Genomic DNA, 57,107 nt, shown 5'->3' on the forward strand with positions numbered 1-57,107 from the left:
AATGCCGATTTAAATGGGCAAGATCCGTGAAGCCGCACTGGGTAACGGCCTGATATACATCCCGGCTGTCCTCGATCAGATGCTTGGCGCGTTCCACTTTGCAGTTCAGGTAATACTGATACGGAGACAACCCGGTATTCGCTTTAAACGTACGGATGAACTGATACTTCGACATCCCGAACTCCCCGCTTATTTCGTCCAGACGGAGAACGTGATCCAGATAATCCTGCATCATGTCTTTGGCCTTCCGCGTAAACACGCTGTCCTTCCGGCTATCCGGGTTCAGAATATCCTCGTTAAAATGCCCCGCCAGACCCAGAAGCAGCTCGCTGCTTCTTGCCTCCGGCTGACCGGTGAAGATCGACCTCGTCACATCCAGGATGCTCTTCCGCAGCCCGGCGTGATAGACAATCGGGGATTGGAACCGAACGATATCCTTTTTCTGAATCAATTCCAGGAATAGCTCCGGGTGAATGTAAATCATCACATAATCGATGCCCGTTCGTTCCTGGGACCAGCCATCATGCTTCTGCTCCGGATGGAACAGCATAACCCCGCTTTGGTAAGAGGCCTGCTGACTGCCGTCCAGCGAGTACTTCTGAATGCCGCGCAGCGTGACGCCGAGGGCATACTCCTCGTGATAATGCTTTTTATATTTGAAATCCGTCAGGCTCGCGGACAGCGCCGTAATGCCCACCGCTTTTTTATAAATAAACTGCTCCATCTTCCATCACCCCTTTATGAGCTCCGGTATGCCGGATACGACGATTGCCGAGTACAGCAGAAACAAAGCCAGGATCGTGTTGGTCGTTCTCCGATATTTTTGCATAATTCCTTGAAAAAGGCTACCGCACACGGCCCAGGTCATATACGCGGACAGCCCGATTAATGATACCGCGACAACAAACGCCGAAATGACAGGGCCAGCCGTATAATACGGCATGACGTAGCTGGGAATGACCGTTAGCGTAAACAAGACCACCTTCGGATTGAGAAACTGCATCAGAAAGCCGGACGTGAAGGATGCCGTTTGATTAGCGCCGGACTTGGATACGTCCATGGTATAAACCTGATACGTGAGATACAGCATGAACAGGCAGCCTACGATCCGCAAGATCGGCAGAATGATGGGCATGCCGGTAGACAGCAGCTGGCCCAATACGACGGAAGCAGCGATTAATAAGAAAAACGCGATGGAGGCTCCGGCAATGTAGCGCAAGGTCTTCTTCATGCCGGAGTTTTGAACCGAAGACAGAATGACGATGTTGGACGGTCCCGGCGAGAAAGCCACGATAAAACAGTAAATAAAAAACGAAGACAGATTCATGATGATAGCTCCTAACAAAGGAATTTCCTTTGTCATTATAGAGCTGGAGGCGAAGCGGGGCATAGTACATTATTGCAGCGGAACTAGAGCCGCACGGATACGGCTCTTCCGCAGATTCCAGTTCCTTCTATCGCCCTTAGTGACCGGACTGGTGTTCTTCGGTTGCTCCTGCGCATGCGCGCTGCCGGATAGATTCAGCAGAACGACCCCTGCGATGATCAGCAGGATCGAGAATACTGTCTTTCTTTCATATCCGATATATCAAATGATCCCGGCATGTTTTCGATCGATTCGTCTCGTCATCAAATATTTGAAATGACGTTGTTATAAGAATTACCGATTGGTATTTTGATTCTCAGTTGGGTAAACAAAAGAGCTCCGATGAAAAATCCCAACGAGTTCCATAGATAGAGCGAAACAGCGCCGAGTACAATAATCAAAGCACCGGAAAACGCATTGCGGGCCACTTCGCCACTTCGATACCTTGATAGCAAATGGAGAACAAGGAGTTTCCTTGCGTAAGCAGCTTCTTATCAAGGATTTTGGGAAGCGCCGACATTTGAGCCGGATCTATGTATTAAGCCTTGTTATTCGGACTTTTTGCTGAAACCAGTTTAATGCCTACCGCATATTCCTCGCTGTTAGTCATCTTGGAGGCTGAGGAGAACGCAACCCATTTTTCGAGCAAGACCTGAATTCCGCCATCGTCTCTTCCCTCTGTTCAGGCGAAAGCTGCATACGCAAGTTGATTTTTGTGCTAGAAGCTGCCTCATAATCATCAGCCAGTGCAGGATCGATCAGCTGGGTCCCACAGGTAGTTGAACCATTTGGCCTTGGACTTATAATATTTTTCTACAATACCGCCCACCGTCCGGATTTCCACCAGATCGATCAGTCCTCCATCATAAAGCTTTTGAATATGGTAATGAATGCTGCCCGGGGATTCTCCCAGTTCATAAGCCACCTGCTTGGAGGTTTTCGCCGTTTCAACCAGTGCTCCAATAATTTTAATTCTCTTCGCGCTACCCAGTAGTTTGGCCTGCTCCACGGAAATCTCGACGGATTGTGATTGTTCGTTTTTCATTCATATATCTCCCCGATCTAATTTATAGTTCATTCTATATAATTTATTTGTTCTAATTTTATAGATCAATTAAAGCCATAATAATCCACACTTTTCCATTTGTAAACATGCAAAATAAAAAAGCACAACCTCAAAATCCATAAGGCTGTACCTTTATGTTCGAACACAGCTTTATTAAAAGTATCTGGGGCCATGATCATTCTTTGTTAATATTACACGCATCATCCAACCCGAAAGCCTTTTGAAAGGTCGCTGCGCGAATCATGCGGCTTATGCAGCAGTTCATCGGCGCGGACGCATTCATACCCTTGGTTATGGACCGTGTCAATCACTTCCTCAAGGCTTGCGATCATTCTGCTTGGGGCATCAGGCTCCGCCCCCCAAGTATCTCCGCTGTCATGCAGCAAAATAATCGAGCCAGGTTCAAGCTGATCCAAGATCCGTTCTTTGAGCGGTTTGTTTTTGCTCCCCTTGCCCCAATCCCATCCCATGATCGACCACAGCACGATCCGGTATTTTCGCAAAGCAAATAAATCGCCTAAATTCAAAATCCCCCATGGAGGACGGTAAAATGCCGGGCGCTCGCCCGTGATTCGTTCGATGATATCGGCAGACCGGTGGACATGCTTGTTCCGGATATGGCGCGGACTCATTAGCCAATTGGGAAGATGGGAATAGTTGTGGATCCCGATTTGATGCCCTTCCATGTGGATGCGTTTCATAAGCTCCGGGTATCGCTCCGCTTTGCTGCCCAGTACAAAAAAGGTCGCCTTGATCCTTTTTTTCTTGAGAAGATCCAGCAGTTTAGGAGTATGCTGCGGGTCTGGGCCATCATCAAAGGTAAAAGCGATTTGCCGGCCACGCCGGCCGCGCAGGGTTACCCCAAATCCCCAGATCCGTGTGATAACATATGGAATGATCATATAGATAAAGACAAACATCAGCAGCAGATTCAGCATCACCATACTCATGCCGTTTCCTTAGAATAACGCAAAAGCAATGATTTTCTGGTCAGCATCAGCATTTTGGGCACAAGCTTGGGAGCATTTTTCTTCGTGCGTTCCCGCCCCACCGGATGCAGCACCCTGAGTAAAAGCCGCAAATAATAAGTAGAGAACACGCGAAACCCCTTGGATTCCAGCGGATGCAGCTCAAAACCGAGCCCGTGAATAATACCGCGGTGCAGCAGCGTTATTCCAGTCAAAGCTTTGACCTGCGCAAGCTCCGGTTCCGTCTCCATCGCCTCGCTAATTTGCTTGATCGATCTCCGCAGCATTCTTGCGGTCAAAAGCGCGGCCCGGTCAGCCCCCAGCTCTCTGGAAAGCTCCAATACCTGCCGGTTGTCCAAATGGAGTTCACCGACCCAATCCCCCGAATAAATCCACTCTCCGTCCTGGCACTTCAGGTTTTTTCCATGATGCCGGCGGATGACCAGCTTGCAAATCCCGTATCTTTTTATTCCGGCGCTGCGCAGTTTCGTGATTTGATCAAAAACCGCTTCCCAAGCCATCCATACCGACTGAGCGCTTGCCTTCGTAAGGGTAGCTAACATGTTCATTATGGTCACATCTTTCCTTTCCATTTTTGAATCGGTCTTCTGCAGTTATACCTCGCCTTTATTCCCTGCAGGAAAGGCATTTGTTTAGTTAGATGGCGGCAAACCAAAAACCCATGCCATTATTTTAAAAAATGATTCTATCTTTTCCCTTTCTTGTTTCTTAATGTTTTCTTAAGTCTTAATACTGGGGATATGTACTGAAGTTTGGCGGAAAATACGCGCACCAACAAAGGCATCATGCCCAGCCGGATCGCTTTTTTATCCGAGATGGATATGCACTACAAAATGCCGGAGCTAAGCCGGGCCGAATTCCCCGGAGATGAACACCAAATTCATGTAGGTATCTCCTTAAAAAAGCACCCTTCTTTCAGGCGAAGCTGCCGTTAAGAAGAGTGCTTTTTTAGTTAAGCCACGTCCACCTTATCTACGTTGCGGAACGAGAGATAAGCAATCAGGAGACCGATAACTCCCAAGATCAACGGTATCGTTATATTTCTGCTAAGCGAAAGGCCCTGGCTGTTGTTGCTGACTAAGACCACGATAATGATCGAGGACACGATCGTTGTCGGTACGGATTTTTTTCGCATCCCGAAGAATAAAGGAATGAGGCCGAGACACGCTGCTGACAGTGTTTGGATCAACAATTGGATCCCCGTATGCAGTAGTACGCCGGCCTCCAATTTTCCCGGAATAAACTGAAAATGGCTGTTCAGAGCCAGAATGGATATACAGGTAATAAAAGTCGAGATGAGCATCGCTCCAAACGTAAGAGCCAGAGCCAGCAGCATTTTCGCCATGATCAGTTTTTTACGCTCGACCGGGTACGTAAACAATAAGCTGATCGTTTTATTTTTGTATTCCTCAATAATAAGTCTGCTTAGCAAGACTGAAGCAAACACGATAAATACCGCACGGCAAAGTAGCCCCGCTATCGATAACGCATCGGCGAAACTCGTGAATGCAGGACCTCCACCCCCCTCCGTGTAGGCTATATCGGCGAAACTCCCGAATGCAGGATCTCCGCCCCCCTCCGTGTAGGCTATAAGAAGCATGAAACCGGCGCATAGGATCGTTGCAATAACCGCCCCTCTATAAAACCAGTTTAACTTCTGCTTTTTCATCTCCATACGGATCAGCTTAAGCATACTGCTCACCTCCGCTAATCTGATGCATAAAATACTCCTCGAGCGAAGTATGCTTATGGTTTATCGATTCAATCGCCACATCATTCAGTACCAGCGCTTTGGTCAATTCCTGCTGCGTAAATTTGGACTCGTAAATGCGTATGGCTGAATCACCGACGATTTTGAAATTGCTGACTTTCAGCTGATTTTCCAGTACAAATACAGCTTGTTTGCATTGTGGGGTCACAATTTCGATATAATCTGTGTTTTCGCTGCGCATCTCATCCATAGACACTTCGCGGATAAATTTGCCGCCCTGAAGAATGCCGATCGTATCTGCAACTTGTTCGATCTCACCCAGCAAATGGCTGGAGACCAGCAGCGTCATCCGGTACTCCTTGCTCAACATGCTCAGCAAACTTCTAAAATCCTTAATCCCGACCGGATCAAGTCCATTGATTGGTTCATCCAGAATGAGCAGCTCGGGTTTGGTTATAATGGCGCGGGCCATGCCCAGGCGCTGCTTCATACCAAGCGAAAATTCGGATACCGATTTGCCTTGGATGGAAGTTAGATTAACCATCTCAAGCGCTTCTTTAATTGCATGTTTGTTATAATAACCCATATATTCCGCATGCATCTCCAGATTTTCAATCGCCGTCATTTTATCGTAAAAAATCGGATACTCGATGATGCTGCCAATGCGTTTAAACATTTCAACCGATGAAGGCGTAAGCTTCTCTCCGAATATTTCAATTTCACCGCTGGTTGGTTTGACCAGATTCAGCATCATTTTCATTAGCGTTGTTTTACCGGCTCCGTTTGGACCGAGCAGTCCGTAAATCTGCCCCTGCTTGATATTCATACTGACGTCAGAGACAACATCTTTGCCTTTATAGGTTTTGCTGACATGGCGGGTACTGATGACATAACTCATTTATATTTACCCCTCTCACTTATCTCTTGATCATAGTATAACCGCCAACATTTTCATATTTCTTGCGCAATTCTTACGAATCTCTTAAGTGTAGAAAGCGACTCGATTATAAACAATCATATCACATGGAATAAACAAAGACCGGTTCACTCACAACCAGTCAGATCAATATGATCCAAATTGGTGCTGCTATTGAAAATAAACTCTACTTTAGTCTTCCTTTCTTCTGTATTAGATGTGTTACCTATTCCCTAGCAACTCTTACCTTATTTGCTCTACGGCTTCAGATTTTTATCCAAAAACTTGATCATTGTATTGAAGAAATCGAACAAGTTCTCTTCGTTGGTAAAGCCGTGTCCTTCATCACCCGCGGATCATTCGCCCCTTGAGCCACGAATCATGGCGTTACGATCTTATCGACGTGGAACACTGGCGAAATTTGCTTCAGCATTTCTTTGTCCTTTTCGGCATCACCGACACGTTCGTTTAAGAGATTTCTCATGGTCTCCCAATACGGTGGGATCGTTCCCAAGAACGAGAATCAAACAAAAAACCCTCTGACGCCAGCCATTGTAGCGTGACATCAGAGGGTTATTTCACTATTTATTTACAGCTACGATTTACGTTTGGTTCGCAGCGTTAGCGAGCTTCTTCTTGCGTCCTATTACTAATGAAACAGTTGGGGATGTGTTGGAATAAACAATTGCTACATTTACTTCCGATGCTAGCTTTCCTTCTGAAAGCTTTTAGGCGAATGCAGCAAATGCCTCCAAAGTTGCTTTTTTCCCAAAAATCTTTCAGCTTCGTAAGAATCGATTCCGTCTCCTCCGCTACTTTCGCTTTTTGTCTAGCACTAATATGATGTTAAGAAGCCGCGCTACGATAGCTTCTTTAACGAGATCGTGAAAACGGTCCGTTCATACGGCTTGCTTGCGACGCGAATTTCCCCGCCCATCAGCTCGATCAGTCTTTTCGTAATCGTCAGACCCAAACCGCTGCCCTGGAATCTTTTATTCCTTGAATCCTCCAGCGTATACATCCGCTCGAAAATAAGCTTCTGATCCCGTTCATGAATACCTTTGCCTTTATCCCAAATGTCGATAAGCACCCGGCCCTGTTCATCCCGCAGCTTCATGCCGATCACCTTGCCCTGTGAACCATAACGGATCGCATTGCTCAGCACATTGTTTAATGCGCGTTTTAGTCCTTCTTCATTGCCCCATGCATAAAGCGGCGTTTCCGGAATATCGATGTCAGCCTGCAACCCTTCGGATTCGATCAGATCATAAAACATCAGCATGCTGTTTCTGGAAATTTCATTGATATGTATGCGGGTCAGGGGCATCTCCTTATCCCCCGATTCCAGCTTGGCCAGGTCAAAAAAACGGTTGATCAACTCTACGATCTCTACAGTCTTCGTATGCACCTTATCCAGTAGCCGCTCCCTTTCCTCCATTGGCAAGTCGGCCTTCTGGTTCAACGTTTCGATATAACCGAGCACCACGGTAAGCGGCGTCTTCAAATCATGCGATATGTTTGCCAACATTCGGCGCATTGCGATTTCTGTACGCATAAATCCTGTCTCGGACTGCCTGGTTTGCAAAAGCAAGTGATTGATAGCAATCAACAGTCTACGATATCCTGGATCCTCCGTAAAAAGCAGCAGTTGCTCCTGCGAGGACGAATCCTTAATCGTATTCAGTTTATCGATGATGTAGCCAAGCTGCTTAGCTCTTTTTTTCCGACCCATCCACTGCATCACATTCAGCAACGCCAACATGATCACAACAATCAGCAGAACGGCAACCACTAAAATTCCCCCAAACGGTAGCCGATGCCCCACAGCGTTTTGATGTACTGCGGATCGGAGGGCTGATCTTCAATTTTGTCGCGCAAACGGCTCATATGCACATTAATGACATTTTCATCGCCGAAATAGTCGTCATTCCAGACGGATGTGAAAATGTGCTGCTTGGTGAATACCTTTTTCGGATTCGTCATAAACAACTTTAAGATTTGCAGTTCTTTGGCCGTCAGCTTGATCTCCTGGCCGTTTTTGGTCACGGTCAAATGATCCAGATCCATCTCTAGTTCATGGACCCGGATGATTTTATTTTGCTCAGTTGGGGGTGCTATTGCATAAGCCGTCACGCGGCGGATAGCGGCCTTCACTCTAGCCGTCAGCTCAATCATCGAAAAAGGTTTCGTAATATAGTCATCCGCGCCAAAACCAAGGCCGAGCGCCTTGTCCACTTCCCCATCCTTTGCGGATACGATCAGTACCGGCACATGGCTTTTCTCCCTGACTTTTTTTAGAAAATCCATACCGCTGATCTTGGGCAGCATCATATCCAGCAGTACGAGGTCATAATCTCGTTCGGCAAACCACTCGAGCGCCTCCTCTCCGTCTTTGGCAAGCACCACCTGAAAACCTTCCATCGTCAAATAGCTCTCTACCATTTCGCCAATCGAGCTGTCATCCTCTACAAGAAGTATGTTCGAAGCCACGTCATTCACGCCTTTCTTTTTACGTCCATAACTCTAATATACTGGAAACAACGGCTCCGAGGTATATTCAGATTCATCTTCAAATAACCGCTCAAACTAAAATAACCCCACAAACTGATCTATTGCAGCCATGCGTACCGCCGAGTGTCGCATGAAGCACGTGTACAAAAATACAAATCGAAGGCTGCATGACCCGCATCTTTTAAATGTGAGGGATGCACAATGGACGCTATTTTAGAACGTTGTTGCGGTCTGGACGTTCATCAACTCATGCCAGCTCTTGGGCGGGGGGATGTCCAGGCAACCATGAGAGTGCTGGCAAAAAGAAAAGTTCTCGCATTCCTAAGGGCAAACGCATGCTCAAAGCGGTTTTATGCCAATGCGCATGGTCGGCCTCCATGACAAAAAGCTCTAGAATGCGGGCATTTTTTGACCGGATCGTCAAACGATAAGGGAAGACGGATTGTAATATGAAGTGCGACCTAAAACAAAATGGCCCATGCTGGTTTCGTGTAACATATTCCATTCGACTGATTCCTTCCATCCGGCTAAAGCCTAATTAGTTTCTAATGACTTTGTGTTAATACTTTCGTTCCATAAAAAGAAATAGACCGCCCTTGGTCAGGATCACGGTCTATTTCTGATCGAATTCCTATAGTAAGGCCGCTCTTATGGCGGTACGTTGTACTCGGGGATCGTGTTCGCGCACGGTCCTTCTTCCATTCTACGCACGAGTACGGCCCTCCCGCAGATTCCGGTTCCTTCTATCGTCCTTAGTGACCGGACTGGTGCGTCTTCGGTTGTTCCTGCGCATGCGCGCTGCCGGATAAATTCAGCAGAACGACACCCGCGATGATCAGCAGGATCGAGAATATTTTCAGGCCATTAATCTGCTCCGCAAAGAACATATATCCGATGACGGTAATGATCATGATGCCAAGTCCCGACCAGATCGCGTAAGCCACGGATATTTCAATCTGCTTCAGGCTCAGCGTCAGGAAGCTCAAGCTGCAAATATAGAACACCACCAGCAGCACGCTGGGCAGCGGTTTGCTGAACCCCTCTGACAGCTTCATGTTCAGCGTCCCCGCCACTTCAAACAGAATTGCCAAACTTAAATATAACCAATGCATATTCTCAAGACTCCTTCCGTTTCTCAGCGGCAATGCCGAACAATAAAATATCCATGACGGACTGCAGCAGCTCCCCCAGCGGCAATTGATGCTTCACCGTCGCCCTCGAATCGTAAATCTGATGAAGCGACCCGAGGTACAGATCGATGAACAGCGGCATGTGAATTCGCTTGATGCTTCCCTCGGCCATGCCCTGCTCCATCAGCTCGGTAACAATGCCCCATTCCTCTCGGAAAAAGGTGTCCAGCTTCTCCCATTGCGGATAATGCGACCGCTTCAAATCCGGCAGCATCCCCAGATCCATCTTCTCCATCTCCTGGGGCAGACAGATTAGAATCTGGTGAATCTTCTCCAGAACGGTAAGCCCCTCATCCGCCGCAATGTCACGTTCGCGCTGCTGAATGTGCCGGATCATCCCGTCAATGATATATTCGACAATCTCTTCCTTGGATGAAAAATGCTCATAGATCGTCCGTTTGCTAATCGCAAGGCCGCGGGCCAGATCACTGACCGTAAACGTAAAGCCCTGCCGCTGAATCAAGCGGATCGTTTCATTCAATATTCGCTCGCGCACGTGAATAAACTCCCCTTCTGGTACTGTAAATACTTTTCTGGTACCACTAGTATTATACCGCCTCAATCAGCATGAAATCCAGGCCCTTTGAAGTTATTCTGATCTCATAAAAAAAGAACCTGCTTACACACCATAAGCAGGCCCTCATCGAGGAAACAACCGTTTAATCAAACCGCACGTCGCCAATGCCGAACCAAGGAAAATATCCGGCTGCCACATAAGCACAGCAGGCAGCGGCTGCGAGTAATCCTATGATTAGAAGATCGTAGCGGGAATAACGTGACGGGTAATAATACGTTCGAGCCTTCGCCCGATCCCCGTCAAATTGCTTCGCCTCCATCGCCGCGGCCACCCGGTGTGCCCGGCGGATGCTCTGCGCCAGCAGCGGCACCACATACAGTCCTGCGCGGTTCACCATGCCGCGAACGCCGCGAATCGGGCGGACACCTCGTACCTTCAAGGCTTGGCGGCGGATTACATATTCCTCCCAGACCATGGGCAGCAGCCGGATCGAAGCCATGAAGCTGTAAGCATACTTGGGCGCAAGCCTCAGCTTCTGCATCAGACTGTAGAATAAATCCACCGAGGACGTTGTCGTAACAAGCAGCAGCCCCTCCGAGGCAAAGGCAATTCCCTTAAACCCCAGATGCAGCCCCCGATAAAAGCTTTCTTCCGATACCCGGAACAATCCCCACTCCCACCAGATCGTCTCCCCTTTGCCGAACAGCATCATGGAAGAGGAAGACGAAATAAAGGCAAGCAGAAACGGTATGAAAAACAGCAGCATCTTCCACGGCTTCACCCCGCTGAGCACCACGAGGCAGATCATAAAGATCAACGCCTGATACATGACAAAATCAAGATCATGGGTTAACACCGTCATAAAAAACAGCGCACAGATCAGTCCCAGCTTCACCACCGGATTCGCGCGGTGCAGCCAAGTGATCCGCACGGGATTCCATATATTCATGCGTTCACCCCCGTAAGGCGATGATCGGCCCCGGTTAGGTTTTCGCGAGTCTCATCAGCGCCATTCGCTCCGCCGGTCTCCCGTCCGGATTCCGTCCCGGTACACCATCGGGGGGAAGGCATGCTTGACGTCAACTGCCCCTCCCGGATTTCCCATATATGCGTGGCGACCCGCTGCGCGATCTCCATTTCATGCGTCACCATGAGAATGGCGGTTCCCGCGCGGCGCAGTTGCTCACACATCTCCAGAATCGCAAACGTATTCCGCGCATCCTGTCCGAAGGTCGGCTCATCCAGGAGCAGCACAGACGGCTGTCTTGCCATGGCCGTAGCCACGCTTAAGCGACGCTTTTGACCTGTCGACAGCTGGTACGGATGCCTAGCTTCCATGCCCTTCAGTCCAAAGCGTTCCAGACAGCGGTCGGCCTGCGCCTTCGCTTCCTCCGGCGGCACATGATCCACCAGCAGGGAGTAAACCACCTCATCGCCGATGCGTTCCGTCAGGAATTGAAGCTCTGGATTCTGAAACACGAATCCGATTTGGCGCAGCTGCTGCTCTCTCTTCTTCCGCACCTTCCTGCGCCTGCCCTGAATGACCTCTTCCCCGCAGAGCACATAGGTTCCTTCGGCGCGAAGCAGCCCCATTAAACTGAGCAGCAGCGAGCTCTTTCCTGCTCCGTTCGGCCCAACCACCGCAATGAATTGTCCCGGAACCACCTCGGCTGAAGGGAGGGTGATGACAGGTTTATCCCATCTCATCCCCCTGAAATCCGCCAGTTGAATGACAGTTTCCCCATGCTGAGCGTATGGCAGAGCAGCCTCATACAGGAGATCACCTGCCTCATTGCCCAGCGCGTCGACCGGGGCGAATAACTCTCTGCCTGCCCGGGACTCCGCGTAATCTTCCCATACGCCGGGATACCAGATTCCATAGGCTTGGAGTTCCCGCTCATATTCAGCGAATATCGCTGCTGGGGGACCTTCGCCCAGAATCACCCCATCCGGGCTGAACAGCACGACACGATCCACGTATTGGGCCATTTCTTCAATCCGGTGCTCCACGATGATCAGCGTACGCCCTTCCGAAACGGCCTTCACCGCGGACCAGATTTGCTCCCTGCCTTCCGGGTCGAGCAGCGCAGACGGCTCGTCAAGGAACAGGACCTCCGGCTCCAGCAGCAGAGCCGATGCCAGCGCCAGTCGTTGCTTCATGCCTTGGGACAAATGCCCGATCGGCATATGGAGCTCCTCAAGATCAAGCCCCACCTCGCCCAGGGCCGCTTGCATCCGCTCCTTCATCTCGTCGCGTGGGACACTTAGATTCTCCAGCACGAAAGCCAGCTCTTCATCCACGTACGGCATACAGAACTGGGTATCCGGATCCTGAAACACATAACCCCAAGAACGCGGAACCAGCTGGGCCTCGCATTTCATCGGCACCTCCGTTGCGCGGGGAATCATCCCGCTAAGCACCTGCAGCAGCGTGGATTTGCCACAGCCGCTCGGACCGAGCAGCAGCACCTTCTCCCCCCGGACAGCCGAGAAGGAGAGGTCTTTGAACATCAGCCGCTCCTCGCCCGGATACTTCAGACGCAATCCCTCCACATACACGGCCGGTTCCGGAAGCATCTCAGCGGACTGAGCCGGAACCTGGCTAACCGTGGCATTAGACATGGCGCGGATCATCCAGTGCTTCGTAATCCTTCTTCGACGCAGGACGCAGCAGGGATGTCACGCCCGTACGGTCAAGCGCTTTGGCCAGCAGGAGCATCAGGAGGCCTGCAATGACGGCGCCGCTGAGTACCCGCATGCCGTATTTGGCAAGGAACATCCACGTCTGCAGGTCATCGGTATAACTGTAATAGAAGTCCATGATCATCGAGCCGATGGCCGCGCCGGCTCCGGCAATCGCCAGCGTCCACGCGGAGGTGCTCCGATAACGGAATGCCGCGAATACCAATTCTGCCCCCAGTCCTTGAATGAGGCCATACAGCAGCAGGGTCAATCCCCAGCCGCTGCCAAACAGCACTTCCACGTGGGCCGCCGCCACTTCCGCGATGATGGCCACTCCCGGCTTGCGGATCAGCAAGTAAGCAAGCGTGGCTGCAGCGAACCACATGCCGTATAACAACTCATCCGCTTCAAAGAACAGCGGTTTTAACAGATTGTAAACCGAACCCCAGAAATGATAAATGACGCCAAGCACCAGCGATACCAGCACCGTCACCAAAATATCGCTTAACCGCAGCCCTTTTCGGGGCTGAACCCCCAACTTCTCTTGCACAGACGTTCCCATAACAACACATTCCCCTCTCCACCTCTATTTTTGTGTAAACACAACAAAAAACCGTCTGGAAAAACGCGCAGACGGAAAAATAGGCCCTATGTAGGCAGGGTCGGATATTCTCTACGCTGGCATTACCCAGTTCAGATTAACGGTCAACAGCGGATAACAGCTGCAATCTCAGCCTGATTCACTCAAGCCCCCGTATTCCTATTCGGTTTCATGTTAACTTTAAAATACACATTCGCTCCGGAATAAGCAAGAGCCTTTTTTCAAAAATGGCTATTTATTGATTTCCATCTCATTCTATGTCAATATCAGAGTGGTTGGCTTTTCCACCAACGTTTATTGCTGACACCTATGCACAAAGGAGAATGACATGGCTAAACAATTGCTGCGTCTGATGACTGAGCTATCCTCCCGCAAGTGGCTGTCCCGAATCATGGGGCATTGTTCCCACAGCCGGCTGAGCCGTCATCTAATACCTGCATTTATACGAATTTATCAAATTCCGGCGCATGAAGCGGAGAAAGAAATCCATGAATACCGCTCATTGAACGAGTTCTTTTCCCGCCGGTTAAAAATAGGCCTGCGCGCCATAGATGATACCGCCGACGCTATGGTAAGCCCGGTCGATGCCACGATTTCGGCAATGGGCGCCGTCAACGCCGGCACCATTCTGAGCGTCAAGGGACAGGATTATACCCTGAGTGAGCTGCTCGCCAAATCGCCAAGAATGGAAAACTACATCAACGGTTATGCTTTCGTATTGTATTTAAGCCCGACCGATTATCATCGCATTCATTCCCCGGTAACCGGTGTTCAGGCGGAGAGCGAGCATCTGAAGGGCCGCGTTTACCCTGTGAACGATTTTGCGATGACCCATATTCGGAACGTGCTCAGCCGCAATGAACGCCTCATTACCTATATTGCGCATGAGTTCGGCGAAGTTGCCGTCGTGAAGGTCGGAGCCATGAACGTAAGCAGCATCCGTTATGCTGACGAGAACGTGAAGAAATACGGGATTGGCGATGAGCTCGCGTACTTTGAATTCGGCTCTACCGTCGTGCTTTTGACGGAGAACGGCACGTTTACTCCGCGCGGTGACCTGGAACCCGGCTCCAAGGTGAAGATGGGGGAACTCCTCGGTTTGCTTCATCCGTCCCCAGCCAGAAAAGGGTAATCCCATTCACCTTACCAAACATCGCATTTTACAAGTTAAGGCCATGAATCATTCGCGGCATGAATGATTAACGCCGTCCCAGCATCCGATACATGATCCGCTGAAACAGCCGATCCGGCAGCACGCCCTTGATCCATGCGGTTAGCCGCGTGCCTCGGGGCAGCAAATAGCGGAACCTGGGCTTAGCCATGGACGCAATTTTTGCCACAAGCCTGGCTACCTCCAGCGGATCCCCGCTTCCCCTGGCTGTCCGCTCGGAATACTCCAGCACGCCCTTCAGCAGATCGCTGTAGGGTGATCCTTCCTTTACCGCAAGCTCCCCAAAGCTTTTGTTCCAAATCGGCGTGCCATAGGCACCGGGCTGGATCAGCACGACATCGATGCCAAAGGGCATCAACTCCATGGACAGGCTTTCGCCAAGCCCTTCCAAAGCAAATTTGGAGGACGCATAAGGTCCATAACCCGGAAAGCCGACCACGCCGCTAATGCTGCTCATGAGAATGATTTTGGAATGTCCGGTACGGCGGAGCAGCGGCAGCATATGCTGCGTTACCGATACGGTCCCGAAAAAATTCGTCTCCATCTGCTTTCGCCAGCCGCTGAGCGGCACTTCCTCCACCATGCCGCCTACCGCCTCGCCGGCATTGTTCACCAGTACGTCCAAGCGTCCATACCTCTGCTCTATCTCCAAAGCAGCGGCCTTGACTTGTTCCTCGATGCATATATCCAGCTGAAATACGTGAATGCGCCCGGCAACATCTGCTTGTTCGGCTCGGGCCAACAGTTCTGCCGCCGCCTCAGGCCTGCGCAGACCCGCAGCCACGTCATAACCTGCTTTTGCCAGCTCCAGGCTGATGAGCAGTCCGAACCCGCTCGACGCGCCCGTGATCAGCGCAACCTTTCCTGCTCCCGCCGCTACCACCGGATCACCGCTTGCTCTGCCAATGCCACTCTCTCCTTCACTCCCGTCACCCTTCTGTTATCCGAAATGCCTGCCTGGTCCATGTTCCTAAGACCCCTGCGTTCAGCGCCTTATACATATTCCTAATATAACAAAATTTCGCAACGTAATCAGAGTCCCTATCCGTATATGCATCCACTAAATAGCCCCACAAAGTGGAGCCTATGCTTCGATGCTTATTCCAAATACTTTGCGGGGACCCCAAAACATATCGAAAAAAGGGAGCCGTTTAGCTCCCTTTGCGTTCATCCAGAGAAAAGCGTATATGATAACGGGATTCAACGTTCCCCGTATGTAGGCCAAGTCTCATTAAAACCACACATCCTGATGATTCTGAGTCGTTGTCTTCATGCGGCGCAAGCGATTTCTGAAAATAGCGCAGCCACCACGACTGAAGAAACGTCCACGCACCCGTCTTCTTGGGCTCATTCCTCTCTCCCCCCTTCATAAAATGAAACTGTATTTCGTTTTTACCCTAAATCGCTTGCTATGAAACCCATCTGCCCTTCGGCCACTCAGGTAAGTTATGGAAGGGCGGGGGATCACCGAATCTCGGATGGGCTCTTGCCCGTATACTGCTTAAATTGCCGGCTGAAAAAGAAAATATCGCGGTAACCCAGCGCGTCGGCAACCTCCGTTACGTTCATCCCTTGATGCAGCAGCAGATGCTGCGCCCGCTCAATCCGCATCTGAATGATATAGGATTGCACCGGCGTGCCGATCAGTTCCTTGAACTTGATCGAGAAGTAACGGGGGGACAACCCCGCTCTAGCCGCCAAATCCTCGACCCGATGGGGAATCCCCGGGTGCTGGCGGACATAATTCGCGATTTCATGGATCGCCTCTGACAGCTGATTGCTTGCTTTTTTGACGACCGGCTCAGCGAGATCCGAGCGAAGCAGATGAATCATCAGCTGTTTCAGAATAAGCTGCCCCTCCTCCAATGATCCATAGGGCTTGTCCAGATACAAACGCACGTAACGCGCGAGCAAATATTCGAAATCCATCGTTTCCGTCAGCTTCCGATAAGATGCCGGAATCTCTTGGACCGGGTCGGTCACGTCAAAATGGATATATGTCAATACGAGCGGCTTCTGCGGGTTGTGCGTCGCGCTCGTATGATCTCCGGGTCGGAACAGAAAGCAGCTTCCTTTTCCCACGGCAAAGGGCTCGTCATTGAGCTCGACCGTGCCTTCACCGCTCCATACATAGAACAAATCATAATTCTGCATGGGTCTTTCGCGTTTTTGCCATTTCCAGCCCGGCTCACATACGATTTTGGCAAGCGCAGGCATGATTATAAAAGAAGACGGCGATGCATTCAGCATCACGTCATAACCCCCTCATCTCATTCAAAAATTGACCTCTTTTCCATCATACCCGTTTTTTATGTTTTTTGCATGTCCAGCCACGCCTGCGCAATCCGGGTAACCCCTTCTTCGATGCTGGCTATGTCCAGATGCGAGAAGCCGAAGCATGCCGCAGGTAACCTGGGGGTACGATGATATACCGATGCATCCCGAAACATGACGCCGCGTTTGCGTGCAGCTTCTTGAAACAGGACATACTCTTCCTCAGAGCGCAGCCAGTTCGCATAAACGTGCAGGCCGGCATCGCCGGGATGAAGACGAAACAGTTCGGAGGCATGGGTATCCATCGCCTGGCGAAGCGCCTCATACCGCGCGCCATACAGCCGGGTCATTCTTCTAAGATGCCGACCGTAACCCCCTCGCACAATAAAGCGTGCCAGCGCACGCTGCTCCAATACAGCTGGTGAAATCGGCTCGTAAAGCGCCTTGGCCTGCACAACCGCCTCAACCAGGCTTGGGGGAAGCACTGCATACCCGATGCGGAGCCCGGTAAACATCGTTTTGGAGAACGAACCGACAAAGATGACACGTCCCTCGTTATCCAGCATCCGCAAGGGCTCAATCGGCTTGCCGCCCCAGCGGAACTCGCTGTCGTAATCATCCTCGATAATAAAGGCCTGACGGCTTCGCGCCCAATTCAGCAGCGCCCTTCTTCGCTCCAACGGCAGCACCGCTCCCGTCGGGTATTGACGGCTGGGGCTTACGACAAGCAGGCCGGCGTCCCAGTCATGCGGTATCAATCCGGCATCGTCGACCGGGGATGGCAGCGGAATCCCGCCGCTCAGGCTGATGCCCCGATAGATGCCTTGATAGCCCGGATCCTCCATGACCACCTGATCGCCAGGATCGACCAGCAGCTGAAACATCAGGACAAGCCCCTGCATGGATCCGCTGAAAATCACGATATGCTCGGGGTCGGCCTGGATTCCCCGCGTAAAACGCAGATGTCCGGCTATCGCCTGCCGCAGTTCGAGATCCCCCTCCGGCGGCGCTCCGTTCTGAAGCTCGATGCCCCCGCTTCCGCCGGCGTAGGATAACGCGCTCCTCCACTCCGAATAAGGAAAATCCTCCATGGGCATCCGTGCATTCGCGAATGAGATTGTACCTCGGGGAGGTTCTCTCAGCATCATCTGTGCCGAGGTATACTCCCCGCTTTGGCTCACCAGTCGTTGCCCCCATGCCGAGAGCACCGGCGCTCCCTCGACCGGCGGCGGCTGGTCGACCATAGCGATCCCTTCCGCTACGTAAGTTCCGCTGCCCTGCCTGGAAACAACATAACCTTCGGCCATCAGCATGTCATAGCTCTGCGCGGCCGAGCCTCTGGACACGCCATACAGCTTTGCCAGCTCGCGTGTGGCGGGAAGGCGGGTTCCTTCCGGCAGCTTGCCGCTATGAATGGCAGCACGAAGTGCGTGGTATAGAGCCAAATATTTATATCGATATTGTTCCACATACGTCTCGAACGGCAATCCCAGCTCCATAATGACGACTCCTCTATCATTTTTTGAAATTGGACTATATAAATTACTCTAAATTGGCGCTTTTTCCTTGTCAATGATCATCGTAAACTGTTATTCAAAATGATAGGGGGAGCGTTTAATCATGAGAAGAGACGAATTTGCGATGGAGGATCAACAAGAAATCGAGGATTTCCTCAGCGGCATGAGCTTTGGTTTCCTTGGAACAGCCGATGAAGAGGGAATCCCTCGTGTAACGCCATTGAACTTTGCCTATGTTAACGGAGCGTTCTATTTTCACGGCAGCCGGATGGGTGAAAAAATGGAGCATCTGCGCCGGACGCCCGCCGTGTGCTTTACCATAGCTGACGAGTATGCACTGATCCCTTCCTATTTCTCCGATCCGGAGATGGCCTGCCCGGCCACGGCCTACTTCAAAAGCGTAACGGCGATCGGCGAGGTGGTGATCGTGGATGATCTGGAGGAAAAGGCGCTTGCGATGGAGGCACTGATGACAAAGCTGCAGCCTGAAGGCGGATACCGCACCATTGACGCGAGTGACCGGGCTTATATCCCCAGACTGAAAGGGGTAGCGGTCATCAAGCTCGCTCCGCAGCGAATGAGCGCCAAGTTCAAGTTCGGCCAGAACCTGAAGCCGGATCGGCTCCAGGCCGTCGTCGAAAGGCTTGAATGCCGCGGCAAAGAGCGGGATGAAGAAACCGCCGGGCTGATATGCAAGTATCATCCTTGACCGCGTTAAAGCATTACAATTATCCGTGACGGTTCCCGGGGTAGGTGGTATAATGTTAGGCAATGAAAACGTAAAGGCAACTTGTCACCTGCTCTTACCTTAACCAAAAGTATTCGGAAGGAAGGAATCAGTTCATGAACCCATTGGTTGGTCAATTGAATGGAAAAATGCAAGCCGGCAATCCGCATGTGTACGACATGCTCTCCACACTCGGCAAAGAAATCTACTTCCCGAAAGAAGGCATCCTGAGCCAGTCTGCGGAAGCGACGAGCCATGCGAAAAAATATAACGCTACGATCGGTATTGCAACCGAAGGCGGAGTCCCGATGCATCTGGGCGTCATCCAAGACAAACTTTCGGCTTACCAGCCGAAGGATCTGTATCCGTATGCCCCTCCGGCAGGCAAGCCGGAGCTGCGCTCCGTATGGCGAAACAAGATGATTCAGGAGAACCCTTCGCTCGAAGGCAAGAGTTTCAGCAATCCCATCGTCACGAATGCGCTGACGCATGGTCTTAGCATCGTAGCCGATTTATTCGTGGATGAAGGAGACGCCGTTATTTATCCCGATAAAAATTGGGAGAATTATGAGCTGACATTCGGCATTCGCCGCCATGGCATTCATGTAACCTATCCTCTCTTTACGGACGATATGAAATTTAACGCCGAAGGACTTCGTCAGGCTCTGCTAGGCCAGAAGGATAAAGGCAAAGCGGTCGTTCTGCTGAACTTCCCGAACAACCCGACAGGCTATACGCCTGGCGCTCAGGAAGGAGCCGCCATCGTGTCCGCAATCCAGGAGGCGGCCGAAGCCGGCATTAATATTGTCGTCGTTACGGATGATGCGTATTTCGGATTGTTCTTCGAAAATTCGTTGAAGGAATCGCTATTCGGACGTCTGGCAGGCCTTCACCCTCGCGTGCTTCCTGTAAAGGTTGACGGTGCGACCAAGGAAGAATTCGTATGGGGATTCCGTGTCGGCTTTATCACGTTTGCGGCAGATAATAAAGACGTGCTGGACGCATTGGAGCAGAAAACGCTCGGCATGATCCGGGCCACGATATCCAGCGCCTCCCACCCTTCGCAAACCTTTGTTCTGGAGGCGCTGAAGGCGCCGGAATTCCACGAGCAGAAGGAAGAGAAATTCGTCATTATGAAAGGCCGAGCCAACAAAGTGAAGTCCATTCTCGACAGCGGCAAATACGGTGATGCCTGGGAATATTATCCCTTCAACTCCGGCTACTTCATGTGCCTGAAGCTGAACACCGTAAACGCCGAGGAGCTCCGTTCCCATCTCATCCATGAGTATGGCGTAGGAACCATCGCCCTTGGCGAGCATGATCTCCGGATCGCCTTCTCTTGTATTGACGAGGAGTATTTGGAGGATCTGTTCGACCTGGTCTATAAAGGGATTCAAGACCTGCAGAAAGCTTAATGATCCACTGCATCTGACAGATATAACCGTTCAAGCATATAAAGACCGGGGAGAACGATCCCCGGTCTTTATTTTTTCTTCTGCCCTATATAAACGCTCGCCCATACACATAGACGATTAGCTACATACAATACCGTGTACTACAAATCAACGAACCGAAAGGGGAATGAACATGGGTGCAGTTGAAGAAGTAAGACACGGCGGATACGGCGGATACGGCGGTGGATACGGAGTTGGAGCAATCCTGGTTCTCTTTATCCTGCTCGTTATCATCACTCGTTCTTTCTGGGTGTAATGACAACTAGATAACAGCCGAACAGAAATCGCAGGTCGCCACACCACGCACTGCGATTTCTGCAAACGGAATAACCCATACTATAATGATAATAGAAGGCCGGGACGTTAACGTCCCGGCCTCTTCCCATTTATTCGTCGTCATCGTCTTCACGCCGGCTCTTCCGGGCAGCAGCGCTTCGAAACAGAAACACAAGCACGATACCTGCAGCCAGCGTACCCAATATACGTCCGGGGGCACTAAGGATGCTCGGAATCAGTGGGAGCCACAGCAGCACAGCCCAGAACAGCTGCACCTGGAAGATCAGCTTCCCTTCATTGTCGCGGCGCGTTCCTTCGGGAAGCGGATAGACATGCAGCCAGAACGATTCCGGGTGAAGCTTTCGCAGTGCAGACAACTGAAGTCCGATGATCATCAGGCTGACCAGATACACAATCGCCGATACCAGACTATCCCGGGTTGCCCATACAAGAAAAGCACCCAGCAGTCCGACCCGAATCAGTATGCCTAGAATATCACTGCGTGTCAGGCTCTTAATGAGAAGAAAGCGATAGGCGCTTTCCTTCTTCCACGCCAATCCCTTTCCCCATCCGGAGAGCCATTTTCGCGCATGGACACGCTGCCCACGCTGAGGCACATTCACGAACCAGCTCAGCACCATCATCACCCGGCTCGCCTGTCTCTCCTCGACGGCGATTAATCGTTCCCAAGCGACCAGGTGCTTGACGGGTACGGACAAGGCGGCAACATACGTGATGCCAAGCAGCGCCATGAATAGGAGGGCACGGCCCGTTGGATGCCATAACCAGGCGGCTAAGCTCAGCGCCGGAACGATCCAGCGGAGTACCCGGTAGGCTGCTGCCGCGTTCCTTGACACCATAAGCTGCTCCTTCCAGCTGCCGAAGCTGGACAACAGTTTAAACAGCGTCAGCACAACAAACGTAGCCAGCAGCGGTTTTGGCGAAACATCGCTGCGTATGTATAGAGGCCATAGGATTAACATCACCAGTCCTAAGCCGATGATTTTATATATGACGCCGCTGAACCATGCTGTACTGAAGTATTCCTTCATCCGGGATTCCTGCGGAATGAGAAACACCGTATCGGCCGGACGCAGATATGTGCGGATGCTGCTGTTGATCATGAGGGGCACAAGGAAAATCATCATGATCCAGCGAATCGGCAGATCCGGCGGGATTTGCTGCAGTAGTGCGGTGTACCAGGCAGCGAATGCAATCAGCAGAAACAGAAATACGACGGCTACCCCGCTCTGTATGACATAACCCAGATAGGGGAAAATTTCACCCCAGAACTGCCCGCGTCGTTTGACATACAGCTCACGCAGATTCATTCGCCTTTACCGTCCTGAATCAGCACATTAAACAGCTCCTCCAGCGACATGCCAGGTCTCCCGGCTTGATCCTGAATTTCCTTCAGCGTCCCCTGAGCAATGATGCTGCCGCGGTGCAGCACGATGAACCGGTCGCAATAATTCTCAATCGTGGAGAGAATGTGGGAGCTTAGCAATACCGAGGCGCCGGATGCCTTCAGCTCCAGCATGAAGTCAAGCAGCGAGCGTATCCCAAGCGGATCAAGCCCAAGAAAGGGCTCGTCAATGATGTACAGGGACGGTCTGGCTACGAATGCGCACATGATCATCACTTTTTGGCGCATCCCCTTGGACAAATGCGTGGACAGGCTGTCCATCTTCTCTTCCATACGGAACATCTTCGACAGCTGCTCCGAACGTGCCTCATAATCTTCACGGGATACGCCATAGGAGCGCGCCGTAAATTCCAGATGCTCGCGTACTGTCATCTCCTCATACAGCAGCGGGGATTCGGGAACAAACGCCAAGGCGCCGTGATAGGCTTCCGAATGCTCTGTCCGGCTCTTTCCTTGAACCTGAATGCTCCCTTTTTGCGGATTCATCAGCCCGAGAATATGCTTCATCGTGGTACTCTTGCCCGCACCGTTCAGGCCGATCAAACCCACCATCTCACCCGGTTCAACCTGAAAGGTTACGTCATGCAGAACCGGTCGGTTCATGCTATACCCGCCGCTTAATCCTTGAACAGACAATACCGGCTGTTCACTCATTATCGATCACCTCTTATTCTGAAAAGTCCGGTCCCTATGATGTCGACCACATCCGTTGAATCGGACCCGAAAACAACATATCGGTTGCAAACCCTCGTTTATGGAGCTTACAGCCATTAGCTCCGAGGAGGCTTGTTCTTCAACCATTTCGGAGCGCCCTTGTTCTTGCGGTCCCGCTCCCTTTCACTCTGACGCTCACCTGATGCCTTTCCGCTTCCCGCCTTTCCATTGGCGCTGGTGGAAGCAGGCTTTCGGGCTGGTTTCTCTTTTCGGGCAGGACCTCCGGCTGACCCACGTGGGCCATGTCCTCGATTCTCTGGTGTAGAACGCGGGGATCTAACCTTCCCGCCATAAAGAGCACGTTCTTCAATCGATATGCCCAGCTCGCGATTGAACTTGCGCATGATGAACGTCTGACGGTCCGTTACAAGCGTTATCGCCATGCCGCTCCGTCCCATGCGTCCAGTACGTCCCGCGCGGTGCGTATAATGCTCGGCATCAATAGGCGGATCGTAATTGATCACCATGCCGAGCCCTTCGATATCAAGTCCGCGGGCAGCGACATCGCTAGCCACTAAGAGCTTGGTACGCCCTTCTCTAAACGCATTCAGAACCCGGCTTCTAGTCATCTTGTCAGCATCACCATAGATGGCAGCCGCATTTAAGCCGAGATAGTTTAACTTCGCTTCAACCTCTGCCAAATCCTCGGTGGCATTGACGAAGACAATTGCACGGTCGGGATTGTAATGCCGGACCACGCGGCGCAGCATGTCCAATTTGTCACGCTCTTCCGTCACAAAATAATAATGCTCCAGCGCGGACGGCGTCCGCTGCTCCGGATCGATTCCGATTTCGACCGGCTGATCCATCTCCTTCTTGACGAGCTCCGCCGTCTCCGGACTCACCGTGGCGGATAAGAATACCAATTGACGGTCACGTAATGCACTGCGCAGAATGCGATCCACATCGCCGGCACCGCCCAAATTAAACACCTGATCCACCTCGTCCACTACGATCGTGGTCACTTGGTGCATCTTCAGTTTCCGGATTTCGATCAGTTCCCGCACTCGTCCCGGTGTCCCTACAATCAGCTGCGGATGCAGCTTAAGCTTCTCGATCTGACGCTTGGCCGCGGCACCGCCGATAAGTCCGAGCACACCGATTCCGCGGGCTTCTCCGTAACGCTCGCTCTCTCTCACAATCTGTACGGCAAGCTCTTGCGTCGGCGCAAGAATCAATTTCTGGGCTCCCTTGATCTCCGGATCGATGCCCTGAAGCACAGGCAGCAAATAGGCAAGTGTCTTTCCTGTGCCTGTCTGGGAAGTTGCAAGCACGTCCTTGCCTTCGAGTATGGGCGGAATCGCCTCAGCCTGAACGGGAGAAGGCGTGACAATGCCAAACTCCGTTAATCTGGAGGACAAATCCTCGGCTATTCCTAATGTATGAAATGTAGTTGCAGTCATATGTTAGTCCATCCTTTTTTTAGATATCAGAAGTCTATCATTCCAAAGCGCGTCTGCCTGATATCGCTAGAAAAACCTTCCGATACATGTGGTTTGTTTACTTTCATAGTGGTGGTAGCAGGCGTGTTTCCTAACCAGTCTTGTTCGTCCTTTTTCATTATATGCCAAAACAGGAGTCCTCACCAAATCAAACATCCTAAACGGCAGTGAACAGCACTTCATACATGGCCATTCGAATAGGCACGGTCACCCGTCTGTTTAAGGCAAAAGAGAAAGAAACGACTTGGCGGCAGAAGATAGCGGAATACCCCGAAGCGTTGCAATTCCTATGCTGCGCTCGGGAATCGGCGGATAGAGCGGCACCTCGATCAGCTGACCTGCTTGCAATTCCTCGTTAGCATAGTCGCGGATGACAAAAGCCAATCCAAAGCCGCTCCGGGCAAACTGAACCAGCAGCTCAATGCTGCCCAGCTCGAACTCGGGTTTGAGCGTGACGCCCTGCAGCTCGGCATATTGATCGACATACATTCTTGTACTCCCGCCCCTCTCCAGCATAAGCAGCGGGTAGTTCTGGATATCACGCAGGGACAACGGGTGCTGTAACTGGGTCCGTTCCGCAAATGACTTACCGGCAACTAAGCAATCATGGATCGGGGAACTGGCCCGAAAATCGATTTGTTTATCGGAGGCCGGTAAATGAACGATGCCAAAATCAATCTTCCCTTCCTTGAGAAGGGTCAACGTTTCCGGGGTTGTGCGGTTGGAGATACGGATGCGAATATCCGGATAGGTGGCGTGGAAATACTCCAAATGCGGGAGCAAATAATACTTGCACAGCGTATCGCTTGCTCCAATATTGATTTCGCCGCTATGCAAATTATGCATGTCCGCAATCGCCTTCTCCCCGATCTCGATAAAGCTGAAGGCCTGCTCGATATAGCGAAACAGCACATCACCCTCCGACGTGAGTTTAACACCCTTGGTTGTCCGAAAGAACAGTGGTCCTCCGATCGTTCCCTCCAAATGCTTAATGGTATGGCTGACGGCCGGCTGGGTGATATGCAGGTGTTCCGCTGCCCTCGATAAACTGCCGAGCCGTGCAGTCCAATAAAAGACACGATACCACTCCATATTGATTTCCATCATGATGACCTCGATTTTATCGAATAATAACGGGAACCTTTATTGAAAGATCAACTTAGAATTCATCCGTTATCCGTATTCTTCTCTACAGAATCGTATAACATAAATGAAACTAATGTCTACTATTACTAATATCAATTTTATTTATGATAATTTTACTCATATAATGAGCCCTGTAAAAGAAAAAGACCGTAGGAGGCGAACACGTTTTGACAGTCACAGCCATAGTAGGAGCCAATTGGGGAGATGAAGGCAAAGGAAAAATGACGGATGTTCTTGCCGCGCAATCGTCGTATGTCGTTCGATTTCAGGGAGGAAGCAATGCAGGGCATACCATTATTAACGATTTTGGGAAGTTTTCTCTGCATATGCTGCCGTCAGGTGTATTCTATCCAAACGTAACGAATATCATCGGTCCAGGAACGGCTTTGGATATGGAGGTATTGATCAAGGAGCTGCAGGAGCTGGAAGCAAGAAATGTCCCCGCCCCCAAACTGTTTATATCGGAGCGCGCCCAAGTCGTGCTTCCGATTCATCGGCTGCTGGATGAACTGGAAGAGGAACGGCTCGGTGCCCGGGGATTCGGTTCTACGAAACGCGGGATCGCACCATTCTATGCGGATAAATATGCAAAGCTGGGCATTCAGGTCGCCGATCTGTTCCACCCCGAGCGACTTCGTGAACGGCTCGAGCAGATGCTCGCCATCAAGAACGTGCAGCTGCAGCATCTGTACGGGAGAAATCCGCTAAGTGTTGATGAGATGGTCAATCAACTGTTGGAGTCCTTCCAGTTCCTGTCTTCGTATATCGAGGATACCACCACGCTGCTGCAGCAAGCTTATATGAAAGGCGATCCTATCCTCGTAGAGGGCCAATTAGGGGCACTGCGGGACCCGGATCACGGGATCTACCCGTTCTCCACCTCCTCCTCCACGCTGGCAGGTTATGCACCGGTCGGAGCAGGACTGCCGCCGTACGCCATCAGCCAAGTCATTGCTGTGGTTAAGGCTTATTCAAGCTGTGTCGGCGCTGGCCCTTTCGTGACCGAGCTGCATGGAGATGAAGCGGAGGAACTCCGCCGCCTTGGCGGCGATGCAGGCGAATACGGGGCTACGACCGGCCGGCCGAGACGAATGGGATGGTTTGATACGGTAGCCACCCGTTACGGCTGCATGGTGCAGGGAGCTACCGAAGCCGTTCTCACCACCCTTGACGTCCTGGGGTATCTGGATGACATTCCCGTCTGCGTTGGCTACGAGTTAGAGGACGGAAGCATCATCGACCATTTTCCGGTAACGGCCGATCTGCAGTCTGCCAAGCCTGTTCTGAGAACACTGAAGGGCTGGACGTGCGACCTGTCGCACATCCGATCCTTTGACGAGCTCCCGGAAGCCGCACAGCAATATGTGCAGTTCATTGAATCATCCATTGGCGTTCCCATTAAGACAATTTCCGTCGGACCAAGACGGGATCAGATTATGATGAGATAACCGGGTAACGGCTGGCTTTCAGTTGATTTACGAAGCCTTCCAGAATCCGCTGGACTCCACGGGGATCACTCAGCATAGGCAGATGGCCGGTGCTAAGGCTCTCCACCCCATCGGCAATCAGATTGGCTATCATGCTTTCCTGCACGGATAATCCGAACTCTTTGTCTTGGGTGAGCTTCACATAAAGCTTCGGCACATCGGGAATAGACGCTTGAACGCGATCCGTATAGACTTTGCGGGATTCCGGAACAAACTCCGCTACGATTCGGGAGGCCTGCTCCTCCGGCAAATCACTGCACAGCCCAGTACGGATTGCGAATTCAGGCGGCTTCGTGCCTGCCGTTCTTAAGATGATCGGCATGATGACCCTTTGGGGAAACGGAAGCGCCGAAACAAACGAACCGCCGCGCTTAGGAATGGCCGCACCGATGGCAACAAAGCCGGCAACACGGTCGCCTAACCGGGATGCCAGGTCCATAGCCAAAACCCCGCCCAGGGAATGGGCCACAATGACAAACTTGTTCGTCCCCCACGCTCTCACCTGCTCCGTCATATGGTTTACGTAATCCTCCAGCCCCAAATGATGTCCGGAAATCACATTCCGATCCCGCAACGGATATTCCACTTTCAGACACGGATGACTCAGCCCTTCCACCACGAAATCCCATATTCCTCCGTTCAATCCTGCTCCATAAATAAAAACAAATCCCAGCTCTTCTTTTAACATTTCTTGTTTCATTCTATCTTCTCCTCCCATAATGGACCCCGTTCCAAGGATTCAGCGTGAACCCTTGCTTCTTGAGAACATCATATCGTTTAAATAAGACAAATATTGTCTTATTTAAAGAATAAGATAAAATAAATGATACAGAGACGGAGGTTTGCCCATGCAAAAATCACAGCGCCTGATTCAATTAATGATGATGATCAATGCAAAAAAATCGTTTACCGTAAAAGAGCTGGCCGATGAATTCGGTCTCTCCGTCAGAACCCTTTCAAGAGATTTGGATGAGCTGAGCGGGCTCGGCGTTCCCATCTACTCTGTGCAAGGTCGGGGGGGCGGCTACAGATTGCTGCAGGAGCGGATGCTGCCGCCGATCAGTTTTACGGAAAGCGAAGCGATCGCCATCTTTTTTGCCTGCCAATCCCTAAGCTATTTCAGTACGCTGCCATTCGGTGACGGAGCCGCCACGGCGCTCCACAAGTTCTATCATTATTTGCCGGCAGATACCAAGGAGCAGATCGATCGTCTTAAGGATCGCGTAATGATTCACAGTCCATTCCGTGCGATGTCCACCGAGATTTTACAAACGCTAATGGAAGCCGTCATGGTTCGGCAAGCGGTCACCATCTCCTATCGATCATCCGCCGGAAGCAGCCAGCGGCATATTCAGCCAATCGGTTTGTATGCTAGCTCGGGTTACTGGTATTGTCCGGCCTACTGCTTCACTCAAGAGGATATCAGACAGTTCAGAGTCGACCGGATCCTTGCGGCCAGTCCCAATGCGTCCATAGCAATCCGTGAAGATATCGCCAGCCAAACGCTTCGTGACATACCGGAAAACCGGGATGGGGAAATGAAGCCGTTTGAGGTACAATTAACTTCTAAAGGGGTTTGGCTGCTTGAAACGGATACTCGCCTCGGTCCCCATATCCATAAATACAAGGATGGCAGCGGAGTCGTTCAGCTTGAAATACCAGCGACCGACGTCATCTTCTATTCGGACTATGTGTGGCGTCTCGGAGAGGAAGCAACCATCCTCTCGCCAGCTGAAGCGGTTCAATGGACCCGGGAGAAAATTGAATCCATGAGGCTAAGGTATACATAAGGGGAGATCGATTCCGTATGAAACATATAAAGGAGGAGAACATGCATGACTTCACAAGTAGATCGTTTGATTCAACGGATAACGGAAGAACTTCGGGAGGTTCCCGGCGTTATAGGGGTCGTACTCGGGGGATCCAGAGCCAGAGGAACCGCCAAACCGGATTCCGATATCGATATCGGCATTTATTACGATGAATCACAAGGATTCAAGGTGGAGAACATCGCTAGGGTGGCACAGAAATTAGATGACGAGCATCGGGATGGGATTATCACTTCATTAGGCGAATGGGGTGCCTGGGTTAACGGGGGAGGATGGTTAGTGATCGAGGGTTATCATGTGGATTTCTTATTCCGTGATGTACACCGCGTGTCCAGCATCATCGACGACGGTTCCGCAGGCTTGGTGTCAGCCCATTACCAAACCGGACATCCGCATGCCTATCTGAATGTGATGTATATGGGGGAACTTGCGATTTGTCGTATACTCTCAGATTCGGATAACCGAATACAGACCTTGAAAGCCAAAACGGCTCCCTATCCAAAAGCATTAAAGGATGCGATGGTCGGCTTCTTTACCTTCGAAGCATCCTTCTCCTTGATGCTTGCGGATAAAACAGCTGCCAGCGATGATATCACTTATGTTACCGGTCACTGCTTCCGCTGCATTTCGTGCTTGAATCAAGTGCTGTTTGCCAAAAACGAGTTGTACTGCATCAATGAGAAGCGTGCGGTAGCCATGATCGAAACCTTTCCCATCAAGCCGGCAAATTACAAGCAACGCTTGGACCAGGTAATCACACTGCTCTCATCCGATACAGAAAAAACAAAACAAGCCACTGCACTGCTTCAGGAGCTTGTTGCCGAAACCGAAGCGTTGTAGCGCCGCAGCCGTTATTTCTTATTCATCCATTTGTAAGACACGCGGTCGGCAAACCTCGGAAACAGTTGGTACAGCCTTATGCCCAATGAGGCCAGCCTCGGAAGATTGAGTTCTTCCTTGCGCTTTTTCACCAGCTTCACGACCTGATCCGCAACATACTCGGCCTTCATCATAAACCAGCTCACATTGTTGACATAACCGCCTGTCGGATCTGCCAAGGAAAAGAACGGGGTATCAATGGGGCCAGGGTTTACAGTAGATACGGTTATGCCCGTGTTCCGCAGCTCCTGCCGGAGTGAATTGCTGAACCCAAGCACGGCATGCTTGGTGGCCGAATAGGCGGTGGATTTGGCCGTTCCGATTTTTCCGGCCATGGACGCAATGTTGACGATTTGGCCGTCCCCCCGCTTCAGCATCCCCGGCAGCACAGCTTGCGTACAGCGCACGATGCCCATATAATTGACGTCCATCATGTCCTGAAACTCTTCTTGACGCATGTCCATAATAGCTTCGAACTTGCCGTAGCCGGCATTGTTAATCAGCACGTCGATTCTGCCATGGCGGCTAAGAAGGCCTTCCATGACAGACTGCACCTGCTTGGGGCTCTGAACATCCATGGTTGCAAGCTCATGGGGGCCTGGTATTCGCGCACCCACCTCCTGCAGACGTTCTGCCGAACGGCCGCACAGAACCACGTATGCTCCTTCCGCAGAAAGCTTCTCCGCGATCAAGGCGCCGATTCCGCTGGATGCTCCCGTAACGACGATAACTTTATTTTTCAGCATGATTTCATATCCCTTTCTTCGCCGGCACAGCTCTCGATTCCTTAACATTAAAGAGCCTTACATACACGGGCATTGGGTTCGTTACTCCTATTTTATGAAATCATGACTTGAATATCCAGCTCTCCGATTCCTTCCATTCTCAGCGGAATACAAAGTGCCTTCTTCTGGATAAGACTGGATGTGCTATCCGACTTCATGACTTTGGGAGGCGTAATATCCACGCTGACGCCCTGGTTCGATAAAATGGTGCTGGCATTGCCGCTGATCATGTTGCCGAGCTCCGAAATCGCACTTTGTCCCATCTCATCCATCTCGGTAATGACATAGCCGCCCATCATCACCGATACCATCTGCAGGGCTACCTGCTCCTGAATTCCAAATACAATGTCACCGTTCATTTGGCCTGTCATGCCGATTTGGATCCAGATATGATTCTCCAAATATCCGATCTCTTTGACCCCAAGATTCCCCGTGGAAGGTGAAACCTGTATGACTTGTTCGATCACGTGTCGTGCGGACTCTAAAAAAGGATTGATGACTTCCGCTTTCATTCCTCATTACGCCCCTTTCACTGGGTTGTTGGTCAGGGTCCCAAAGTCCCACCTATATATTTAAACATTATAATGGATACCTTGTAATAAATCATCACAAAATAGCGACAGCCCTCATTCCAACAACTGTCCTGCCATGTCAGCTATCGCTTGAAACGCTTTAGTACGAAGATAATCCTTTCGCTTAAACGGGCCTTTGGTCTCACCTTTTTTCTATGTCTACTTTACTATTATCGGAAGGTTTCCCCATCTTTTAATAATAATTAAATGGAAATTAAAATGTTTTTCATCTTTTTATCCGAAAACCGCTATGTTTTCCCCCTTCGTTGCTCCACCGGGAAGAATAACCTATAATTTAAATCATACAGATTGCACGCGATAGATGAGCGGAAGAATATATCAAGTAAGGAGGAAGGCTATGAACATCAGCCAATTGGAAACGCTTATTACCATCTCCAAAACGATGAGCTTTCGCAAAGCGGGAGAGCTTCTTAATCTGACACAACCGGCGGTATCCGCCCAGATCAAGAGCCTGGAGGAAGAATTTAAAACGGTGCTGGTGGACCGGAGTCAGCCCGTGACGTTAACCGACCGGGGTCAGGTCTTCGTGGACCATGCCGAACAGATCCTCGGGATCGTGGATGAGCTGAAGCAGCGGCTATCCGACCTTGATCAAACTCCCCAGGGCCATATTCAGCTGGGTACAACCACTTCCATAGCGATTCAGATCCTGCCACGGGTACTTTCCTACTTCCAGGATCAATTCCCTCACATTAAAACAACCATTCAATCCATGGCCTCTTCACAAATCTACCACAGCGTGGAGAACGGTCTCATCGACATCGGGATCGGCTATCTGATCGAGCGGAATCCCAACTTAAGCACATCCATTCTGTACTACGATACCTTTGAGCTTGTCGTATCCCCTCAGCATCCGCTAGCCAAACTCTCCACAGCAAGCATGGATGTGCTGGGCGGAACCCCTCTCATTCTGCTAACGCGTGACACCGTCGGCCGCCGCTTCGCAGATGACGTGATGAAGAAACACGGCATTGAGCCGCAGGTTGTTATGGAACTGTCAAGCAGTGAAGAAATTAAACGGATGGTCGAGATCAATTTGGGCGCAGCGATTATATCGAAGCAGTCCGTGGCGACGGAGCTGCGCAACGGCACCCTGCAGATTGTTCCCCTGAGCGAGCTTGAAGTCAGCCACCCTGTCGGCGTAATCTATAAGAGCGGACGATACGTCAGCTCCGCTATGCGTCAATTCCTCAGTGATTTGAAAGGCATGCCCGAGACACAGTTCATCAGCAGCGAATAACGCTTCATCCATCCTAGAATAATAACCAATCAAGCGATATGAAGGAGGTCAACATGAAATTTGATCTGCACACCCATCATTTCCGCTGCGGCCACGCAGACGGCAACATTCGAGATTATATCGAGGCTGCGATTGCGGCAGATTTACAGGTGATTGGAATCTCGGACCACACTCCATACTTCGGGAGCCCGGAAGAGCAGCCCTTTCCGGCCATCTCCATGGCCAAAGCGGATTTTGCGGGGTACGTACAAGAAGTTCTGGACTTAAAGCGGGAATATGAAGGGAAAATCAAAGTCCTGCTGGGCATTGAATCCGATTATTTTCCGAATCATGCCCAGGTTTATCAGCAGGCGTTAACGGCCTACCCTTTTGACTACATCATCGGCTCCATCCATCACGTCAGGGATGTCAGCATCTTCAACAAAAACCGCTGGAAGAAACTGACCCAGCAGCAGCAGGTTGCCGATAAAGAGGAATACTTCAATCTGATCCGCCAATCCGCACGAAGCGGAATGTTCCAGATCATCGCCCATATGGATGCCATGAAGGGTAATTATCCGCTCTTCTCCGAAATCAAGGCCGACGAAGCGATCGAGGAAACCTTGAAAGTCATCGCGGAATCGGGCCTGGCAATCGAGATCAACACTTCCGGAAAAACCAAGCTGTGCGGGGGCTGGTATCCATCGGGCGCCATCTTGGAGGTCGCGCATCATCACGGCGTTGACGTCACCTTCGGCTCCGACGCCCACAAACCGTCACGGGTCGGAGATGAATTTGACGAAGTGGCCAAAGTGCTCAAAGAAATCGGATACACGGAATGGGTATACTTCGAACAAAAACAGAAGGTGACCGTACCTCTTTAATGGGGTACACCTCCTTCTGTTTTTTGTATTTACATAGGAAGCACAGCAAAATAGGCAAAAAAAAGTGGACCCGTTACCGGGTCCAAAACATAATATATATTCTCAAAAGGGGGTCATGTGATAAGTTTAACCCGCGGCTGTTAGAGTTTGATAACAGGTATATTTCATTTGTGTAACAAATTCCAAGTGATCCTATCATCTTGAAATATTCAGATCATATCGTTCATTCCCCTCATGCCATAGAGCGCAAGGTGAGCACGGTAAGCTCCGGTTTGCATAAGAAACGAAAAGGCAGCTGCGTCGTGCCGATTCCCCTGTTTACATAAAGCAGCATGCCTTGCGAGCCGATGGTATATAGACCTTGCACATAACGCTTTGCACCGGGCGGCGTGATCACCTCGCCCACCCAGGGCAAACGGATCTGCCCCCCATGGCTGTGTCCCGACAGCTGGAGATGGAATGAATAGGCTGCCGTTGTGTCTGCATAATCCGGCTCGTGCATCAGCAGCAGCTTGAACATCCCGTCGGGTAAATCCTGAATGGCTGCTTCCGGATCCGGCTGGCCCCAGAAAACATCGTCCAAACCTGCCACAGCGATGACGGCACCATCCCGCCTCAGCTTCACGGCGGTGTTCCGCAGCACCTGAAATCCGGCCTCTTCCTCCAGTGAGATCAGTGTCTCCACGTCCCCGTAATCATGGTTACCCAATATGGAAAATAAGCCGAGAGGGGCTTTCAGCTCGGTGAACGGTTGAATGGCAGCCCTCATATCCTCTGTATTGCCGTCCACCATATCCCCTGTGAAACAGATCATGTCCGGTTGCTCGTGTTGAATGGCCTGTACCACACGGGCCACGTCTTTTGCCCCGGTGTGAAAGCCCAGATGCATATCGCTAAACTGAACGATCTTCGTCCCGTCAAAAGCCTTAGGCAGTGAAGGAAGCGCCAAAGTCAGTCTTTTAACGTCCAATTGACGAGGCTCCCATAAAGATGCGTAAGCCCCGCCTGCAACGCCTACGCCGACCACGGCGGAAACACCGATCTTCAGAAATTGGCGGCGCGACATCTTCGTCTGCATGACTTCTCGCTTTGCCCCGTCATGGGCTTTGTCATGGGGAGCTGCCGAGGATGGATTTCTCATAGGTGGACATCCTCCTATATAATAATAAAAGAGTATAAGTTTTAACGGCCTTACGGTTATTCATATATATGGAATAGCAAGGGAAAGGGGTTTATGTATGACTGTTAACGATTCGATCGCTGCATTAGTTTCAGCTCAGCGGCATTTTTTTCATAAAGACATCACCAAGGAAGTGGATTTCCGTCTGCAGCAGCTGACCAGGCTGCGCCAAGTTCTGATTGCCAGGGAAAACGATATCATCGAGGCCCTTCGCAAAGACTTGAACAAAAGTGAGCAGGAAGCCTTTACGACCGAGATCGGGATTGTCTACAAGGAGCTTTCCTTTATCATAAAAAATCTGAAGCGTTGGGCCAAGCCGCAGCGAGTCAAAACCGCATTGACGCATATAGGCAGCAAGGGAATGGTCTACGCTGAACCCTACGGAACGGTATTGATTATTGCTCCCTGGAATTATCCTTGGCAATTGGCCATCTCTCCGCTGATCGGAGCTTTGGCCGCCGGGAACACCGCGATTGTAAAACCCTCCGAGCTGACACCCAACGTATCCGGACTCATTACGTCCATCATCACGGAGACGTTTGAGCCGCAATACGTGGCTTCGGTGGAGGGAGGACCTGAGGTAAGCACGAGCCTGCTGGAGCAGCCGATGGATTATATATTCTTTACCGGCAGTACCCATGTCGGCAAAATCGTCATGGAAGCCGCCGCCAAGCAGTTGATCCCGGTGACGCTAGAGCTTGGAGGCAAAAGCCCCTGTATCGTCCACGAGGATGCCCCCCTGGCCCTGGCGGCTTCACGTATCGCATTCGGCAAATATACAAATGCCGGCCAAACCTGCGTTGCGCCGGATTATGTTCTTGTACACAGCAAGGTGAAGGAGAAGTTCATCGCGCACCTGAAAGACGCCATCACTTCGTTCTACGGCGAGAACCCCCTAACCAATCCCGACTATGGGCGCATTGTTTCGGAGAAGCATTTTGACCGGCTGTCCGGATTTCTGAACAACGGAACCCTGCGCCATGGCGGGAGCATCTCAAAGGAACGTTTGCTCATCGAGCCCACCGTGCTGGACGATATCACTTGGGATATGCCGGTCATGGAAGAAGAGATTTTCGGCCCGCTGTGTCCGATCCTGACTTATGATGATGTACACGAAGCTGTCCAAGCGATTCATCGCCGTCCCAAGCCGCTGGCGCTTTACCTGTTCACCGAGAATGAAGATGTTCAGGATTACGTACTCTCCTCGGTTTCTTTTGGCGGGGGATGTGTCAACGATACGCTGATGCATCTGGCCACTCCCTTCCTTCCATTCGGGGGTGTCGGCGAGAGCGGGATGGGCGCCTACCACGGGGAATACAGCTTCCATACCTTCTCCCATAAGAAGAGTGTGCTCAAGCAGACTAACCGATTCGATTTTAAATTCCGCTACCCTTCCAAGAACGGGCTAAGCATTCTGAAAAAGCTGATGAAACCGTAGCTTTAACTAAGACTTCGATCACTTGCCCATTTGAACAAATAATAAAGGCGCATCGTCAAAGATGCGCCTCTTTTACATGGATGAATGCTTTCTCCGATGCGGCTTATTGGCCTTGGACTTCTCTTCGCTGCCAGTCACATCCAAGCCGTCATCGCCGGGTGTAAAAATCCGGCGCAGCGTTCCCAGCATGGACAGCGCATACGCAACGGTAATGAAACTGAAGGCAATCTCTAACACCACGACAAGCCGTGACGTATTATCGACTGGGGCTACATCGCCATACCCGACGGTGACAAACGTCGCCATGCTGAAATACAGGAAGGTAATGAACTGGCTCAGCAAATCCTGGCCGATATTCTCGCCTTCGAAGGAAGTGCCTCCGAACAGCTTATAGATCGACATATACACCATCGTGAAAAACAAAACGCACATTCCCGCGGCCGTGCTGATCCGAACCAGGGTTGTTTTCATATCAACATGCCGATGGACGGAGTCTGCAATCTTGTCGAATATGTACAGCACATAGAAAATAACGGAGCATAATGCAAACAACAAGATCAGAGCACGCATGCCGCCTTCTCCAGGCACCACGTTCATCAGATCGATCCACCCCAGCAAATCTTCAACCGATACCAGGACATAAATGAGCAGTGGAGCAAGCAGCAAAGGCCTGCTGGACCACTTCTTGTCCATACTGTAGAACAAATATATCAACAACAGGAAGCCCGTCAAATTGAGCAGCCACATCCACCATGACATCTTCAAGTCCCTCCTTTGGCTTGAGGCCTGAAACTGCAGGCCGTACCATTACATCTTTATTACCCTTGTAACGGTATTTATGCACCTGGAGGTCGCTGGTAGTTGGCCCTTGCTCATCTAAATAAACGTTCATGCCCAACTGAATTTCATGTAAGAATAGCGTGCCAAAACACCTACAGCGTGTCGAACGAAAGCCGTCCAGCATGCGCTAGCATCTAACGGTTCTTCTCCAACCACTGCACGGCATGGTCCACCATGGCCCTTTGTTCTGCCAACACACAGCCTGCCTTTCCTATACGGCCATGCTTATATGCATCGGGGCATTGCGCTTCAAACGAGGCGCCAATCGCTTCAAAATCGTCGGAATGATAGTTGATATCCTGGAATGCCTCCCACTCGGTTGCGCCCTGCACCCTGCGTACTGGGGCGTGGGCGGTTACCACCTCCTTCCCTCCCCAATCCGCGCGGTATTCGCTAAGGTGGAAGGAAGTATTATTGCCATAGCTACTACCCAGCATAAGCACGTAGGCCCCCGCTTCGTATAAGCGTGCCAGCGGCGAGGCATCTCCCAAGCCGTAATCTAGCAGATGGGAGTGCATAAGTGCCTTCGCGTCCCTCCCGCGTGCTGCAAACGAAACATGGGGATGAAGGCTTCGAATGACCCCTTCTTGCTTACGGAACACTTCCGGTATGATCCCCATCCCTGTTGTGACGGTCAGATCCGGATCATAGGGAGGCATGTCCTCGCGGATCAAATCCCACCATTTCGGGTCGGCCGGAGGATTTCCCCATGTCTTCGGGTCGGTTAAGTTCGCAGACTGGGTCGGCATCACCAGCGTCCCTTCATCGCCCAGTACGTCTTCCAGGGCCAGTATAACCGCTTCCGGGCCGCCAACAATCCATCCGCCCACGCTCTTAAGCGAGGAATGGACCAGCAGAGTCATTCCCTTCCGTACGCCCAGAGCGACCAGGTCTTCGCTTATATCCTTTATCGTAATCGGTCTTTCGCTGATCAAGTGACTCACCTCAAATTCAAAATCTAAAAACACATCATTCCTATCATATAACAAAAAAAGCGCCTGTACCGAAGTCATGCCCCGGTCAGACGCCTTGGTGTTGAAGCTAAACCGATTAAACGCCAAGCCAGCGCTTAAACAGGTGTTTGGTTGTATCCTTGTTCATTTCCGCAATGGACGTCGTCAGCGGAATGCCCTTCGGACAAGAACGCACGCAGTTCTGCGAGTTGCCGCAGCCCTCAATGCCTCCGTCCTGCATCAGCGCTTCCAGACGCTCTTCCTTGTTCATCTCACCTGTCGGGTGAGCATTGAACAAGCGAACTTGGGAAATAGCGGCTGGTCCGATAAAGTCCGTTTTTTCGTTGACGTTCGGGCAAGCCTCAAGACATACGCCGCATGTCATGCATTTGGACAGCTCGTAAGCCCACTGACGCTTCTTCTCAGCCATTTTGGGTCCAGGGCCAAGGTCGTAGGTGCCATCGATTGGAATCCACGCCTTGACGCGCTTGAGCGCCGTGAACATGCGGCTGCGGTCGATCACCAAGTCTCTTACAACCGGGAATGTCTTCATCGGCTGAATCCGGATCGGCTGTTCCAGCTTATCGATCAGTGCCGCACACGCTTGGCGCGGTTTGCCGTTAATGACCATGGAGCAAGCTCCGCACACTTCTTCCAGGCAGTTGGAGTCCCAGCATACAGGTGCGGTTGTTTGGCCCTGTGCATTTTTGGGATTGCGCTGAATTTCCATCAGCGCACTAATGACGTTCATGCCGGGACGGTACGGAATTTCGAATTCCTCAGTATAGGATTTCGTCTCCGGATTGTCCTGACGTGTAATGATAAACTTAACGCTCTTTGAGGCGGCTGCCGTTTGAGACATCGTAAATCCCCCTTCCTTCTTACTTGTCTTTCGAATAGTCGCGAATACGCGGCGGGATTAAGGAAACATCCACTTCTTCATATGAAATCTGCGGTCCATCAGGCGTCCAGGTTGCTTTGGTTGTCTTGAGGAACTCCTCATCGTTACGATCAGGGAAATCCGGCTTGTAGTGAGCGCCACGGCTTTCGTTCCGGAGAAGCGCGCCCAGCGTCATGGCCTCGGACAGCTCCAGCATGTTCCACAGCTGACGCGTGAACGCCACGCCCTGGTTGTTCCAGCGGGAGGTATCCGTCATATTGATATTGCGGTAACGCTGCTTCAATTCCTTGATTTTGCCGATGGTAGCTTCAAGCTTGTCATTGTAGCGAACCACCGTCATGTTGTTGGTCATCCATTCGCCGAGCTCTTTATGGATCACATATGCATTCTCGGTTCCTTCCATCTTGAGCAGGCCTTCGTATTTGGTCGTTTGCTCTTTCGCTACGCGATCAAATACCGTGGAGGAAACATCCTCAGCTGACTTCTTCAGACCTTTGACATATTCAATCGCCTTCGGTCCGGCCACCATACCGCCGTAAATGGCGGAGACCAGAGAGTTCGCTCCCAGACGGTTCGCACCGTGATATTGATACTCGCATTCTCCGGCTGCAAACAGCCCTGGAATGTTCGTCATTTGGTTGTAATCGACCCACATGCCGCCCATGGAATAATGGACTGCCGGGAAGATCTTCATTGGAATTTTACGCGGATCGTCGCCCATGAATTTCTCATAAATTTCGATGATACCGCCAAGCTTCACATCCAGCTCTTTCGGATCTTTATGGGAGAGATCCAGGTAGACCATGTTCTCGCCATTGATGCCAAGTCCCATATCGACGCAGACGGAGAAGATTTCACGCGTAGCGATGTCGCGCGGCACCAGGTTTCCGTAAGCAGGGTATTTCTCTTCGAGGAAATACCAGGGCTTGCCGTCTTTATAGGTCCAGATCCGTCCGCCTTCACCGCGTGCCGATTCCGACATCAAGCGGAGCTTGTCATCGCCTGGAATGGCTGTCGGGTGAATCTGGATGAACTCGCCGTTGGCATAATGAACGCCTTGCTGATAAACGGCACTGGCCGCTGTTCCCGTGTTGATCACCGAGTTGGTCGTTTTTCCGAAAATAATACCAGGACCACCGCTTGCGAGAATGACGGCTTCAGCTTTGAACGCCTTGATCTCCATCGAGCGCAGATCCTGGGCAGCGATACCGCGGCACACGCCTTCGTCGTCGATGATCGCATTCAGGAACTCCCAGTTCTCGTACTTGGTCACAAGACCCGCGGTTTCCCAGCGGCGAACCTGCTCGTCAAGCGCATACAGCAGCTGTTGTCCGGTCGTTGCGCCGGCAAATGCGGTCCGGTGACGCTTCGTTCCGCCGAAACGGCGGAAATCAAGCAGGCCTTCCGGCGTACGGTTAAACATAACGCCCATGCGGTCCATCAAATGGATAATGCCCGGAGCCGCTTCACACATCGCTTTGACCGGAGGCTGATTCGCAAGGAAGTCGCCGCCGTACACCGTATCGTCAAAGTGCTCCCAAGGAGAGTCACCCTCACCTTTCGTATTCACGGCTCCATTGATGCCGCCTTGCGCACACACGGAGTGAGAGCGTTTAACAGGTACAAGCGAGAATAGATGAACGTGAGCTCCTGCTTCGGCCGCTTTGATGGTTGCCATCAGCCCGGCGAGGCCACCGCCCACTACAATAATATTAGATGCCATTTTTCGTTCACTCCCCTTAACTTAAGACTGTCTTAACTACATCGATCGCTGCTGTCGCCGCCTGGAATTCGGAACTGCGGAATGCTGTCATAGCCAGAACGAACAGCAAGCTCATCACTACGAACAAGCCCATGCAGATGTAAGTGGATACCTTCTGCGCGCGTGGACCGACGGTGATGCCCCAGCTAACGAGGAACGCCCACAGGCCGTTTGTAAAGTGGAAGGCTGCCGAAACAACGCCGATGACGTACAGAGTAAACAGAATCGGATTGTTCATGATGCCGTGCATCGTGGCGCCCAAATCGTCATGCGTGATTTTGCCGATCATGATTTGGAAACGCGTATCGTACATATGCCAGATAACAAAAACGAACGTAATAACACCGGTGATCCGTTGGATGGTGAAGCGGATGTTCCGTTCATAGTTGTAATTGCCCACGTTGTTATTCGCCTGGTAAGCGATGTATAACCCGTAGACACCGTGATATAGCAGTGGCAGCCAGATCAGGAACAGCTCGAGGAAAAATATCAACGGCATGCTGTTCAAAAAATGGACCGCGCTCGCGAAGCCTTCCTTTCCACCCTCGAAAGCCTTAAAGTTGGAAATCATATGGCTGAGCAAAAATGCCCCAAGCGGTATGACACCGAGTAAAGAATGCAGCTTTCTGGAATAATACCCTTTCATCAGTTGACGTTCCCCTTTCCAATGTGCAGCGTTTTCATTTTCAATCTTTCCTATTTTCAGAACAATTACACTTGCCCTGTCCTAAAGAAGGTTGTTCAAAAAGCCCGCTTTTGATCACGAAGTGAATCAGGAAGCCACTCGGCATCTAAACCGACCTTTATGAACACGCATTAACCGTTGCAACGACAAAAAGCTGCCTATTTCGGCATTCGTGTGAACAACTTGTGTCATGTTTCATGTTACTCCTTTTTTTCTTATAATGGAATTGCAATATAATTATTAATCGTTATAATCTATACGCATAAGCAATGTTTTGCACGCATGTCTATTTTATATAGGAGGAATTCCATGTTCGAAGAACTGGACATGTTCGCCGTCGTCGTAGAGCAATCCAGCATAAACCAAGCCTCCAAGCTGCTTAACTTGTCACAGCCAGCCCTGTCCCGAAAAATAGCCAAGCTGGAGGATCAGCTCGGGCTGCAGCTGTTCAACCGCCGGGGCAAACGACTGGAGCTTACCTCCATCGGGCAGATTGTGTACACTTTTGCCTTGGAGCAGAGACAGCAGCAGATCAAATTCATGCAGACTCTGGCCCATTACCGGGAGGGAGATCAGATCTCGATCAACCTGGGCGCCAGTCTGACCACCCTTCAGACTACCTTGCCCCCGCTGGTCAATGCCTTCATGGAGCGTCATCCGGCAGCGGAAATCAAGCTGATCACCGGCAAGACCCATGAAATCGTATCTTATGTAAGGGATAAACGGGTCGATGTCGGCATTGTCGCCTCCTCCATCAACCAGCCGGGCTTGAACTGCATCCCGCTGTTTGATGACCATCTGGAGCTTGTCATCCCGTCCTCACATCCGCTGGCGGAAATCGAGGATGTTGGCATCGAGCAGCTTCAAGGCTTGCCGATGATCATTTTCTCGACCGGAACCTGGTACCGCAAGCTGACGGATGACCTGTTCCACCGCTGGGGCATTATGCCGGATATCCGGATGGAGATCGACTCCTTCGAAGCAATCGTCAGGCTCATCCCGACCTGCAAGGCGGCCGCGCTGCTGCCCAAATCCTATCTGAGGCCGCAGCTGTTGTCCGATAACGGGCTTGTTGACATTCATATTCCGGCACTCATTGAAACCCGGCGAACGACTTCGCTGATCTACGGCCAGGCCTCGGAGCTGAGCAAGGCGGCCAGCCGCTGGATTGACGAAACGGAAATCCTGTTCCGTAAGCTCGAAGAGGATAAAATGAAGAAAACCTGACGGATATAAGGTCGTCAGGTTTTTCTTCTATATTCATTTTTCCAGCATATTCACGACCTCAGACTCAAAGCGATCCACATTATCATTGGACCCGATAACCACCATAATGTCGCCGGAGTTCACCACATCCATGGCTGTCGGGGCTACGATAATGCCGGATTGTTTATTCAGGGCCACCACGCTGACACCGTAGCGAACCCTCGTATTGAGCTCACTAAGCGTTTTTCCGTCCATGCAGTCCGTGACCGTCATCTCCACAATCAGATAGTCCTTGGATAATTCGATATAGTCGAGCAGGTTGGGCGTGACAAGCTGATGGGCTACCCGAATCCCCATATCCCGTTCCGGAAAGATCACCCGGTCCACGCCCAGCTTCTCCAGTGCCCGGCCGTGCAGCACCGAAATTGCCTTGGCAACGACCATGGCAACACCAAGCTCTTTCAACAAGATGGCAGATAAGATACTCATCTGAATATCGTTTCCGATCGCAACAATCCCGCAGTCGAAGTTACGGATACCAAGCGATTTAAGCACCTCTTCATCCGTAGCATCCGCCACCACCGTGTGCGTCAGCAGCTCGCTCATATCCTCGACGACCTCTTCATTGCGGTCGATGCCGAGCACCTCATATCCCTGTTCCATCAGCTCAAGCGCCAGGCTGGCGCCAAATCGTCCCAAACCGATGATTGCAAATTGCTTTGGTTTCATGTCTCTCCTGTACTCCTTATCCAATAATCATTTTGCCTTCCGGATGACGATATAATTCTTTACCCTTTTTCGGCCCCAGTGCATAAGCAAGCGTCAAAGGCCCCAATCGCCCTGCAAACATCGTAATGCTGATCAATACCTTCCCAAACACCGTCAGATCAGGCGTTAAGCCCATGGAGAGACCCACCGTACCGAAGGCGGACGTCGTTTCGAAGAGGATCTCCAGGAAGTCCCCTTCCTCTGTCGTTGACAGAATCATCGATACGGCTAGAACGAGCAGCAGGGCCAGTAATGCAATGGTCAGTGCCTTCAGCACCCGCTCCTGGGCCAGGCGATACCGGAACATGACGATGTCTTCACGCCCGCGCATCATGGCGATGACCGCCCCCACCATAATGGTGAAGGTTGTGGTTTTGATACCGCCCCCGGTTGACCCTGGGGATGCTCCGATAAACATCAGAATCACGATAAAAAATTGCGTGGCCTGTCTAAGCCCCGTAATATCTATAGTATTCGCGCCGGCTGTACGCGGCGTTACGGATTGGAATAACGCGCCGAAGAATTTTCCGCCCCAATTCAGGGAGCCGAGCGTCCTCGGATTGGTGAATTCGAATATAAGAATGACGATAAATCCAACCAGCAGCAAGGTAGCCGTCATGGTGAGCACCACTTTGGAGTGCAAGGAAAGTCTCATCTGTTTCCGGAAATCAATCAGATCGGATAGGACGATAAATCCAATGCCGCCTGAGACAATCAAAAACATCACGACAACGTTGACTACAGGATCGTAGACATACCCGGTCAAACTCCGAAAATCACCAAACAAATCGAAACCGGCGTTGTTAAACATCGTGACCGCATGAAAGACACCGTAATAAATCGCCTGGCCAAGCGGCATATCGAACGCCCAACGAATCGATAGAATGACAGCGCCGCAGGCCTCGATGATGAGGGAGTACAACAGCACTCTGCGAATCAGCCTTACGATTCCTTCCATCGAGGACTGATTCATCGCTTCCTGCAAAATGAGACGATCCTTGAGCGATATGCGCCTTTTGAGAGCCAAGGCAAATAAAGTGGCCATCGTCATGAAGCCGAGCCCGCCGATCTGGATCAGCAGCATGATCACGACTTCTCCGAAGGAACTGAATGTCGTTCCTGTATCCACCACAACCAGCCCCGTTACGCAAGTTGCCGATGTCGAAGTGAACAAGGCATCGATAAACTCAAGCGGTTCACCCGTACTTGTGGAAATCGGCAGCATTAGCAGCGCCGTCCCGATGAAGATAATAGCTGCAAACCCAAGCACGAGAATCTGCGGCGGAGACAGCCTGAGCCAGTTAAATTTAGAGTTCAATCGGTCACCTTCTTAAAAAAATCAAGAAAAAAAGACACTGGAAAACGCAGTGCCCTTACGGTCTGGTTCCTGTGCTGCAGCCTACGAGGTTAGCTGACGGATTCGGGCATTTCCACAGGTCGCCCTATTCATTATTCTAGGAATAATGAAATTCACCCCAATTACATGGTTCCCCCATTTTCAGTACGAAATTCGGCTGGAATATTCGGTTCCTTAAAGCATGATGTGATTATAACGCAATCCGGTACGTAACCCAATGCCGTTTTTCACCCAAAAAATCTTTAAAAGAACGCGAATTGGGCATATTCAAGAATACAAGCATAGGGTTCTCTAACGTTTTCGAAACTTTTCATTCATTTTCATCGATTTATTTCATTATTCCGGATATTGGGATAAGCTGCTAATGACTTTCATAACTATGTTATATTGACTCTATGCGTTCTTAATCAGGCATATCGAATACCAGTGGGAGTATCAACTTTCTTAGAGGAGGAATTTCATGAATCGTGCAAGAGAGGCCTTGAAGCTGAAGCCCAATCTGAAACAGCTCATCGCGCCTGCCGCAGTCGGCCTGATTCTGTTCCTATTATTTCAGGTGTTTCCGTCGACGAATCCGGATTCGACCGAGATGGCAACTCCGAATATCATATCCAAGGAGCAGGCTCGGCAAGCGGCTTCAAGCTTTGCTCAGGAGTTTTTGCAGTTTACGGCTGCAAAAACGGATGACGCATTGGTTACATATCAATCCAAATCGGAACTTTACGGATATCTGGCGAAGGAAAAGAAACTTTCGGAATACAACAAAACCTATGAAGCCAAATATCCCTATGACGTATACCGCGTTCGCTTCAGCGAACCGGGAGGCGATGCCCTCAATGTGGACGTGCACATGCAAAATTCAGGCATCGTCGGCTTCTCGTACGATTTCGCCCGCTCCAGCTATGAACGGATTGAGCTGAACAAGGGCGATGTACAAAGGCAGATGCTGCTTGTCGTCGAGGACGGCATGTCATTTGCCGAGAAGCAAGCTCTCGCAGAGCCTTGGCTCCAGCGAGCGGGCTATGATCCGTCGCAACTGGAGCTGGTTACGCGGGAAGGGGAACCCCGGCTCCGGTATGTGGACCCGGAATCCAAGATTGGCGATTCCAGATTGGAGCACCGTTTCACCTTCGAACAGGGGAAATTACGCTCCTATGAGCCATCCTTTTCAGTCCCGGCCGCCCATTCCGCCTATGTCAACAAGCAGACACAGGATGCAACGCTGCTGACGCTTGCAGGGTATGGCCTGTTCACCCTCATCCTTGGCATTCTTGCGATTGTATACAGCGTGAAGACCAGAGCCTATACGTCGTTTAAGCGCGGCCTGTTCCTATCGGCGCTGCTGTTTATCATTCAGATGCTGAATACGTATAATCTGATTCCCGTTTTCCAATCCGAGGGGATGTCGCAAACCGGTATAATCGGAATGATGATTTTTTATGCGGTCTATTCGCTTATCTTCTCCGCGCTGCTCTATTTCTCCCTTGTCGGGGGCAACGGGCTATGGCAAAAAGAAGACGGACTCAATCCATGGCCTCGAGCCAAAGAACCCGGATACGGACAGTATGTACTGGACAGCATGAAGCTGGGGTATATGTGGGCTTTCATCCTGCTCGGGGTCCAATCCATTATCTTTGTCGTTCTGGGCCTAACCTTAAATACATGGTCCACCACGGATGCCACACAGTCGCCTTATAACATGCTCTATCCTTGGCTGTTTCCACTGATGGCTTGGCTGGCCGGCATATCCGAGGAGGCCGTCTATCGACTGTTCGGTATCAAAATGGTGAAAAAGATCGTCCGCAATACGTTTGTGGCCAGTTTGATTACCTCGCTCGTCTGGGCGCTTGGGCATACGCTCTATCCGATATACCCTGTAATTTCCCGGCCCATTGAACTGGTTATCATCGGCTTGCTGTTCAGCTACATCTTTTTGAAATACGGGTATTTGGCGGCCATGTTCTCCCATGTCATCTTTAACAGCATCTTGATGGGCATTAGCCTGATCCTGCTCAAGGACACCAGCAACTTGCTGATCGGTGCTTTCTACATGGTACTTCCGGCGATGATTGCGTATGCGATTTACCGTTTCAATCCAACAAAAAAAGAGAAGCCGTATGTCACGACTCCTCCTCACGAAGTACCTTAAGAATTTCCGTTGCTAATTTCTCACCGATTGAAAGGGGCTTGAAGTCTTCGACTGAAGCCTCTTTTATTTTTTTGACCGAGCCAAAATGCTTCAACAGGAGCTTGCGGCGCTTCTCTCCAATGCCCGGGATGGAATCCAGCTTAGAGGATACCATCGATTTGCCGCGCTGTTCGCGGTGGAAGGAAATCGCAAAACGGTGAACCTCATCCTGAATGCGCTGCAGCAAATAGAACTCCTGGCTGTCCCGGGGCAGCGTAACCGGCTCCGGCGGGTCTCCAACCATGAGCTGCGCTGTTTTATGCTTGGCATCCTTCACAAGCCCGCAGACCGGGATAAACAACCCCAGCTCATTCTCCAGTACATCGATGGCGGCGGAAATCTGTCCCTTCCCTCCATCGACCACAATCAGATCGGGAAGCGGCAAGTTCTCCTTCAAGACGCGCTCGTACCGCCGCCGGATCACTTCACGCATCGTATCATAATCGTCGGGTCCCAGCACGGTACGGATCTTGTACTTGCGGTATTCCTTCCTGTCCGGTTTCCCATTGGTAAAGACGACCATGGCCGATACCGGATTGGTCCCCTGAATATTCGAGTTATCAAATGCCTCGATCCGGTTCAGCGACTGGAGGCCGATCACTTCGCCCAGATTTGCCGCTGCGACCGAGGTGCGTTCTTCATCGCGCTCAATCAAGCGGAATTTCTCGTCTAAGGACACCTTCGCATTATCCAATGCCATGCCCACCATCTGTTTCTTCAAGCCGCGCTGCGGGACATGCACCTTCACGCCGAGCCATTCCTGCAGGGCGGCAGCCCCTCCGGCTGCATCCACGATGCCAGCAGCTTCCGCCTGCTTCTCCTGTGCCTCGGCAAGGGCTGCCTGCTGTTCATCGGATGTCCCTGCGGAAAGCGGATTCGCCGTAACCACGGCTGCCTCGGCGTTTCGTCCACCTTCATCCGCAGCCGTTCCCGCAACCGACTCTGGATCAGCCTCGTCTATCAACAGAGGCTCAGGCAGCAGAATTTCCTGCGGCAATGCAGGATTATCACTGTAATACTGGGCAATAAAAGACATAAAGTCGCTGTGCGCATCGCCGTAGAACGGAAAAACAGACTTGTTGCGCTGCACCATTTTCCCTTGGCGCATGTACAGAATCTGAACGCACATCCAGCCTTTATCCACAGCGTAACCGAATACGTCGCGGTCCCGCGTATCCGTTGTTGTAATCTTCTGCTTCTCCATTAGCGTATCGATATGGATGATCTGATCCCGCAGTTCTTTGGCACGCTCGAAATACAAATCCTCCGCGGCCTCCTGCATCTTGCGCTGCAGTTCCTTCTTGATCTCTTCATGCCCGCCGCTCAGGAATGACGTAATCTCCCCGGTGATCTGTTCATAAGCAGACTTCGGAATTTCCTTCACACATGGAGCCAAGCATTGGCCCATATGATAATACAAGCACACTTCTTTTGGCATGACGCCGCATTTGCGCAAAGGGTACATCCGGTCCAGCAGCTTTTTGGTCTGCTGTGCCGCATAAGCATTCGGGTAGGGGCCAAAGTATTTGGCTTTATCTTTAAGCACCCTTCTGGTCACTTCCAGACGGGGATGCTCTTCATTCGTTATTTTAAGATACGGATAGGTTTTATCATCCTTCAGCAGCACGTTGAATCTTGGCTGATGGGTTTTGATGAGGTTGCATTCCAGAATCAAGGCTTCCATGTTGCTGCCGGTCACAATGTATTCAAAATCGCGAATTTCCGAAACCAGCATCTGGGTCTTCCCGTTATGGCTTCCGGTAAAATAAGAGCGTACCCGGTTCTTCAGCACTTTGGCCTTGCCCACATAAATAATCGTGCCTTCATGATTCTTCATCAAGTAACAGCCGGGCTGGTCCGGCAGCAATGCCAGCTTGTGGCGGATATTCTCCAGCGACTTCTCCTGCTCCTGCAGCTGTTTGGCATAATCGTCCATGCTGTTCCTCCTCTCCAAGGAGATTATATAGTATTAACCCTAAATGTAAACCATTATGAATAACCACACAAAGCGCCTCCGGGTTTAACCGAAGGCGCTGTATGAAAGCAGATTGTATCTATGGACAATTCTGCTTATTGATGTTTTGCAATGATGCCCTTCAAGGCTTCTTTGGAGTTCAGACCTACCACTTTATCGACAGGCTGGCCGTCTTTAAAGAAAATCATGGTCGGAATGCTCATCACGCCGAAACGTGCTGCGGATTCCGGATTCTCATCCACGTTCACCTTAGCAATTTTTACATCATCGCCGAGTTCTGAAGACAATTCGTCCAGAATCGGAGCAAGCATTTTACAAGGGCCGCACCACGGCGCCCAAAAATCAACTACAACCGTTCCTTGACCTTCAACTTCATTCACGAAGGTTTGGTCGGTAACATTGACGATAGCCATTGTATTCTCCTCCTCACAGGATAAGATCAGGTATAGTGCGAATCATAACTGTCGAATGGGTCGACGAATTTAGTATACCACAATCGGCCGGAAAAAGTGAAATATACTCACCTAAAGAAAGAGGATTTCACGGGATTTTTATGCAATCTTTACAAATGATTTGCGCATTGGGTATACTACTAGTAACAAGTCGGGTGACTGTCAAGTTTTTCGTGTTGGCACGGCATGTTCACCTTTTGAGGAGGCAAGCACCATGGATGTAAACGTACGCGTTAACGATCCACGGGAGCACATCAATGAAGAACCACGCAATGACTTTGGCGATTTGATGATGGGCTTCGTGGGGATGTTCGGTTTCATGACCATCATCTTTTTCGGATTCGTCATTATCAAGTTCTTGGTCGGCTAATACTTGATGACTCCTTGTGCACAAATAAAAAGTCTGATCCTGCCGCGTTCCATACGCTAACGGGATCAGACTTTTTACAATTTAGGGAAGTTTGTCCATAGGAAGTTTGCTTGCCATGCTAGAATTTCCCTCTCTGGTTCTCGCCAAATAAATGAACGACATCCACAAAAGGCGCAATCCGGTTCATCAACCGCTGCCCTTTGTGAAGCTCCTCGCCATCCTTGCTCGTGAAGCTGAGATGCTGTTCAAGCCCGTCGAGCGGATAGTTCGACGTATAGAAAGTCGGCAGCCGGTTCATCCGGAAATTCAGGATGGAACCGAGGACATGATCCCGAACCCACGGATTCAAATTCTCCGCTCCGATATCGTCAAAGATCAGCAGATCGCAATGCTTCATCGTCTCCACCATGTCCTTCAGCTTCTGGCCGTCCTGCATCATGGTCTTCAGATCTTCCACGAAATCGGGCATATACACGATAACGCCCGAATGGCCCACTTTCGCGAGCTCATGCATCAGGTAGCCCATCAGGTAGGTCTTACCCGTACCAAACGAACCGGTGAGATACAAGCCGCGCGGGGACAAGCCATTCTCCTTCGTATCCCGGATGTACTTAAAGACCTGGTGGACCGCAGGTGCACGCAAGCGATCCTTCGCCATAATCTCCATATTATCATAACCTTCGTTCAAGGCATGCTCATCGACATAAAAGCTGCGAATCCGTTTTTTGATCTGATCCTCATTGGTTTTAGCCATCTGCAGGGAACACGGCGCCTTTCGCTCATAGATCTCCACGGTTCCGTTCATCCGCTGGATATCCAGCTTGCTGAAATGTCCCTGGAAATCATTCGGACACCGGTCCAGACCCGGACACGCCTTGCAATGGGCCTGATCTCCAGCATATTGATACAGTTTGCTTAAATTCAAACGTATAACCCGATCATCGATCTCCGGGTATTCGCTCCGCAATGCTTGAATCAGAGGATTCCTGAGCAAATCCTCCGTAATCTGCTCGGTTCTGCGCCGGAGCGCAGGACTTTTCATGCTTTCCAGCAGTTCACCAAGGGACTCCATCTCTTGTTCCCTCCTCTCTACAGCAGAATTTCTTTATCCGCCCTTCTTGTTGCCAGCCTGCATTTCTGCCGCAAATCGCATCATTTCCTCGAATTCCTCATCCGATACGGCCTCCGCCTGATCGGTCTCCAGAGCTACAGGAATTTCCGGCTTCACCTTTCCGCCTTTAGCGTATGTACGCGTACGTTGTGTGGTTGCCTTCTGCTTGCCTTTCATCTTGGCTTGATCACGTATATACTGAACAGCTTTCTCATAGCTGTTCACCTGCTTCAGCAGCATATTGGAAGCAATGGCCTCCACGAAATTACGGTTGATGCGCTGCTCGCCGCCTGCGGCCATGAGTGACATTAAATAATGAATGAGCACGTTGATGACTTCACCCGGCAGCTTGTAGCTCAAGTCGATCTTTTCGAAGATGTCCAAAAACTGCGCGGGAACCGAGCCCGGGAAGAAGGTCTGCAGCAGCCGGGTATAAGGCTCGTTGCGAAGCATCATATTATATTGGTGAATATCGCATTTCGATTGGAACTGAGCAGGAACCTCTACATAATATTCCATCTCTACCGCATGCTCCTGTGCCGGCTCTTCCGGATCGGCCGTCATCTCCTGATGCAAGGCAACGACTTTGCCCGCCGTAATCTGCCGCTTCTCCTGCATCTTCATTCCCTGCCTAAAGTGAAGACTGGCCTTGTGCTGAAGATCATCCAGCACGACCTCGCCATGCTCGGTAAAGATGCCGTCCTCATCCAGCAGGCGGCACAAATCCTGCGTGCTGAGATCGTATTTGCGCACCACGTAATTCACAATGCCCATCTGCTCATGGTCGTAGCGAAGACGCTCCACAAAGACCCGATTGCGGGATTCACGCGGGAAACGGAGAATAATATCCGCATAGTTCAGACCTTCACCTTGCGGATTTGGCGGCACCATGGACTTCCGTGACACCGCGACCTCTTCCAACGCTTGCTCCAGTTCATAATCAATGACATGCGTGTTCAGCTCAAAAATATCATAAAAGGGAACCGAAATGTTCTCCTTGTTGAAGGAAATACCGGACCATTCAAGGGGTTCCTTGCTCCAAAGCTCTTCTCTTAACGACAGAACGGCGAATTTCCCCACCTTGTCGCGAAGCAGCAGCGTCAGATGCTGGGTGTTAAAGAACTCCGCTGGACTGAGCGGTGCTTGCAGCTCATATTCATAGATATGGTCATCCGTCTCCGGGACAAACATCCGGCTTGTCTGTAGTAAACCTACCGCTTCCAGCTTGGAAGTTTGCTCAATGAGAAAGCGGCGTCCTTTTTCACTAGGCTCAAGCCCTAATGTCAAAAACAATCTACGCTGCTGTTCAATGGCCGAGTAACCCACCTTCTCCACCGGCACATGCGATACGAGAAGACGGTACAGACTGACAGCAAACGCGCCAACCATCGGTTGATAAATCGAACCAAGCATTTTGTCATCCAGGCCGCTTAAGCAGAAGTCACGGTATACGCAGTAACGGTGGTTCTCGGTAAAATGTAAAAAATTAGTCATGCGCATCGTTTATGCTCCCCCTGTCGCCCAAAAATAGACTTCCTCTATTCTATCATAAATCCGTCGTTTCGAAGTCGGTTCTTTCGCATCAAAAATTCTGGAATTCGTGCGCCCGCCATTTGCATGCTTCCACAAATAATAAATGACGGCCCCCAGGTATTGCAGAGCCGCCATCAACACTACATTCAATTTGCGCCTAGCGCGTTAAAACATTCTAAAGCCTTTAATACGCAATGTCTTAATGGTCCATCCGCTCATGTAGGCACCAATCAGACCTGCAACTCCCGTTAAGTAATCCACCAGTTGGAATGATCCGACGTGAGTCCAGAACGACATTTGGCCCCGATCCCACAAGCTGTATACAACGACCGGCAAAATGACAATCACGAACAGAAAGCAAGGAAACCAGGTCGTCTTCATCAACATATTTAGGATAAAACCGATACCGAACATCATGACAAAAAACAAAATCATCAGCACGAGCACAGGAATAAATTGAAGCATGATCGCTGTTTTCACCTCTTCTTTATCACCTACGCGTAGCAGCTATTCTACTTTATTGCAGCAAGAAACAGCACACCAAGCTTTAGCTAATAGCTAGTTTACTAAAAATAATGTCACAGATCAACGAACAATCGTGAATACATTGTGTCGGCGTTTGCCCTTCCGACTGCGCTTACAGTACAATATAGGAAGTTAATGCAAGCGGTCATCCGCTTCAATTATAACGAACATAACGTTTAGGAGTGATCACATGAACGAAGCTGCAATGACGCTTGAGGGCTGGTATGCGCTGCATGATTTCCGCACCATCAATTGGCCGGCCTGGAAAGCTGCAGATGAAGAAGTACGTGCTTTTGCGCTGGACGAGCTGAATGCGTTCCTCGAGGAATGGGATGCCGTCGAAGCTGCCCAGCAGGGCAGCACCGCTGTATATACCATCGTCGGTCAAAAAGCCGATTTCGTATTCATGCTTTTGCGCGAGACGCTGGAAGAGCTGAACGCGATCGAGAATGCCTTTAACAAAACAACGTTCGCCCAGTTCACCACCAAGGCTTATTCTTATGTAAGCATTGTCGAGCTGAGCAACTACCTGGCCGGCTCCTCCGATGAGGATCCGATGCAGAATCCGCATGTCATTGCCCGTCTAAAGCCGGCTCTGCCAAAATCGAAGCATATCTGCTTCTATCCGATGAACAAAAAGCGGGATTTGTCGGACAACTGGTACATGCTGAGCATGGATGAACGCAAATCGATGATGAAGAGCCATGGGATGATCGGCCGCGGTTATGCCGGCAAGGTGAAACAGATCATCACCGGTTCCGTTGGATTCGACGACTGGGAATGGGGCGTAACCCTGTTCAGCGACGACGCTCTTCAGTTCAAGAAACTCGTGTACGAAATGAGATTTGACGAAGTCAGTGCGCGTTTCGGCGAGTTTGGTCCTTTCTATGTTGGCAACCTGCTCGATCAGGCTTCATTTACAGATTTAATGAAGGTATAATTCCTTCTGCACATAAAAAGCATGCACACAAAAAGGGATGCTCTCATCATGAGAGCATCCCTTCTTCTATTACTCACTGTCGTCCTCATCTTGCTCTTGCTTACGCAAGGTTTCAAGATATTCAGCCGTCGCCCGGTCCCGGGCACGTCCTTTATCCTTGAGCCGCTCAATAGCAGGAAGAATGAGAATGTCGACTTCCTGCTGAATGGTATAGGCCAGATCGTACTTCTCTTGCGACTCCAGATAGGAGCCGACCTCCATCAGCGCATTATAGCGATCCAGCTCATCTCTCGTGAGCAGCCCCCGTACTTGAACGCTGCAGTGTCTCATTTATAGAAACCTACCTTTTTTCAGGACGAGCGGAATTCCTCCAATAATGAAGAGGTAGCGCAGATCAACCAACTTTTTCAGCTGAGCCGCTTTCCATCCCTGATATTTCTTATCCCCGACAACCGCAATGCCTTCGCCCCGGCCGAGGGAAGCAACCGTGCCTTTATTATGGAACTCGAATTTGCGCATCGACTTGTCCCGAATCGCCGCAACGATATTTTGGGCGCAGCACACGCCCTGCTGCATCGCCATTTGGGCGGTCGGCGGATAAGGTCTGCCTTCCTCATTAAAAATGAGGGAGTTATCGCCGATAATATAAATGTTCTCGTATCCGGGAGCACGCAAATATTCATCAACCTTGACGCGGCCTCTCATCGTTTCGAAACCGGCTGCTTCCACCAGACGGTTCCCGCGGATGCCGCCGGTCCATACCACCGTTGCCGCCCGGATCTCTTCGCCATTGTTCAGAATGACTCCGCCTGGCAGGCATTCCTTGATCGCAATGCCCATCTTGAAGGTAACGCCTTTCTTCTCAAGAACGTTCATGGCGTACTCCACCAGCTCCGGTGCAAACCCCGGCAGCGCGGCAGGGGCGGCTTCGACATTATAGATATTCACCAGCGTCGGATCGACGTCATATTCCTTGCACAGTCTCGGAATGCGGTCCGCCAGCTCGGCTACAAACTCGATGCCGCTGAATCCGGCGCCGCCAACCACAAAGTTAATGCGCTCTTGCGGTCTGCGTTCATTTTTATATAAAGCGAATTGATACTCAATATGCTCACGAATCAATCGTACCGAGTTGATGCTTCGGATTGTCATCGCATGCTCTGCAAGACCTGGAATGCCAAAGGTTTCCGGCTCTCCGCCGAGTCCAATGACAAGATAATCATAGGATAACGTTCCATCTTCAAGAATAACCTTCTTATCGTGAAGGCGGATTTCCTGAACCGAGGATTTGACCAGGTCGATTTTGAATTCGTCTATCAACTTGGAAATGGATACCCGGGTGTTCTCAATGCTGTCTGTTCCTGCTGCCGGCATATGCAAATGCGTTGTAATATAATGATAATCATGGCGATTCACCAATGTAACATCGGCCTCATTATAATTCAGCTCTTTTTGCAGCCGCTGCGCTGTCAATATGCCCCCGTAACCCGCGCCAAGGATTACGATCTTCGGTATGCTGCTCATTCTATTGCTCCTTCCAGCTTACTCTTTATATATACAGTATGGTGCACATGTTAACATTCTGTGAAATTGCATCCAAAAAAAGAGAAGAGCCCTTATCAGAGCCCGTTTCATCATTTGACCTGATGGTTCATTAAAGGTTCAAAAATAGCTGCAAGACTAAGGTTTCCCTTACTGTTGCACCAGCTGACAATATATAGGACTACCCTGTAATGAACACAAGTTATCACGTTAATCATATGCATAAACTATGCAAATATCAAGAATTTTTTTGCCATATAATGTGCAAATGATTCCGCCATTTATCCCCTTACTTGCTAAGTAAGCGCATCCATTCCATTGTTAGGTATTTTAACTCAATTCTCGTCTTTTCATGCCGGTTCGGGACGATTATAATAGGTAAGGAATTCTTGAATCAGCTTTATCCGGACAAGAACGTCTGTCTGATTCGAATATAAACTCATTTTATGGAGGTGCTTACCGCATGACAACGATGCCACAAGACAGCAATATGACGGATCTTTTGATTATCGGTGGCGGACCTGCAGGTATGTTTGCTGCTTTTTACGGCGGAATGCGCCAAGCTTCGGTAAAACTTATCGAGAGCATGCCTCAGCTTGGAGGCCAATTGGCTGCGCTGTATCCTGAGAAATATATTTATGACGTAGCAGGCTTTCCGAAAGTAACCGCTCAAGAGCTTGTGAACAATCTGTCGGCCCAAATGGAGCTCTTTAAAACGGACATTCGTCTTGAAGAGAAAGTACAGGCTGTCGAAAAACTCGAAGAACGTCATTTTGTCGTAAAAACGAATCTGGGCGAACACCATGCCAAAGCGGTTATCATTACAGCTGGTGTAGGAGCGTTCCAACCTCGTCGACTGGAGATTGAAGGGGCAGAAGCATACGAAAAGACCAACCTTCATTATTTCGTCAACGATCTCAGCCGCTTCAAAGGTAAGAAGGTTCTCATCAGCGGCGGCGGCGACTCCGCGGTAGACTGGGCGCTCATGATCGAGCCGATCGCCGAGCAGGTTACACTGGTTCACCGCCGTGACAAATTCCGTGCCCATGAGCATAGCGTTGAGCAGCTAATGGCATCGAAGGTGAATATCGTTACGCCAACCGAAATCACTGAATTACACGGTGAGGACACGATTACGAAGGTTACGCTTTCGCATATTAAAACCAAAGAGACGCAAGAGATTGAAGTGGACAATGTCATTGTCAATTTCGGGTTTGTGTCCTCCCTCGGTCCGATCTCCGAATGGGGCATCGCCATCGAAAGCAACTCCATTGTGGTGGATTCCCGTATGGAAACAAGTATCCCGGGTATTTTTGCAGCCGGCGATATCACCACCTATCCGGGCAAGGTCAAACTGATCGCTGTTGGATTTGGTGAAGCACCTACCGCCGTGAACAATGCCAAGGTTTACTTCGATCCTGAAGCCAGATTGGCTCCGGGCCACAGCAGTAACATGAAATTGTAAGGTCATTGAGGATTTTACCTTTATATACATCTATATTCACAGAAAAAAAGGTATCTTCATTCCGAGGGGTTGCGCCGCCCCGGAATCGAAGATACCTTTTCTATTCTTCAAACCATATGTAGAACTTGGTTGAAAGCTCCCACATTATATACGTATCATGTCGTAATTTATCTATTCTATATACGAAAAATCTGATTAATGCAGGATGCTGCCGGAATCGGTGTCCAAGTTCCGTTTATGAATTTCGGCTAGCAGTAGAGTGATGAACTCTCGCTCCAACTTCAACTCAACAGCCATATGATAGGAATCGAGAAGCATCTCATCCGTCAACATAGCCATCCCTCTCACACCCCTTCCTCAAATTTCCTGAATCTATCATATCAGACATGCTAAAACGGAACAACTGTTCGCTTATCCACAACCTCTTGTGGAAATCCTGTGTATAATTTGTTGGTAAGTGTAAAAAACAGGGTCATATCAAAGTGGATTATGGGGATAAATGTTATACACAGGATATGGGGAAAATCTACTATAAAAAAAATTG

Annotated in this window: 56 protein-coding genes, 1 pseudogene and 2 riboswitches (1 of these 59 cut by a window edge); of the genes and pseudogenes, 16 read left to right on the top strand and 41 right to left on the bottom strand. The window is 50.6% G+C overall.

The genetic code is table 11. The features are described from left to right. The 10 genes and pseudogenes from PAEVO_RS20435 to PAEVO_RS20490 all read right to left on the bottom strand — a co-directional run. Positions 1–724, bottom strand: the 5' portion of a protein-coding gene (locus PAEVO_RS20435; RefSeq protein WP_100539186.1) for an AraC family transcriptional regulator. The gene continues 56 nt to the left of window position 1, outside the view; the window shows 724 of its 780 coding nt (coding positions 1–724); its start codon is at positions 722–724; its stop codon lies off the left edge, out of view. A gap of 6 nt (positions 725–730) precedes the next feature. Further along, a complete protein-coding gene (locus PAEVO_RS20440) occupies positions 731–1,327 on the bottom strand; it encodes a LysE family translocator (RefSeq protein ID WP_100539187.1) in 597 nt (198 codons plus the stop codon). 778 nt (positions 1,328–2,105) lie between these two features. Next, on the bottom strand, positions 2,106–2,411 hold the full coding sequence (locus PAEVO_RS34450) for an ArsR/SmtB family transcription factor (RefSeq protein WP_243390835.1): 306 nt from the start codon (positions 2,409–2,411) through the stop codon (positions 2,106–2,108). A 221-nt stretch (positions 2,412–2,632) separates the two neighbouring features. Then, positions 2,633–3,382, bottom strand: a complete 750-nt coding sequence (locus PAEVO_RS20455; protein WP_100539188.1) for a polysaccharide deacetylase family protein — start codon at positions 3,380–3,382, stop codon at positions 2,633–2,635. Continuing rightward, a complete protein-coding gene (locus PAEVO_RS20460) occupies positions 3,379–3,969 on the bottom strand; it encodes a YkoP family protein (RefSeq protein ID WP_100539527.1) in 591 nt (196 codons plus the stop codon). Before PAEVO_RS20460 ends, PAEVO_RS20455 begins: the two co-directional genes overlap by 4 nt. Positions 3,970–4,373: 404 nt before the next feature. Then, positions 4,374–5,114 (bottom strand): ABC transporter permease, encoded by a 741-nt coding sequence (locus tag PAEVO_RS20470; protein WP_100539190.1) that lies wholly within the window; start codon positions 5,112–5,114, stop codon positions 4,374–4,376. Next, entirely contained in the window at positions 5,107–6,030 is a 924-nt protein-coding gene (locus tag PAEVO_RS20475) for an ABC transporter ATP-binding protein (protein WP_096776611.1), read from the bottom strand. The genes PAEVO_RS20470 and PAEVO_RS20475 overlap by 8 nt, the downstream gene beginning before the upstream one ends. A gap of 275 nt (positions 6,031–6,305) precedes the next feature. Then, positions 6,306–6,571: pseudogene (locus PAEVO_RS20480) on the bottom strand (alpha/beta hydrolase family protein); the annotation flags it as partial. 336 nt (positions 6,572–6,907) lie between these two features. Next, positions 6,908–7,840 (bottom strand): sensor histidine kinase, encoded by a 933-nt coding sequence (locus PAEVO_RS20485; RefSeq protein WP_100539191.1) that lies wholly within the window; start codon positions 7,838–7,840, stop codon positions 6,908–6,910. Continuing rightward, on the bottom strand, positions 7,840–8,538 hold the full coding sequence (locus PAEVO_RS20490) for a response regulator transcription factor (RefSeq protein ID WP_100539192.1): 699 nt from the start codon (positions 8,536–8,538) through the stop codon (positions 7,840–7,842). The genes PAEVO_RS20485 and PAEVO_RS20490 overlap by 1 nt, the downstream gene beginning before the upstream one ends. Before the next feature lie 215 nt (positions 8,539–8,753). Here PAEVO_RS20490 and PAEVO_RS20495 point away from each other — a divergent pair, with 215 nt between their 5' ends. Beyond that, a complete protein-coding gene (locus PAEVO_RS20495) occupies positions 8,754–8,990 on the top strand; it encodes a transposase (RefSeq protein ID WP_100539193.1) in 237 nt (78 codons plus the stop codon). A 321-nt stretch (positions 8,991–9,311) separates the two neighbouring features. Here PAEVO_RS20495 and PAEVO_RS20500 read toward each other — a convergent pair whose 3' ends face one another. The 5 genes from PAEVO_RS20500 to PAEVO_RS20520 form a co-directional block, all read right to left on the bottom strand. Then, positions 9,312–9,671, bottom strand: a complete 360-nt coding sequence (locus PAEVO_RS20500) for a DMT family transporter (RefSeq protein WP_076324790.1) — start codon at positions 9,669–9,671, stop codon at positions 9,312–9,314. A gap of 4 nt (positions 9,672–9,675) precedes the next feature. Further along, positions 9,676–10,245, bottom strand: coding sequence for a TetR/AcrR family transcriptional regulator (locus PAEVO_RS20505; protein ID WP_100539194.1), 570 nt, complete (start codon positions 10,243–10,245; stop codon positions 9,676–9,678). Between the two features lie 163 nt (positions 10,246–10,408). After that, complete coding sequence (locus PAEVO_RS20510) at positions 10,409–11,215, bottom strand: energy-coupling factor transporter transmembrane component T family protein (protein WP_100539195.1); 807 nt, start codon at positions 11,213–11,215, stop codon at positions 10,409–10,411. Then, positions 11,212–12,888, bottom strand: a complete 1,677-nt coding sequence (locus PAEVO_RS20515) for an ABC transporter ATP-binding protein (RefSeq protein ID WP_100539196.1) — start codon at positions 12,886–12,888, stop codon at positions 11,212–11,214. Before PAEVO_RS20515 ends, PAEVO_RS20510 begins: the two co-directional genes overlap by 4 nt. Beyond that, positions 12,881–13,510 (bottom strand): ECF transporter S component, encoded by a 630-nt coding sequence (locus PAEVO_RS20520; RefSeq protein WP_100539197.1) that lies wholly within the window; start codon positions 13,508–13,510, stop codon positions 12,881–12,883. The genes PAEVO_RS20515 and PAEVO_RS20520 overlap by 8 nt, the downstream gene beginning before the upstream one ends. Positions 13,511–13,601: 91 nt before the next feature. Further along, a riboswitch (TPP riboswitch) is annotated at positions 13,602–13,714 on the bottom strand. Between the two features lie 163 nt (positions 13,715–13,877). Between PAEVO_RS20520 and asd the strand changes: the two genes are divergently transcribed. Beyond that, positions 13,878–14,681: an archaetidylserine decarboxylase gene (gene asd / locus PAEVO_RS20525; RefSeq protein ID WP_100539198.1), complete on the top strand. Its 804-nt coding sequence runs from the start codon at positions 13,878–13,880 to the stop codon at positions 14,679–14,681. 67 nt (positions 14,682–14,748) lie between these two features. Here the strand turns inward: asd and PAEVO_RS20530 are convergent, their stop codons facing one another. The 3 genes from PAEVO_RS20530 to pdxR form a co-directional block, all read right to left on the bottom strand. Further along, complete coding sequence (locus PAEVO_RS20530; RefSeq protein ID WP_100539199.1) at positions 14,749–15,603, bottom strand: SDR family oxidoreductase; 855 nt, start codon at positions 15,601–15,603, stop codon at positions 14,749–14,751. A gap of 581 nt (positions 15,604–16,184) precedes the next feature. After that, positions 16,185–16,970 (bottom strand): helix-turn-helix domain-containing protein, encoded by a 786-nt coding sequence (locus PAEVO_RS20535; RefSeq protein ID WP_100539200.1) that lies wholly within the window; start codon positions 16,968–16,970, stop codon positions 16,185–16,187. A 59-nt stretch (positions 16,971–17,029) separates the two neighbouring features. After that, positions 17,030–18,493, bottom strand: coding sequence for a MocR-like pyridoxine biosynthesis transcription factor PdxR (pdxR, locus tag PAEVO_RS20540; RefSeq protein WP_100539201.1), 1,464 nt, complete (start codon positions 18,491–18,493; stop codon positions 17,030–17,032). A 121-nt stretch (positions 18,494–18,614) separates the two neighbouring features. Between pdxR and PAEVO_RS20545 the strand changes: the two genes are divergently transcribed. From PAEVO_RS20545 to PAEVO_RS20555, 3 genes are all read left to right on the top strand, one after another. Then, on the top strand, positions 18,615–19,220 hold the full coding sequence (locus PAEVO_RS20545) for a pyridoxamine 5'-phosphate oxidase family protein (protein WP_100539202.1): 606 nt from the start codon (positions 18,615–18,617) through the stop codon (positions 19,218–19,220). Between the two features lie 134 nt (positions 19,221–19,354). Continuing rightward, on the top strand, positions 19,355–20,653 hold the full coding sequence (locus PAEVO_RS20550) for an aminotransferase class I/II-fold pyridoxal phosphate-dependent enzyme (RefSeq protein WP_100539203.1): 1,299 nt from the start codon (positions 19,355–19,357) through the stop codon (positions 20,651–20,653). Positions 20,654–20,825: 172 nt separating this feature from the next. Continuing rightward, positions 20,826–20,948, top strand: coding sequence for a hypothetical protein (locus tag PAEVO_RS20555; protein WP_009592125.1), 123 nt, complete (start codon positions 20,826–20,828; stop codon positions 20,946–20,948). 130 nt (positions 20,949–21,078) lie between these two features. Here the strand turns inward: PAEVO_RS20555 and PAEVO_RS20560 are convergent, their stop codons facing one another. The 4 genes from PAEVO_RS20560 to PAEVO_RS20575 form a co-directional block, all read right to left on the bottom strand. After that, positions 21,079–22,299 carry an ABC transporter permease gene (locus tag PAEVO_RS20560; protein WP_100539204.1) on the bottom strand — a complete coding sequence of 407 codons (1,221 nt, stop codon included), beginning with the start codon at positions 22,297–22,299 and terminating at the stop codon, positions 21,079–21,081. Next, positions 22,296–23,048, bottom strand: a complete 753-nt coding sequence (locus tag PAEVO_RS20565; protein WP_100539205.1) for an ABC transporter ATP-binding protein — start codon at positions 23,046–23,048, stop codon at positions 22,296–22,298. The genes PAEVO_RS20560 and PAEVO_RS20565 overlap by 4 nt, the downstream gene beginning before the upstream one ends. Positions 23,049–23,164: 116 nt before the next feature. Beyond that, positions 23,165–24,511, bottom strand: a complete 1,347-nt coding sequence (locus PAEVO_RS20570; protein WP_100539206.1) for a DEAD/DEAH box helicase — start codon at positions 24,509–24,511, stop codon at positions 23,165–23,167. A gap of 258 nt (positions 24,512–24,769) precedes the next feature. Then, a complete protein-coding gene (locus tag PAEVO_RS20575; RefSeq protein WP_100539207.1) occupies positions 24,770–25,654 on the bottom strand; it encodes a LysR family transcriptional regulator in 885 nt (294 codons plus the stop codon). Between the two features lie 209 nt (positions 25,655–25,863). Between PAEVO_RS20575 and PAEVO_RS20580 the strand changes: the two genes are divergently transcribed. Further along, complete coding sequence (locus PAEVO_RS20580) at positions 25,864–27,144, top strand: adenylosuccinate synthase (protein WP_100539208.1); 1,281 nt, start codon at positions 25,864–25,866, stop codon at positions 27,142–27,144. Here the strand turns inward: PAEVO_RS20580 and PAEVO_RS20585 are convergent. Continuing rightward, positions 27,131–27,883, bottom strand: coding sequence for an alpha/beta fold hydrolase (locus PAEVO_RS20585; protein ID WP_100539209.1), 753 nt, complete (start codon positions 27,881–27,883; stop codon positions 27,131–27,133). The genes PAEVO_RS20580 and PAEVO_RS20585 overlap by 14 nt on opposite strands. Before the next feature lie 148 nt (positions 27,884–28,031). Here PAEVO_RS20585 and PAEVO_RS20590 point away from each other — a divergent pair, with 148 nt between their 5' ends. Both PAEVO_RS20590 and PAEVO_RS20595 read left to right on the top strand, forming a co-directional pair. Beyond that, positions 28,032–28,973, top strand: coding sequence for a helix-turn-helix transcriptional regulator (locus PAEVO_RS20590; RefSeq protein ID WP_100539210.1), 942 nt, complete (start codon positions 28,032–28,034; stop codon positions 28,971–28,973). Positions 28,974–29,018: 45 nt separating this feature from the next. Continuing rightward, entirely contained in the window at positions 29,019–29,852 is an 834-nt protein-coding gene (locus PAEVO_RS20595) for a nucleotidyltransferase domain-containing protein (protein WP_100539211.1), read from the top strand. An 11-nt stretch (positions 29,853–29,863) separates the two neighbouring features. Here the strand turns inward: PAEVO_RS20595 and PAEVO_RS20600 are convergent, their stop codons facing one another. Together PAEVO_RS20600 and PAEVO_RS20605 are read right to left on the bottom strand one after the other, a co-directional pair. Next, positions 29,864–30,637 carry an SDR family NAD(P)-dependent oxidoreductase gene (locus tag PAEVO_RS20600; RefSeq protein ID WP_100539212.1) on the bottom strand — a complete coding sequence of 258 codons (774 nt, stop codon included), beginning with the start codon at positions 30,635–30,637 and terminating at the stop codon, positions 29,864–29,866. Positions 30,638–30,729: 92 nt separating this feature from the next. Beyond that, positions 30,730–31,188 (bottom strand): chemotaxis protein CheX, encoded by a 459-nt coding sequence (locus PAEVO_RS20605; RefSeq protein WP_071222422.1) that lies wholly within the window; start codon positions 31,186–31,188, stop codon positions 30,730–30,732. Positions 31,189–31,606: 418 nt separating this feature from the next. On the opposite strand from PAEVO_RS20605, the gene PAEVO_RS20610 reads away from it, so the two are divergent. Both PAEVO_RS20610 and PAEVO_RS20615 read left to right on the top strand, forming a co-directional pair. Then, a complete protein-coding gene (locus PAEVO_RS20610) occupies positions 31,607–32,509 on the top strand; it encodes a LysR family transcriptional regulator (RefSeq protein WP_071222421.1) in 903 nt (300 codons plus the stop codon). Positions 32,510–32,562: 53 nt separating this feature from the next. Beyond that, complete coding sequence (locus tag PAEVO_RS20615; RefSeq protein ID WP_100539213.1) at positions 32,563–33,372, top strand: histidinol-phosphatase; 810 nt, start codon at positions 32,563–32,565, stop codon at positions 33,370–33,372. A gap of 232 nt (positions 33,373–33,604) precedes the next feature. Here the strand turns inward: PAEVO_RS20615 and PAEVO_RS20620 are convergent, their stop codons facing one another. Continuing rightward, the gene (locus PAEVO_RS20620) at positions 33,605–34,513 is read right to left on the bottom strand and encodes a metallophosphoesterase (protein ID WP_100539214.1); all 909 of its coding nucleotides are present in this window, start codon (positions 34,511–34,513) and stop codon (positions 33,605–33,607) included. 97 nt (positions 34,514–34,610) lie between these two features. Here PAEVO_RS20620 and PAEVO_RS20625 point away from each other — a divergent pair, with 97 nt between their 5' ends. Further along, positions 34,611–35,990, top strand: coding sequence for an aldehyde dehydrogenase (locus PAEVO_RS20625; protein WP_100539215.1), 1,380 nt, complete (start codon positions 34,611–34,613; stop codon positions 35,988–35,990). Positions 35,991–36,062: 72 nt separating this feature from the next. Here PAEVO_RS20625 and PAEVO_RS20630 read toward each other — a convergent pair whose 3' ends face one another. From PAEVO_RS20630 to PAEVO_RS20650, 5 genes are all read right to left on the bottom strand, one after another. Next, the gene (locus PAEVO_RS20630; protein ID WP_100539216.1) at positions 36,063–36,749 is read right to left on the bottom strand and encodes a potassium channel family protein; all 687 of its coding nucleotides are present in this window, start codon (positions 36,747–36,749) and stop codon (positions 36,063–36,065) included. Positions 36,750–36,964: 215 nt separating this feature from the next. Continuing rightward, positions 36,965–37,765 (bottom strand): AAC(3) family N-acetyltransferase, encoded by an 801-nt coding sequence (locus PAEVO_RS20635; RefSeq protein WP_100539528.1) that lies wholly within the window; start codon positions 37,763–37,765, stop codon positions 36,965–36,967. 115 nt (positions 37,766–37,880) lie between these two features. After that, the gene (sdhB, locus tag PAEVO_RS20640) at positions 37,881–38,645 is read right to left on the bottom strand and encodes a succinate dehydrogenase iron-sulfur subunit (protein ID WP_076324823.1); all 765 of its coding nucleotides are present in this window, start codon (positions 38,643–38,645) and stop codon (positions 37,881–37,883) included. A gap of 19 nt (positions 38,646–38,664) precedes the next feature. Then, positions 38,665–40,407, bottom strand: coding sequence for a succinate dehydrogenase flavoprotein subunit (gene sdhA / locus PAEVO_RS20645; protein ID WP_076324824.1), 1,743 nt, complete (start codon positions 40,405–40,407; stop codon positions 38,665–38,667). A 16-nt stretch (positions 40,408–40,423) separates the two neighbouring features. Next, positions 40,424–41,092 carry a succinate dehydrogenase cytochrome b558 subunit gene (locus tag PAEVO_RS20650; protein WP_100539217.1) on the bottom strand — a complete coding sequence of 223 codons (669 nt, stop codon included), beginning with the start codon at positions 41,090–41,092 and terminating at the stop codon, positions 40,424–40,426. A 348-nt stretch (positions 41,093–41,440) separates the two neighbouring features. Here PAEVO_RS20650 and PAEVO_RS20655 point away from each other — a divergent pair, with 348 nt between their 5' ends. Then, positions 41,441–42,358, top strand: a complete 918-nt coding sequence (locus tag PAEVO_RS20655; RefSeq protein WP_100539218.1) for a LysR family transcriptional regulator — start codon at positions 41,441–41,443, stop codon at positions 42,356–42,358. A gap of 33 nt (positions 42,359–42,391) precedes the next feature. On the opposite strand, the gene PAEVO_RS20660 is transcribed toward PAEVO_RS20655, so the two are convergent. Both PAEVO_RS20660 and PAEVO_RS20665 read right to left on the bottom strand, forming a co-directional pair. Continuing rightward, positions 42,392–43,066, bottom strand: coding sequence for a potassium channel family protein (locus PAEVO_RS20660; RefSeq protein WP_009592874.1), 675 nt, complete (start codon positions 43,064–43,066; stop codon positions 42,392–42,394). A 16-nt stretch (positions 43,067–43,082) separates the two neighbouring features. Continuing rightward, on the bottom strand, positions 43,083–44,423 hold the full coding sequence (locus PAEVO_RS20665) for a TrkH family potassium uptake protein (protein WP_100539219.1): 1,341 nt from the start codon (positions 44,421–44,423) through the stop codon (positions 43,083–43,085). Positions 44,424–44,486: 63 nt separating this feature from the next. After that, a riboswitch (cyclic di-AMP (ydaO/yuaA leader) is annotated at positions 44,487–44,631 on the bottom strand. A gap of 291 nt (positions 44,632–44,922) precedes the next feature. Between PAEVO_RS20665 and PAEVO_RS20670 the strand changes: the two genes are divergently transcribed. Continuing rightward, the gene (locus tag PAEVO_RS20670) at positions 44,923–46,611 is read left to right on the top strand and encodes a CPBP family intramembrane glutamic endopeptidase (RefSeq protein WP_100539220.1); all 1,689 of its coding nucleotides are present in this window, start codon (positions 44,923–44,925) and stop codon (positions 46,609–46,611) included. Here PAEVO_RS20670 and uvrC read toward each other — a convergent pair. Together uvrC and trxA are read right to left on the bottom strand one after the other, a co-directional pair. Next, a complete protein-coding gene (gene uvrC / locus PAEVO_RS20675; protein ID WP_100539221.1) occupies positions 46,583–48,586 on the bottom strand; it encodes an excinuclease ABC subunit UvrC in 2,004 nt (667 codons plus the stop codon). The two genes, PAEVO_RS20670 and uvrC, sit on opposite strands and share 29 nt — an antisense overlap. 134 nt (positions 48,587–48,720) lie before the next feature. Continuing rightward, a complete protein-coding gene (trxA, locus tag PAEVO_RS20680; protein ID WP_009592891.1) occupies positions 48,721–49,038 on the bottom strand; it encodes a thioredoxin in 318 nt (105 codons plus the stop codon). A 253-nt stretch (positions 49,039–49,291) separates the two neighbouring features. Here trxA and PAEVO_RS20685 point away from each other — a divergent pair, with 253 nt between their 5' ends. Then, entirely contained in the window at positions 49,292–49,447 is a 156-nt protein-coding gene (locus tag PAEVO_RS20685; protein ID WP_006212594.1) for a hypothetical protein, read from the top strand. A 118-nt stretch (positions 49,448–49,565) separates the two neighbouring features. Here PAEVO_RS20685 and dnaI read toward each other — a convergent pair whose 3' ends face one another. From dnaI to PAEVO_RS20700, 3 genes are all read right to left on the bottom strand, one after another. Further along, entirely contained in the window at positions 49,566–50,519 is a 954-nt protein-coding gene (dnaI, locus tag PAEVO_RS20690; protein ID WP_100539222.1) for a primosomal protein DnaI, read from the bottom strand. A 33-nt stretch (positions 50,520–50,552) separates the two neighbouring features. Beyond that, positions 50,553–52,058, bottom strand: coding sequence for a replication initiation and membrane attachment family protein (locus PAEVO_RS20695; RefSeq protein WP_100539223.1), 1,506 nt, complete (start codon positions 52,056–52,058; stop codon positions 50,553–50,555). 198 nt (positions 52,059–52,256) lie between these two features. Next, positions 52,257–52,556 carry a YuiB family protein gene (locus tag PAEVO_RS20700; protein ID WP_015737411.1) on the bottom strand — a complete coding sequence of 100 codons (300 nt, stop codon included), beginning with the start codon at positions 52,554–52,556 and terminating at the stop codon, positions 52,257–52,259. A gap of 250 nt (positions 52,557–52,806) precedes the next feature. Here PAEVO_RS20700 and hemQ point away from each other — a divergent pair, with 250 nt between their 5' ends. Next, entirely contained in the window at positions 52,807–53,556 is a 750-nt protein-coding gene (gene hemQ / locus PAEVO_RS20705; protein WP_100539224.1) for a hydrogen peroxide-dependent heme synthase, read from the top strand. A gap of 69 nt (positions 53,557–53,625) precedes the next feature. On the opposite strand, the gene PAEVO_RS20710 is transcribed toward hemQ, so the two are convergent. Both PAEVO_RS20710 and PAEVO_RS20715 read right to left on the bottom strand, forming a co-directional pair. Further along, on the bottom strand, positions 53,626–53,886 hold the full coding sequence (locus PAEVO_RS20710; protein ID WP_100539225.1) for a hypothetical protein: 261 nt from the start codon (positions 53,884–53,886) through the stop codon (positions 53,626–53,628). Beyond that, entirely contained in the window at positions 53,887–55,080 is a 1,194-nt protein-coding gene (locus tag PAEVO_RS20715) for an NAD(P)/FAD-dependent oxidoreductase (RefSeq protein ID WP_100539226.1), read from the bottom strand. A 481-nt stretch (positions 55,081–55,561) separates the two neighbouring features. On the opposite strand from PAEVO_RS20715, the gene PAEVO_RS20720 reads away from it, so the two are divergent. Then, positions 55,562–56,563, top strand: a complete 1,002-nt coding sequence (locus PAEVO_RS20720; RefSeq protein ID WP_100539227.1) for an NAD(P)/FAD-dependent oxidoreductase — start codon at positions 55,562–55,564, stop codon at positions 56,561–56,563. 195 nt (positions 56,564–56,758) lie between these two features. On the opposite strand, the gene sda is transcribed toward PAEVO_RS20720, so the two are convergent. Further along, positions 56,759–56,902 (bottom strand): sporulation histidine kinase inhibitor Sda, encoded by a 144-nt coding sequence (gene sda / locus PAEVO_RS20725; protein WP_006212600.1) that lies wholly within the window; start codon positions 56,900–56,902, stop codon positions 56,759–56,761. Positions 56,903–57,107: the final 205 nt, after the last annotated feature.

Source organism: Paenibacillus sp. GM2FR, from assembly GCF_002803325.1.
GTDB lineage: Bacteria > Bacillota > Bacilli > Paenibacillales > Paenibacillaceae > Paenibacillus_AQ > Paenibacillus_AQ lautus.

What these genes read in the sequence shown, in the direction of transcription:
- PAEVO_RS20595 (WP_100539211.1), top strand. Translation starts at nt 29,019, where the DNA reads ATGACTTCACAAGTAGATCGTTTGATTCAACGGATAACGGAAGAACTT.
- dnaI (WP_100539222.1), bottom strand. Translation starts at nt 50,519, where the DNA reads ATGGAGTCCCTTGGTGAACTGCTGGAAAGCATGAAAAGTCCTGCGCTC.
- PAEVO_RS20470 (WP_100539190.1), bottom strand. Translation starts at nt 5,114, where the DNA reads ATGCTTAAGCTGATCCGTATGGAGATGAAAAAGCAGAAGTTAAACTGG.
- PAEVO_RS20695 (WP_100539223.1), bottom strand. Translation starts at nt 52,058, where the DNA reads ATGCGCATGACTAATTTTTTACATTTTACCGAGAACCACCGTTACTGC.
- asd (WP_100539198.1), top strand. Translation starts at nt 13,878, where the DNA reads ATGGCTAAACAATTGCTGCGTCTGATGACTGAGCTATCCTCCCGCAAG.
- PAEVO_RS20720 (WP_100539227.1), top strand. Translation starts at nt 55,562, where the DNA reads ATGACAACGATGCCACAAGACAGCAATATGACGGATCTTTTGATTATC.
- PAEVO_RS20535 (WP_100539200.1), bottom strand. Translation starts at nt 16,970, where the DNA reads ATGCTGAATGCATCGCCGTCTTCTTTTATAATCATGCCTGCGCTTGCC.
- PAEVO_RS20545 (WP_100539202.1), top strand. Translation starts at nt 18,615, where the DNA reads ATGAGAAGAGACGAATTTGCGATGGAGGATCAACAAGAAATCGAGGAT.
- hemQ (WP_100539224.1), top strand. Translation starts at nt 52,807, where the DNA reads ATGAACGAAGCTGCAATGACGCTTGAGGGCTGGTATGCGCTGCATGAT.
- sdhB (WP_076324823.1), bottom strand. Translation starts at nt 38,645, where the DNA reads ATGTCTCAAACGGCAGCCGCCTCAAAGAGCGTTAAGTTTATCATTACA.
- PAEVO_RS20650 (WP_100539217.1), bottom strand. Translation starts at nt 41,092, where the DNA reads ATGAAAGGGTATTATTCCAGAAAGCTGCATTCTTTACTCGGTGTCATA.
- PAEVO_RS20630 (WP_100539216.1), bottom strand. Translation starts at nt 36,749, where the DNA reads ATGTCATGGTGGATGTGGCTGCTCAATTTGACGGGCTTCCTGTTGTTG.
- PAEVO_RS20550 (WP_100539203.1), top strand. Translation starts at nt 19,355, where the DNA reads ATGAACCCATTGGTTGGTCAATTGAATGGAAAAATGCAAGCCGGCAAT.
- PAEVO_RS20590 (WP_100539210.1), top strand. Translation starts at nt 28,032, where the DNA reads ATGCAAAAATCACAGCGCCTGATTCAATTAATGATGATGATCAATGCA.
- PAEVO_RS20575 (WP_100539207.1), bottom strand. Translation starts at nt 25,654, where the DNA reads ATGGAAATCAATATGGAGTGGTATCGTGTCTTTTATTGGACTGCACGG.
- PAEVO_RS20515 (WP_100539196.1), bottom strand. Translation starts at nt 12,888, where the DNA reads ATGTCTAATGCCACGGTTAGCCAGGTTCCGGCTCAGTCCGCTGAGATG.
- uvrC (WP_100539221.1), bottom strand. Translation starts at nt 48,586, where the DNA reads ATGGACGATTATGCCAAACAGCTGCAGGAGCAGGAGAAGTCGCTGGAG.
- PAEVO_RS20585 (WP_100539209.1), bottom strand. Translation starts at nt 27,883, where the DNA reads ATGAAACAAGAAATGTTAAAAGAAGAGCTGGGATTTGTTTTTATTTAT.
- PAEVO_RS20655 (WP_100539218.1), top strand. Translation starts at nt 41,441, where the DNA reads ATGTTCGAAGAACTGGACATGTTCGCCGTCGTCGTAGAGCAATCCAGC.
- PAEVO_RS20475 (WP_096776611.1), bottom strand. Translation starts at nt 6,030, where the DNA reads ATGAGTTATGTCATCAGTACCCGCCATGTCAGCAAAACCTATAAAGGC.
- PAEVO_RS20460 (WP_100539527.1), bottom strand. Translation starts at nt 3,969, where the DNA reads ATGAACATGTTAGCTACCCTTACGAAGGCAAGCGCTCAGTCGGTATGG.
- PAEVO_RS20670 (WP_100539220.1), top strand. Translation starts at nt 44,923, where the DNA reads ATGAATCGTGCAAGAGAGGCCTTGAAGCTGAAGCCCAATCTGAAACAG.
- PAEVO_RS20710 (WP_100539225.1), bottom strand. Translation starts at nt 53,886, where the DNA reads ATGAGACACTGCAGCGTTCAAGTACGGGGGCTGCTCACGAGAGATGAG.
- PAEVO_RS20440 (WP_100539187.1), bottom strand. Translation starts at nt 1,327, where the DNA reads ATGAATCTGTCTTCGTTTTTTATTTACTGTTTTATCGTGGCTTTCTCG.
- PAEVO_RS34450 (WP_243390835.1), bottom strand. Translation starts at nt 2,411, where the DNA reads ATGAAAAACGAACAATCACAATCCGTCGAGATTTCCGTGGAGCAGGCC.
- trxA (WP_009592891.1), bottom strand. Translation starts at nt 49,038, where the DNA reads ATGGCTATCGTCAATGTTACCGACCAAACCTTCGTGAATGAAGTTGAA.
- PAEVO_RS20565 (WP_100539205.1), bottom strand. Translation starts at nt 23,048, where the DNA reads ATGAGTGAACAGCCGGTATTGTCTGTTCAAGGATTAAGCGGCGGGTAT.
- PAEVO_RS20520 (WP_100539197.1), bottom strand. Translation starts at nt 13,510, where the DNA reads ATGGGAACGTCTGTGCAAGAGAAGTTGGGGGTTCAGCCCCGAAAAGGG.
- pdxR (WP_100539201.1), bottom strand. Translation starts at nt 18,493, where the DNA reads ATGGAGCTGGGATTGCCGTTCGAGACGTATGTGGAACAATATCGATAT.
- PAEVO_RS20685 (WP_006212594.1), top strand. Translation starts at nt 49,292, where the DNA reads ATGGATGTAAACGTACGCGTTAACGATCCACGGGAGCACATCAATGAA.
- PAEVO_RS20510 (WP_100539195.1), bottom strand. Translation starts at nt 11,215, where the DNA reads ATGAATATATGGAATCCCGTGCGGATCACTTGGCTGCACCGCGCGAAT.
- PAEVO_RS20715 (WP_100539226.1), bottom strand. Translation starts at nt 55,080, where the DNA reads ATGAGCAGCATACCGAAGATCGTAATCCTTGGCGCGGGTTACGGGGGC.
- PAEVO_RS20700 (WP_015737411.1), bottom strand. Translation starts at nt 52,556, where the DNA reads ATGCTTCAATTTATTCCTGTGCTCGTGCTGATGATTTTGTTTTTTGTC.
- PAEVO_RS20660 (WP_009592874.1), bottom strand. Translation starts at nt 43,066, where the DNA reads ATGAAACCAAAGCAATTTGCAATCATCGGTTTGGGACGATTTGGCGCC.
- PAEVO_RS20455 (WP_100539188.1), bottom strand. Translation starts at nt 3,382, where the DNA reads ATGAGTATGGTGATGCTGAATCTGCTGCTGATGTTTGTCTTTATCTAT.
- PAEVO_RS20610 (WP_071222421.1), top strand. Translation starts at nt 31,607, where the DNA reads ATGAACATCAGCCAATTGGAAACGCTTATTACCATCTCCAAAACGATG.
- PAEVO_RS20570 (WP_100539206.1), bottom strand. Translation starts at nt 24,511, where the DNA reads ATGACTGCAACTACATTTCATACATTAGGAATAGCCGAGGATTTGTCC.
- PAEVO_RS20605 (WP_071222422.1), bottom strand. Translation starts at nt 31,188, where the DNA reads ATGAAAGCGGAAGTCATCAATCCTTTTTTAGAGTCCGCACGACACGTG.
- PAEVO_RS20620 (WP_100539214.1), bottom strand. Translation starts at nt 34,513, where the DNA reads ATGAGAAATCCATCCTCGGCAGCTCCCCATGACAAAGCCCATGACGGG.
- PAEVO_RS20560 (WP_100539204.1), bottom strand. Translation starts at nt 22,299, where the DNA reads ATGAATCTGCGTGAGCTGTATGTCAAACGACGCGGGCAGTTCTGGGGT.
- sda (WP_006212600.1), bottom strand. Translation starts at nt 56,902, where the DNA reads ATGGCTATGTTGACGGATGAGATGCTTCTCGATTCCTATCATATGGCT.
- PAEVO_RS20625 (WP_100539215.1), top strand. Translation starts at nt 34,611, where the DNA reads ATGACTGTTAACGATTCGATCGCTGCATTAGTTTCAGCTCAGCGGCAT.
- PAEVO_RS20495 (WP_100539193.1), top strand. Translation starts at nt 8,754, where the DNA reads ATGCACAATGGACGCTATTTTAGAACGTTGTTGCGGTCTGGACGTTCA.
- sdhA (WP_076324824.1), bottom strand. Translation starts at nt 40,407, where the DNA reads ATGGCATCTAATATTATTGTAGTGGGCGGTGGCCTCGCCGGGCTGATG.
- PAEVO_RS20500 (WP_076324790.1), bottom strand. Translation starts at nt 9,671, where the DNA reads ATGCATTGGTTATATTTAAGTTTGGCAATTCTGTTTGAAGTGGCGGGG.
- PAEVO_RS20615 (WP_100539213.1), top strand. Translation starts at nt 32,563, where the DNA reads ATGAAATTTGATCTGCACACCCATCATTTCCGCTGCGGCCACGCAGAC.
- PAEVO_RS20555 (WP_009592125.1), top strand. Translation starts at nt 20,826, where the DNA reads ATGGGTGCAGTTGAAGAAGTAAGACACGGCGGATACGGCGGATACGGC.
- PAEVO_RS20600 (WP_100539212.1), bottom strand. Translation starts at nt 30,637, where the DNA reads ATGCTGAAAAATAAAGTTATCGTCGTTACGGGAGCATCCAGCGGAATC.